Source organism: Enterococcus sp. AZ141 (genome assembly GCF_051714385.1).
Classification (GTDB): domain Bacteria; phylum Bacillota; class Bacilli; order Lactobacillales; family Enterococcaceae; genus Enterococcus_D; species Enterococcus_D entomosocium.
The window spans coordinates 2,651,795-2,709,465 of sequence record NZ_JBIORT010000001.1; the positions used below are offsets into that span (position 1 = coordinate 2,651,795).

The following is a 57,671-nucleotide window of genomic DNA, read 5'->3' on the forward strand; positions in this document are numbered from 1 at the left end:
AGGCTTGAATTTAAGTTTATTTTACTATAATTGGATACTGGGATACTTTTTAAATAAGGCGGGTAAAAAATTTTGGAGTATATAGAAAAATTGTATAGGTTTTATTTAACCAAAAAACAGGTAGATAAATTAACTGTTGTTAGAAATATCATTTTGGAGAAGCAGCTGTCTCTCGATAAAATATGTGAAACGACAAACAAATCTTTGTATCAGGTGAAAATATTGATCAATGAAATCGCCGAAGATATGAGAGAGTTTACGACTTTTGACGAGTCAATTTTTTTGCTGAAAAAGAGAACTGTTTATTTGTCACGAGAATTAAATGAAGAACAAAGCCTGCATATTTTTGTGAATCTAAAGAAAAAATATTTCTTAGAATCTCCTTATTATCGTCTATTATCCTATTTGTTAAGAAAAAGAAAGACCCGTATGGTGGACATCTCGGAAGAATTGATTTTTAGTATTTCTTATTGTTATAAATTGATCAGCTATCTTAAGAAAATGCTGGTTATCCAAAATGTTCCGATTACTATCAATAACAATACAGATTCCATTGATTTGACAGGGGCAGAGCCGTGTGTGAGGATGTACCATTATTTAGTTGAGATCATGGCTTGTAATGTATACATCAATCAGCGAACCCGTGCCAGCGTTGAATTAGCAGCTAAAGAATATGAGCCGTTAAAAACCACGAAAGTGAAGCACGACATTATGTTTTCAATCATTGAAAATGCGGTGTTGAGAGGCTATATTGTCAACGAGTTAGACGATGCTTCCATCACTATTTATGAGCAAATCAAGCAACTAGATGGGGAAAAGCAAGTGATCAAGCTGCTGCCGATCAGAAGTCAGCAAGATATTGAGAAAGAACAGATTTTTTATCATTTCTGGGTTTTTCTTTTCATACCTGAAACGATCTCGGATCAAGAAAAACTACTTTTGGGCCAAAAGCTGAGAAATCTTTTAGGAAATCCGCTGGTCGAATTTTCTGCCGATGTTGTAGCTGTCTTGTCGCAAAAGTATAATCTTTCTAAAGAGATCGAAGAATTCATTACCTATGAATTAGTGATGAATACATGGGGCTGTCTTCATCTCTTTTTGGATAGTTTTGTGTCTACTGAAGATTTGTCCTCTACGAACGAACGAGTATTAGAGGTGGAAGAGCTGATTGCAGCTGCCTTGCAGCGCCATTCGTTTGTAATAGAAAAAGAAGCCCTCTTCTTAAGGAAAATCGCTCAGATCACAGCGTCTTATTTACCTATCCAGGAAGAGGAACCGATTCGCATTGGTATTTCTCTTTTGAACCATCCAGAATATATTCCGGTCATTAAAAACAAACTGTTGAAAATTTACAATGAAAATGTGATTCACTTTAGTTCGAATTTAGGAGACTCAGATATATTGGTTTCTGATGGCGTGCTAATCCATAATGAGTCGCAGAAATTCACATTTTTTGGCAATGTTCATAGTACCAAGGATTGGCACAATCTAAATGTGATGATCCAGTCGATGATTTCTAATAAATATACTTGAAAAGAGAGCGTATGGCTCTCTTTTTTTACTTGAACATCAGGTATCGTTGATCGAAGTACTAACCAAAAGAAGGAAGAGAGAAGACAAAAAAAGATATCTATAAAAGAGGGCTGCGACAGTCACCTTTTATAGATATTTTTTAAACCCATGATCAGGCAAAGCTAACGTGATGAGGATAGCGTTTTTTTGATGGAGATTTCCACCACTTCGGGCATTTGGATCACAGAGATCGTTGCAGGATCATAAGAGCCATCAGGTAATTTTTTCAAGAAGTAATTTTTGATTTCTTCAACTTCCGTCGGGCGAATAGTTCTTTTTTTATTGATCAGCAAAATTTCATTGTGGTTCGGCGCTGAGGTAAAGATCACGGTTGTATCTCCGGCTGTGTAAACCTTTACAAGTTCCGCGTCGGTATTTTCAAGTTGATTCAATACTAGTCGAGAATGGCTGTTCGTAACATTGATTAATTTCACCAGACTCACCTCACATTCTATGTATTTATTAATAACATTATAGGGCGTTTTTTTTCAAAAGAAAAGCCAGACAACTCGGAATTACCCAATTTTTTGGCAAAACATGGTTGTCTGGCAAAGGAAACGTTTCGTTACACGTTTTGGCAGCTTGTTACTCGTTTGTTTCCGATGCTTCTTCTTCAGAAGCCGGATTGGCTTCTTCAAGAGGTGCAGGGGACTCAGCGGAGGTCACAATGATTTTATCTGCATCTTCTAATTGTGCTTTTAGTTGATGTACTTGTGGATGCTCAAGATAAAATTCTGCAATGCCGTCTTCGATTTGATCTTGGATGGTTCTACGCAATGGGCGAGCCCCCATCGTTGCACTGTAACCAAGATCCACCAATTTTTCTTGCACGTCTTGTGGAACGTCGATATGCAATTTTTGTTGGTTAAGGGTTTGATTGACTTCATGCAGCATGAGAGACACGATCGATAACAAGTTTTCCTTGCTTAAAGCTTTAAATTCGATGATGCCGTCAAAGCGGTTGAGAAACTCTGGTGTAAAGTAATTATTCAATTGATTCAAAACGGAACGAGTGATACCTTCACGCGCCGCACCGAAGCCAACGTTAGCTTCAACTTTGCCGGTTCCGGCATTACTTGTCATGATGATCAAGGTGTCCTTAAAGCTGACGGTACGTCCTTGAGCATCGGTCAAGCGACCATCATCGAGAATTTGCAAGAACATATGCAATACATCAGGATGGGCTTTTTCTACTTCATCTAATAGAATCAAGCTGTAAGGATTCCGACGAACTTTTTCAGTCAATTGACCTGCTTCTTCATAGCCAACATAGCCTGGAGGAGAACCAATCAATTTGGATACACTGTGTTTCTCCATGTATTCTGACATGTCGAAACGAATCATTGATTCTTCAGAACCAAACATTTCATAAGCTAATTGTTTTGCTAATTCGGTTTTCCCGACACCGGTTGGACCGACGAATAGGAAAGAGCCGATCGGACGGTTTTGTTTGCCTAAACCGACCCGATTTCTGCGGATCGCTTTTGCAACTTTGTCGATTGCTTCGTCTTGACCAATAACTTTAGCTTTCAAGTCATCCGCAAGATTCCTCAACTGGGTTTGTTCTTTTTCTTTTAATTCCCCAACAGGGATATTTGTCCGTTCTTCAACAATTTGTTCCATGTCTTTTTCGGTGATGACAGGCGTTTCTTCTTCGCTGATTTGACGTTCTTTCATTTTTTGAAGCTTGTTGATTTGATCGCGATAGTAAGCAGCTTTTTCAAAATCTTCTTCTCGAGAGGCAGCTTGTTTTTGTTCTTCCGCTTCTTGTAATTTCTTTTCGATCGTTTTTGGATCAACGATTTGGATCGTCAAGTTTTTCTTCGAACCTGTTTCATCTAGCAGATCGATCGCTTTATCAGGCAAGAATCGATCTTGAATGTAACGGTTAGAAAGGGTAGCGGCAGCTGCGATCGCTTCATCCGTATATTTCACATGATGGTAATCTTCATAACGCGGTTGTAGGCCTTTTAAAATACGAATGGTTTCTTCCACAGAAGGTTCATCCACACGTACTGGTTGCAAACGCCGTTCTAAAGCGGCGTCTTTTTCGATGATGCGGTATTCATTTAACGTCGTTGCTCCGACCATTTGTAGTTCTCCACGGGCAAGAGCTGGTTTTAAGATGTTTCCAGCATCCATATTTCCGTCGCCGGCTGCACCAGCGCCAACGATTTCATGGACTTCATCGATAAACAAGATCACATTTTCCGCTTGCTTGATTTCTTCGATCAATTTTTGGATGCGTTCTTCAAATTGGCCACGAATACCTGTGCCTTGAACAAGCGACGCAACGTCCAAACGAATAACTTCTTTTTCCATCAATTTTTGTGGCACATCACCATCAACGATTTTTTGGGCTAACCCTTCAACGACGGCAGTTTTCCCAACCCCAGGTTCACCAATCAATACAGGATTATTTTTGGTTCGGCGATTAAGGATCTCGATCACGCGTTTGATTTCTGAATCACGACCGACCACTGGATCGACTTCACCATCACGAGCCATTTGAGTGATATTGATGCCATATTCTCCCAGCAGACCCGCAGGTGCTTGGTTATTGCGTGGTGGTTGCCCGCCAACAAAACCGTTACCGCCAGTTTGTGTCGGTGGGGTTTGTTCATAAGGGGTATTTCCTTGCTGCATTTGACGAGACATTTGACGGAATAAATCATCAAGATTGCCAAATCCAAAAGGATCTTGCGCCATTGCAGCTGCAGCATTCCCAGATTGTGCTTTTAATTTTTGGTAACAACTTTGACAATAATCGAGTTGTTTTCTTTGACCATTGACATTGGCATATAAATGAATTGAAGCTTCATTTTTGCCGCAATTTTGACAAAGCATAGATTCACGACCTTTCATATTTGTTCCAACAACCCTATTTTACGGCGCATTTGATTGCTTGTAAAAGAAAAGGGGCTGTGGGCAAAGTAACGGTCACCTTCAAGGTAATGTGTTATTGACCTTTACTGACCATGATTCTATTATACTAACTTTTTGTCAGACTGCAAGAATTTTACCTTTAAAAATTTTCCCTTCGATTTCACTTATAGAAGCGGTCTTTTAAATAAAAAGTAATTCCTATATAATAGAAAGAAAGAGGTGAGAATAGACGTTGGAGAACAGAGATTTTGCTGCAGAAGTAGTACGTTTACGCAATGGAGAGATCCAAGAATTGATTGTCCAACAGCCGGAATTTCTGGCGTTTAGAGATGTCTGGCTCCAGTTGGAAGACCGGTCTTCTTTTGTCGGAGAAGCGGGGTTAAATGGGAAGATCATCTACCGTTATGTGCAAGAAAATAAATAGGACATTTATTTCAATCGTTTATTTAAGAGAAAACGGTTGTCTATCGAGGAAAAAAATGGTAATCTTAACAGTTGAAAGGGCGATTTTTTTCGGGTATCATTGCATGCATGGAAATTTTGCCTTCACACAAAAAAACGTATCATAAAGGAGATTGATCAATATGGAAAAGAAAGATTTTCACGTAGTTGCTGAGACAGGGATTCACGCACGTCCAGCTACATTATTGGTTCAAACAGCAAGCAAATTCAACTCTGATATCAACTTAGAGTACAAAGGTAAATCAGTAAACCTTAAATCAATCATGGGCGTAATGTCATTAGGTGTTGGCCAAGGTTCTGATGTAACTATCACTGCTGAAGGTGCTGACGAAGCAGATGCAATCGCTGCAATCGTAGAAACAATGAAAAAAGAAGGTTTGTCTGAATAATGGTTGAGATGCTAAAAGGAATTGCTGCTAGTGATGGTGTAGCCGTTGCGAAAGCCTACCTGTTAGTACAACCTGATTTATCTTTTTCAAAAGTATCAGTTGAAGATACTGCAGCAGAGGAAGCACGCTTAGATGATGCGTTAGCGAAGTCAACAGCGGAATTACAACAAATCCGCGACAAAGCAGCGCAAACTTTAGGTGAAGCAGAAGCACAAGTATTTGATGCTCATTTAATGGTTCTTTCAGATCCTGAGATGATCGGTCAAATCAAACAAAACGTGACAGATAACAAAGTCAATGCAGAAGCTGCATTGAAAGAAGTTACTGACATGTATATTGGTATGTTTGAAGCAATGGATGACAATGCTTACATGCAAGAACGGGCAGCTGACATCAAAGATGTTGCTAAACGTATCTTGGCGCATTTGTTGAATGTGACTTTGCCTAATCCTTCAATGATCAACGAAGAAGTAGTCGTTGTTGCGCATGACTTGACACCAAGTGATACCGCACAATTAGACCGCAACTTTGTTAAAGCTTTTGTAACAGATATCGGTGGACGTACTTCTCATTCCGCAATCATGGCACGTTCTCTTGAAATCCCAGCAATCGTTGGAACGATGGAGATCACTGCAAAAGTGAAAGCGGGCGACATCTTAGCTGTTAACGGCATTATCGGTGACGTTATCGTCAACCCGACAGATGACCAAGCGGCTGAATTTGTTGAAGCTGGGAAAGCCTACGCAGATCAAAAAGCAGAGTGGGAAAAATTAAAAGATGCTGAAACAGTTACGGCTGATGGTAAGCACTTTGAATTAGCTGCGAACATTGGTACACCAAAAGATTTAGAAGGTGTCCACAACAATGGTGCAGAAGCAGTCGGTTTATACCGGACTGAATTCTTGTACATGGATTCTCCTGATTTCCCAACAGAAGAAGACCAATATAAAGCGTATAAAGCAGTTCTAGAAGGAATGGCTGGAAAACCAGTGGTTGTCCGCACAATGGATATCGGTGGCGATAAAGAACTTCCTTACTTAAAATTGCCTCATGAAATGAATCCTTTCTTAGGCTATCGTGCATTGCGTATCAGCTTGTCTGAACTTGGGGACGACATGTTCCGTACCCAACTTCGTGCGTTGTTACGTGCTTCTGCTCATGGTAACTTACGTATTATGTTCCCAATGGTGGCAACATTGAAAGAGTTCCGTACAGCGAAGAAAATGTATGAAGAAGAGCGTCAAAAATTGATTGACGAAGGCGTTGAGATTTCTAACGAGATCCAAGTCGGAATCATGATCGAAATTCCAGCAGCAGCTGTCTTAGCAGACAAGTTTGCGAAGGAAGTTGACTTCTTCAGTATTGGTACCAATGACTTGATCCAATACACAATGGCTGCAGACCGCATGAATGAACGCGTGTCTTACTTGTACCAACCATACAACCCATCCATCTTACGCTTGATCAAAAACGTGATCGATTCAGCGCATGCTGAAGGCAAATGGGCTGGTATGTGTGGAGAAATGGCCGGCGATCAAACTGCTGTGCCACTTCTTGTAGGTATGGGCTTAGATGAGTTCTCAATGAGTGAAACATCTGTTCTGAAAACACGTAGCTTAATGAAACGTTTGTCAACCACTGACATGCAAGAATTAGCAAAACGTGCTTTAGAAGATTGCGATACAATGGAAGAAGTTGTAGAGTTAATCGAACAGTATGTAAAATAATCATTTCTAGGCAACAAGCAATTTTTGCTTGTTGCCTTTTTTTGTTTTAAGAAGACATTTTGTTTGATTTGACTTGCAACAACTTACTACTTTTTTCAGAAAACGAACAGTTTTGTCATATCTTGGAATTAAGCTATGATTCCCTGAGTTTTTCCCGTATCATGGTTAAATGGGGAACAAAATCTAGGACCATGGTAGGAGTATCTCTGCGATCGCCTATGGTATACTAATATCAGATATAAGCATTTCCAAGGAGGAATCATCTTTGAAAGTACTTCTTTATTTTGAAGGAGAAAAATTATTAGCTAAATCAGGTATCGGTCGCGCATTGGCCCATCAGCAACGAGCGCTGACATCTGTCGGGATTCCTTTTACTCTTGATAAAAATGATGAGGATTATGACATTCTTCACATCAACACGTATGGAATCAATAGTATGCATATGGTCAATAAAGCCAAAAGACAAGGAAAAAAAGTGATTTACCATGCCCATTCTACAGAAGAGGATTTTCGGAATTCATTTATCGGTTCAAATCAGCTTTCGCCATTATATAAAAAATATTTGATCAATCTTTATTCCAGAGCCGATCAATTGATCACCCCGACCCCTTATTCGAAAGAACTTTTGGAAGGGTATGGTATCCAAGTGCCGATCGAAGCGATCTCAAACGGGATCGATCTTGACAAATATCAGCCGGATCATGAGAAAGAAAAAGCCTTTCGTGAGTATTTTCAGCTTTTACCTGATCAAAAAGTCATTATATCGGTCGGCTTGTTTTTTGAACGAAAAGGCATTCTTGATTTTGTAGAGATAGCTAGACAATTGCCTGAATATACGTTTATCTGGTTTGGTCATACACCAATGATGACGATTCCTAAGCAGATCCGCGACCTTGTCAATGAAGACCATCCAGAAAATGTGCTGTTTCCCGGCTATATCAAAGGAGACATCATCGAAGGGGCATATTCAGCGGCTGATCTGTTCTTCTTTCCTTCCTATGAAGAAACAGAAGGGATCGTGGTCCTTGAGGCGTTAGCCAGCCACCAAAATGTGCTTGTTCGGGATATTCCAGTATATAAAGGGTGGCTAAGCAATGGGCACAATGCATACATGGAGAAAACCAATCAAGGGTTTATCGAGAAAATCAAAGGAATCGTAGATGGCACGTTGCCACAGTTAAGTGAAGCGGGTTATGAAACGGCCAAGCAAAAGAGTATTGATGAAATCGGATATGAGCTAAAAGAAGTTTATACAAAAGTGATGAATACGGAATAAAGAAACTAATGTAAAGTTTGGAGGTACCGTTTTGAAAATCGGATTTTTTACAGACACCTACTTCCCCCAGGTAAGTGGTGTGGCGACATCGATCAAGACATTGAAAGAAGAGCTTGAGAAAAAAGGCCATAAAGTGTATATCTTTACTACGACTGATCCCAATGCTGATCTAGACGAAGAAGATATCATTCGCATGCCAAGTGTCCCGTTTGTGTCCTTCAAAGATCGGCGAATCGTAGTGCGCGGCATGTTGTATGCCTATTTGATCGCCAAAGAGTTAGAGTTGGAATTGATCCATACCCATACCGAGTTTGGCTCTGGGATGTTAGGGAAAATGGTGGGGCGCAAATTGCAAATTCCTGTGATCCATACCTACCATACGATGTATGAAGACTACTTGCACTACATCGCCAATGGGAAGGTCTTACGGCCGTCTCACGTGAAATATCTTTCGCGGCTATTTGCCAACCACTCGACAGGTGTTGTTTGTCCAAGTGAACGAGTCATCGATACGCTGAAGGGGTATGGTGTGGTTTCACCGATGCGGATCATCCCCACAGGGATCGAAGTCGAGAAGTTTCGTCGACCGGACATTACATCTGAAATGAAAAAAGAATTGCGGGAGAAATTAGGCATCATTGAGGATCAACCCATGCTGCTTTCCCTCAGTCGTATTTCTTATGAAAAGAATATCCAAACGATCATCGATGGAATGCCGGAAATTCTAACCAAGATTCCTGATGCGCAATTAGTGATCGTTGGGAAAGGTCCGCATAAAGAAAAATTAGAAGAAAAAGTGGTGGATATGGCGCTAACTGACCATGTTCAATTTGTCGGCGAAGTGGCGAATGATAAAGTGGCGATCTATTACCACGCTGCCGATTACTTCGTCAGTGCCTCCACTTCAGAAACACAAGGACTGACATACACGGAAGCGATGGCTGCTGGGACACCGTTAGTCGTTGAAGGCAATGATTACTTAAACACCTTGATCGATGATCCATCGTTAGGGGTCACCTTTGAGAGTGATCGGGATTTCGCAAAAGCATTTATTGATTATTATGAACAAAAGATTCCTGCTGATCCCGAAGTTCTTTCTAGGAAGATGTACGAGATCTCGGCATTACGCTTTGGTGAGTCGATGCTGTCTTTTTACCATGATATGGTTGCCTATTATGAAACCGAACGCATCGAGAAAGAAACCGAGCAGACGTTAGAAAAATTCAAAGTCAAATTAAAGGCTTTTCGCCGAACGATCGATTAAACAGAAAATTTTCGCAAGTTCATGTTTTTAGCGTATACTAAAGACATGAACTTTTTTATTTTGGAGGGATCTGCATGAAATTAGGATTTATCGGTACTGGTGTCATGGGTCAAGCGATGGTTGGTCATCTCTTAGCTGCAGGACATACAGTGAATGTTTACAATCGGACGAAAGCAAAAACAGATGAACTCGTTGCGAATGGAGCAATTTGGTGTGACACCCCAACAGAAGTTGCATCAGAAAGTGAAATCATCTTTACAATGGTTGGTTATCCATCCGACGTTGAAGAAGTTTACTATGGACCTCAAGGGATTTTTCAAACGGCTGTGACGAGCAAAACATTGGTGGATTTTACCACCAGTACACCTGATTTGGCAGAACGAATCTACCAGACAGCGAAGGAAAAAGGAGCAGCGAGTATTGATGCGCCAGTTTCTGGTGGTGATCTTGGTGCGAGAAACGCCACGCTAACGATTATGGTTGGTGGCGATGAAGAAGCTTACCAACAAGTAAAACCACTTTTTGAAGTATTAGGAAAGACGTTTCAACTTCAAGGAGGGGCAGGAAAGGGGCAGCATACGAAAATGGCCAATCAGATCATGATTGCCGGAACCATGACGGGGATGACAGAAATGCTGGTCTATGCGAACCAAGCCGGTCTTGATTTACCACGAGTGATTGACACGCTTTCTGGCGGTGGGGCAGCCAATTGGTCCATGACGAATTACAGTCCTCGTATCCTAAAAGAGGATTATTCACCAGGCTTTTTTGTCAAACATTTCATCAAAGATTTGGGGATCGCTTTGGATGAGGCTAAGAAGATGGGATTGGATTTGCCGAGCACCACTTTAGCTAAAAAATTGTATGATCAGTTGGCTGAAAAAGGCTATGAAAATGACGGAACGCAGGCGCTGATTAAACTTTGGTGGCAAGATGGAAAAAAATCTTAAAATGACAAAAAAAATACGAAAAATCAATGCAAGATAGAGGATGTTTTGATACAATATAACGGACAGAAAAAGGAGGCTTACGAATGAAAAGTTCGCAATTAGTCGCTATCATCAAACGTTTAGAAGCGATGGTCGAAGCGCAAGACAATGAAGTTCAAGTACGTCGTTTTGAAAAAGAAGGCGTCGAAAAATGTACCGTTACTTATGACAATTCGACAGAAACGTTTGAATTAACGGAAGCAGAATCAAGTCAATCTTATCAATTTGATAATGTTGATATTGTAGCCATGGAAATCTATGATTTGATCCAATAAGAATGAGTGGGACGTTCGTCGTCGCTTTCTCATTTCTATACAGCAAGCCTACTTGGGCTTGCTGTTTTTTATTTTTCTGCTGCTTTTTCTTGGCGATACAGGTGATTAAGGATGATCCCTAATGGATCGAGATCTTCCGGGGCTAAAGGAAGCGCAGCGCTTGCTGGCGGATGTGGCTGGAATGTTTCTTCGGGAGAAAGAATGTTTGTTTGGATCAACTTACCAAAGCTGACTTGATAGTATTTGAGTTGAGTCGTCTGTGATACTGGCTCCTCTAAGTCAAAGGGAATCGAAAAAATCACTTCCGGTTCTTGAATGAACTGATTGACCCTCACGATTTCTTGGTAAAAGCTTTCTGCTAAATGGATCTCTCGCTGCAGTACACTAGCTTGTTCAAACAATAAGTGATCAATCAGGTATGCCAAGCGTTTTTTAAGGAGTGAAAAACAGTATGTCTTCTTTCCTGCAAAAAAACAGCCGATCTCTCGCCACTTCTCTTCCAAGGGATACGCCTCCATTTGAGGGAGTTGTTTACGTAAGGTTAATAGCGTCAGTTCGTTGACAGTCGGCAATTGAAACGTTTCTGACAATAATTGAAACAACACAGGCAATTTTTTTGTTTGCCGAAAGGGGCCATAACTGCCAATTTGTGGTGTTTGAGTGATCGTGAAGCTATGATTCGTCAAATCAACAAAGCAATAGTTCGCTGAATGGTTCATTTGTCGGTTGTAGATAGGATGAAAAGCTTGGATCAAACGACATTCAAGTAATAGTGCATCCAATTCTGTATCTGTTTCGATCGTTTCAAAATCAACGACATTATAAACAAGTCGAAGCACCTTATTGGCATGCTGCTGGTTTTTTCGGAAGTAGGAAACGACACGCTGCTTCAATGATTTGGCTTTTCCCACATACAAGACTTCGTTGTGTTGATCTTTCATTAGATAAACGCCAGGCTTTTCAGGCAGTGCATTTGCTTTGTTTTTTAGAAACTCTTTGTTCGGATTCATCGATCTTTCCTCTCCTTCCTTCAAAGAGTAGCAGATGAGAGCGGAGAGAGCAACGTTTGCTGGCCGTTGACAAGAAAAAAATAGGAATAGAGAGGAGACAACGCAATGATAAACTTTGACATTCAAAGGAAATTTCTCTATAGCGGAAACGGATTATTTTGTCAACTCGCAGCTTTTAGAATCTTAGAAAATCAGTTCTCAAATAAAAATGTGCTTAAAAATAAAAAAAGTTCGAAAAAATTCTTGCATTTCTCAATAACTTCCGATATAGTTTGACTATCAAATGATTTGATTATCAAAGTATTCGGATGGTGAAGGTTATGGAACCCAATTTAGAAACAGTTAATGACTACTTAGTCAGCGTCTTTAATGACATCTTAGTGATTGAAGAATCTGAATTGAAAAAATCTCAATTCAAAGACCTTTCAATTACCGAAATGCATACCATCGAAGCCATCGGGATGTACAAAAAAAAGACCACGACTGAAGTTGCCAAAGAGCTTTCGATCACTGTTGGGACTTTGACCATCGCGATCAATCGTTTGGTGAAAAAAGAATATGTAGAACGGATTCGCAGTGAAGATGATCGGCGAGTCGTCAAACTAGGTTTGACGAAAAAAGGAAAACTCCTTTATCGTGTTCATCAGCATTTTCATCGTGAGATGGTGAAGGGTGTCTTGAGTCAGATGTCTCCTGAAGAGGAACAGGCACTGTTGAAAGCACTGAAAAATCTGCATGACTTTTTACAAGATTATAAGTGAGAATAATGGATGAATATGTTTGGAAAAATTACCGCGACTGCAAGTTATGTTCCAGAAAAAATCGTAACAAATGATGATCTATCAAATTTGATGGATACTTCAGATGAATGGATCCATTCTCGCACGGGAATCAAACGAAGAAGAGTCGCTGTCGGCGAAAACACTTCAGACCTTTGTATTCGCGTCGCTCAAACGCTCTTACAAGATGCTCAGCTTTCAGCAGAAAGTCTAGATTTTATCTTGGTAGCGACGATCACACCGGATTTTAATACACCGGCGGTTGCTTGCCAAGTCCAAGGGGCGATTGGGGCAGTCAATGCCTTTGCTTTTGATATCAGTGCAGCATGTGCTGGTTTCGTGTATGCATTGTCTATGGCTGAAAAACTGATTCGAACGGGCGCTAAAAAAGGATTGGTCATCGGTGGAGAAGTACTTTCAAAAGTCTTGGATTGGAACGACCGTTCGACGGCTGTTTTATTCGGAGATGGTGCCGGCGGTCTATTGTTGGAAGCATCTTCAGAGCAGCATTTGCTCAAAGAGTCTTTAAAAGCAGATGGGACGCGAGGCATGTCCTTAACATCTGGTTTTCGCACGAATGAGAATCCTTTTTCACAAAACGCTCCGGCGTATAGTGCTTGTATGCAAATGATTGGACGAGAAATCTTTGATTTTGCGACGCGTGATGTGGTCGCCTCGATCAATGATCTGACACAAGATGAAGCAATCGATTATTTTTTGCTTCACCAAGCAAATTCACGTATTTTAGACAAAGTTGCTCGCAAGCTGAAGCAGCCCCGTGAGAAATTTTTGCAAAATATGCAAGATTATGGCAATACTTCGGCAGCCTCGATTCCGTTATTGCTAGATGAAGAAATCAAACGAGGTACACTGTCCCTTGGCAGTGGTCAAAAAGTGGTGTTCTCAGGTTTTGGCGGCGGATTAACATGGGGAACTATGTTAGCCACCTTATAACTTGTTCACGAAACAAAATTACTATTGAAAAACACATTGGAGGAATATACACATGGTATTCGAAAAAATTCAAGAAATCGTAGCAGAAGAATTAGGAAAAGAAAAAGAAGAAATCAAATTGAACACAAACATCCAAGAAGATTTAGAAGCAGACAGCTTGGATCTTTTCCAAATCATTAACGAGATCGAAGATGAATTCGATGTGAAGATCGAAACAGAAGATGGTATCACAACCGTTGAAGATCTAGTTAAATATGTAGAAAAACAACAAGCATAAAACAAAGGCTAGGCAGACAGCCTAGCCTTTCCTTTTTAAGAACGTGTTTTTGCTGATTCATAGACGAACTGCAAGAAGCCATGTTCTCCAACGACAACGATCAAAGTAATGAAGGAGTACAAGATGAAGACAGCCTTTTTATTTAGCGGTCAAGGCGCACAGTACCCCAAAATGGGAGAAGAGCTCTATCACCAAGAAGCCATCGTTCGTGAGACGTTTGAACAAGCCAGCACCATTCTAGGATATGATATGGCGGAGCTATGCTTTACTGAAAACGAACGTTTAAACCAGACGGAATATACGCAGCCTGCCATCTTAACGGTAAGTACGGCTTTTTGGCGTCTTTTGGATGCGCAAGGAATCAAAGCAGATGCTGTTGCTGGCTTGAGTTTAGGCGAATATACAGCCTTAGTCGCTAGTGGTGCGCTTGATTTCCAGACAGCAGTCGCATTGGTACAAAAGCGCGGTCGGTATATGGCAAGTGCGGCGCCAGCAGGTGTTGGGAAAATGGTTGCTGTGATGAACACACCCGCTGAAACGATTGAAGAAATCTGTAAAGAAGCAAGTCAAGTCGGGATCGTGACACCAGCGAATTACAATACGCCGCAGCAGATCGTCATTGGCGGTGAAGCGCCGGCAGTGGATAAAGCGGTGGAATTGTTACAAGCTGCTGGAACCAAACGGGTGATTCCTTTAAATGTCAGCGGTCCTTTCCATACCGCTTTGTTGGAACCCGCATCGCAGCAATTAGCACAGGAATTAGCTCAAATTACCTTTGATGAGTTGCAAGTACCTGTCATCAGCAATACGACCGCGCAGCCGATGCAGCAAGACCAAATCAAGGAACTGTTGACGTTGCAAGTGAAATCACCAGTGCGTTTTTACGAAAGCATTGCGACACTGAAGGAACTTGGCATCCAACAAGTCATCGAGATCGGACCAGGAAAAGTATTGAGCGGTTTTATGAAGAAAATAGACAAAGAAATCCAGACTGCGCGTGTAGAAGATAGCCAAACGTTGGCAGATACACTAGCCCGATTCAACTAGGAGGAATTTATGGATCTGCAAAATAAAAACGTCTTTGTAACTGGTAGCTCGCGAGGGATCGGTTTTACTATCGCGGAAGCCTTTGCCAAAGAAGGAGCGAATATCGTTTTAAATGGACGAAAAGAAATTCCCCAGTCACTGATCGATCGCATCACCAGCTACGGCGTGAAATGTGTAGCGATCAATGGGGACATTTCTGATTTTGATCAAGCGGCAGCCATGCTTTCGGAAGCAGAAGCGGCAGTCGGGCCGATCCACATTTTGGTCAATAATGCCGGGATCACGAATGACAAATTATTGTTGAGAATGAAACCGGAAGATTTTGATTCCGTGATCAAAATCAATTTGACTGGTACCTTCAATATGACGCAGCACGCGTTGAAAAAAATGATGAAGTTGCGAGAAGGCCGCATCATCAATTTGACGAGTGTGGTCGGCTTGACGGGAAATATCGGGCAAGCCAACTATGCGGCAAGTAAAGCTGGCGTGATCGGTTTTACGAAATCTGCCGCTCGTGAAGGTGCCGCTCGGGGGATCACCTGCAATGCGATCGCCCCAGGATTTATCGAAACAGAGATGACTGAAGTGCTGTCGGATAAAGTCAAAGAACAATCATTGGCAACTATTCCATTACAGCGTTTTGGTTCCACACAGGATGTTGCGCAAACAGCAGTCTTTTTAGCAAAAAGCCCCTACATCACTGGTCAGGTGATCAGTGTAGACGGCGGGATGGCAATGCAAGGGTAGGAGGAAGAAAAGATGAATCGAGTAGTAGTTACAGGATACGGCGTCACTTCTCCAATCGGAAATGACCCAGAAACTTTTTTAGCAAGTTTACAAAACGGGACCAACGGCATCGGCCCGATTACAAAATTTGACGCAGAAGCAACAGGGATCTCAGTTGCCGCTGAAGTCAAAGATTTTCCGTTAGAAAAGTACTTCGTTAAAAAAGATACGAAGCGGATGGATCTTTTTTCCATTTATGGAATTTATGCGGCCTTAGAAGCGATGGAAATGGCGAAGTTAGATACAGAAACCATTGATGTGGATCGTTTTGGCGTGATGGTTGGTTCGGGGATCGGCGGCTTGCCAACGATTCAAGACCAAGTGATTCGAATGCATGACAAAGGAGCAAATCGGGTATCACCAATGTTCGTACCGATGTCGATCGTAAATATGGTTGCCGGCAACATTGCGTTACGGGTAGGTGCGAAAGGCATTTGTACGACGACTGTTTCCGCCTGTGCTTCTGGTACCCATTCAATCGGTGAAGCTTTCCGAAACATCAAGCATGGCTATGCAGATGTCATGATCGCTGGTGGTTCAGAAGCGACGATCTGTGAAATCGGTATTGCTGGTTTTGCTTCTCTGACGGCGTTAACCACTGAATCAGACCCTGACAAAGCTTCCGTTCCGTTTGATAAAAATCGTAGTGGATTTGTCATGGGTGAAGGCGCTGGCGTCTTCATTTTAGAATCATTGGCGCATGCACAAAAACGTGGGGCAACGATTTTAGGTGAAGTCGTAGGGTACGGTGCGAACTGTGATGCCTACCATATGACTGCGCCAAACCCTGATGGATCAGGTGCTGGAAAAGCAATGAAATTAGCGATGCAAGAAGCGGCGATTACCCCAGCTGAAGTTGGTTACATCAATGCCCACGGTACAAGTACGCCCGCCAATGACAGTGCAGAAGCGACATCGATCCAATACGGATTGGGCGAAGACTATAAAAAACCATATGTCAGCAGTACAAAGTCAATGACTGGTCATTTGCTTGGGGCGGCTGGTGGAATCGAAGCCATTGCTTCACTATTAGCATTACAACATCAATTTATTCCACCAACCATCAACGTGACAGAACAAGATCCTGAGATCGACTTGAACGTTGTTATCAATCAAAGCCAACCAGCAGAATTAACCTATGCCATGAGTAATTCACTTGGGTTTGGCGGTCATAATGCAGTGATCTTGCTGAAACGTTGGGAGGAAGCGTAATTGGAAACACATGAGATAAAAGAGCTGCTCAGCCAATTCGATCAATCGACGTTAACTGAGCTTCAATTAAAAAAAGAGACGTTTGAACTTTATTTTAATAAAAATACGACAAGTGGGCTACAAAATGCACAATCTACACCTGCGCCTGCTCCTGCAGCGAATGCTGCGCCAACTCCTGTTGTACCAACGCCTGCTGTCTCAGCGACACCTGACACAGTAGAAGCGGCGAAACCTGTCTTAGAGGGCAAAGAAGTTGTCTCGCCATTAGTGGGTGTCGTTTATTTGAAACCAAGTCCTGACAAAGATAACTTTAAGCAAATCGGCGATCACGTGAAAAAAGGCGATATTCTTTGTATCGTTGAAGCGATGAAAGTCATGAATGAAATCGTCAGCGACGTCGATGGCGAATTGGTTGAAGTCTTGGTTGAAAGCGAACAAATCGTTGAATTCAATCAACCATTATTCCGTGTGAAAGAAGGGTAAAGCAATGAGCGCATTAACGATTCAAGAAATCAAAGAAATCATCCCTCATCGTTATCCGATGCTTTTAGTGGATCGGGTAGAGGAGTTAGAAGAAGGCAAACGGGTCGTTGCGAAGAAAAACGTTACCATTAATGAGCCGTTTTTCCAAGGCCATTTTCCCCATGAACCAGTGATGCCTGGAGTATTGATCGTGGAAGCAATGGCGCAAGCAGGTGCTGTGGCATTATTGTCATTGGAAGACTTTCGTGGGAAAACTGCCTACTTTGGCGGTTTAGACAAAGCAAAATTCAGAAAAAAAGTAACACCAGGCGATACCTTGATCTTAGAAGTAGAAATAATCAAAGTAAAATCTGCAGCCGGCATCGGCAAAGGAATTGCCTATGTTGATGGGAAAAAAGTGGCGGAAGCAGAATTGACTTTCATGATTGGATAGGTGAGACATGTTTTCTAAAGTATTGATCGCAAACCGTGGCGAAATCGCCGTACGTATCATTCGCGCTTGTCGCGAATTAGGTATTCAAACGGTCGCCGTTTATTCAGAAGCAGATAAAGAAGCGTTGCACACAGAGCTTGCCGATGAAGCGATTTGTATCGGACCTGCCAAAGCAGCTGACTCTTATTTGAATGTACAGCAGATCCTAAGCGCTGCGATCGTCACAAAGGCTGAGGCGATCCATCCCGGCTTTGGCTTTCTTTCAGAGAATAGCCGTTTTGCTGCGATGTGCGAGGAATGCAATATCGTCTTTATTGGGCCAAAGAGTGAGACTATCGATGCAATGGGAAACAAAATCAATGCAAGACGCTTGATGATCGAAGCAGAAGTACCGGTTATTCCCGGAAGCAAAGGCGCGATTTCTGATGTGGAAGAAGCTTTAACGATCGCTGAAGAGATTGGTTACCCGGTCATGCTCAAAGCAGCAGCCGGCGGTGGCGGTAAAGGGATACGGAAAGTCGCCGATAAAGAAGCGTTACCACATCATTTTGCTTCGGCACAGCAAGAGGCGAAAGCGGCATTTGGCAACGATGAAATGTACATTGAAAAAATCATTTACCCTGCTCGACACATAGAAGTGCAAGTGTTAGGTGATTCTTTTGGTAATATTATCCACCTTGGTGAACGCGATTGCTCGCTGCAACGCAACAACCAAAAAGTGTTGGAAGAATCTCCTTCTGTGGTGATTTCTGAAAGCAAACGAGCAGAGCTAGGAGAAGCAGCGGTACGTGCCGCACAAGCGGTAGGGTATCGCAATGCCGGCACGATCGAGTTTTTAATGGCAGACACTGGGGCGTTTTATTTCATGGAAATGAACACTCGAATCCAAGTGGAACACCCCATCACTGAAATGGTGACGAACATTGATCTAGTCAAAAAACAACTCGAAGTTGCTAGTGGCGAACCGCTAGGCTTGACACAAGCAGACATCAAGATGACAGGTGCGGCAATCGAATGTCGGATCAATGCAGAAAATCCAGCCTTCAATTTTGCACCGTCACCAGGCAAGATCAACAATTTATTTCTGCCTGGTGGAGGCTTGGGTGTACGGGTAGACAGTGCCATGTATTCCGGCTATACGATCCCGCCTTATTATGATTCCATGATCGCTAAAGTGATCGTTCACGGCGAGAACCGTTTTGAAGCATTGATGAAAATGCAGCGGGCGTTAGCTGAATTAGTGACCGATGGTGTCATTACGAATGCAGAATTCCAAATGGACTTGATCAGTCACCCGAAAGTGATTGCGGGAGACTATACAACCGCCTTTTTACAAGAGGAATTTTTGCCAAATTGGACACCTGAACAATAGGAGGGAAGTTGAGTGGCTTTATTTAAGAAAAAAAACTACATTCGCATCAATCCTAATCGAGGTCAGCTGCCAACGAACGAACCAGTCGTCCCAGATAATCTTTGGGCGAAATGTCCTAGTTGCAAACGAACGCTTTATACGAAGGAGATGGGGGCAGAAAAAGTCTGTCCCCACTGCGGGTATAATTTCCGGATCAGCGCCTGGGAACGGATCGCTATCACGATTGATGAAAAAAGTTTTGAAGAATGGGACACAGATGTTACCACAAAAGATCCCCTTGATTTCCCAGGGTACCTGGATAAAGTCGCACAAATGCAAGAAAAAACTGGTTTGCATGAGGCTGTTCTAACGGGAGAAGCCAAAGTTCGAGGATTGCCGTTAGCAATCGGTGTCATGGATGCGAATTTCATCATGGGCAGTATGGGAACGGTCGTGGGGGAGAAAATCACCCGTTTGTTTGAACGTGCGATCGAAAAACAGCTACCAGTTGTTCTTTTTACCGCTTCGGGTGGGGCTCGGATGCAAGAAGGGATTTTGTCACTGATGCAAATGGCGAAGATCTCCGCGGCAGTAAAACGCCACAGTAAAGCTGGCTTGTTTTATCTAACGGTTTTAACGGACCCGACCACCGGTGGCGTTACCGCTAGTTTTGCGATGGAAGGGGATATCATCCTGGCAGAACCGCAAGCATTGATCGGTTTTGCTGGACGACGTGTGATTGAACAAACCATTCGTCAGGAACTACCTGAAGATTTTCAAAAGGCAGAGTTCCTGTTAGATCATGGCTTTGTCGATCAAATCGTTCCACGGACGAACTTGCGGGAGAAAATCTACCATTTGATTTCTTTGCATACGCGGAAAGGATGGAATCGCAATGACTAGAGCAGCCCACGAAATCGTTGAACTCGCTCGCAGCAAAGACCGCTTGACGGCACTGGATTACTTTGAAGGCATTTTTTCTGAGTTTGAAGAGTTTCATGGAGACCGTCTGTTTGGCGAAGATGAAGCCGTTGTTGGCGGGATAGCTTGTTTAGATGGCAAGCCAGTGACCGTGATCGGTATTCAAAAAGGCCGTAATCTACCTGAAAATTTACGCAGAAACTTTGGCTCACCACATCCTGAAGGCTATCGAAAAGCGTTACGCTTAATGAAGCAAGCAGAAAAATTTCAGCGACCTGTGGTCACATTGATCAATACAGCAGGGGCGTTTTGTGGTATTGGCGCGGAAGAACGGGGAGAAGGTGAAGCGATTGCCCGTAACTTGATGGAAATGTCCGATTTAACGGTGCCGATCTTGGCAATCATCATTGGTGAAGGCGGCAGCGGCGGTGCTTTAGCACTGGCTTTAGGGGATGAAGTGTGGATGATGGAACATTCGATCTATGCCATTTTATCTCCCGAAGGCTTTGCTTCGATCCTATGGAAAGAGGGTAGCCGGGCCAAAGAAGCTGCTGGTTTAATGAAGATCACTGCCCAAGAACTATTTGAATTAGGCGTTATTGAAAAAGTGATTGCTGAAACCCATGAAGAGGCCTTTTTACCGAAAGAGCAATTGATGGAACAGATGAAAGCGGCAATTTCAACGAAACTCGCTGAACTTTCTACGTTGCAAACAGAAGAATTGCTTGAGGCAAGGTATCAGCGTTTTCGCCGATTTTAACAACTAGGATATCCACTCTGATTAGAGAGAGGGTATCCTAGTATTTTTTTATTAAAAGTGTTATTGAATAAATCGTGCAAATGACGAAGTTTTTAGTTTAAAATTTAATTATTCTGTGCTACTATGTATATATTCTGAATATAAGAAGATTATATTGCATAAATATTTGTTTTGAAGAGGAGCGTTTTTAATGAAAAAATTATTTGGAGCACTTGTTGTATTGACGGGGATTTTGGTTTTAGGAGCTTGTGGGAATGGCAGCTCATCGAGTACTGGCAGTTCTAGTGCCAGCGGTTCGGCGGATAATCAATTGGAAGCCATCAAAGCAGCCGGTGTGTTGAATGTGGCAACTTCTGCTGACTTTGCCCCCTTTGAATTTCATGCCTTGATTGATGGCAAAGATACGATCGTGGGCGCAGATATCGATATGGTCAATGAGATCGCTGATCGTCTTGGTGTCGAAGTGAATATTTTGGACCTTGATTTCAATGCTGTCTTGACTGCTTTGCAACAAGGAAAAGCCGATATCGCTGTTTCAGGCATCTCAGCAACTGACGAACGTAAACAGACTTTTGATTTCACCGATAACTATTTTACACCAGAACAAAAAGTAGTTGTTAATAAAAACAATGAGTCGGCATTTGATTCAATCGAAAGCTTGTCTGGCAAAAAGGTGGGCGCTCAAAAAGGCTCGATCCAAGAAATGATCGTTCAAGACCAATTAGCGGATTCGCAATTGGTTTCCATCGCCAAAGTTCCGAATCTAGTCAATGAATTGAAACAAGGATCGATCGATGGTTTGGTGCTTGAAAGTGCGGTGGCTGAATCGTATGTTGCACAAAATGATGACCTCGTGATCACTGATGTAGCATTAGAAGCGTCTGAAGGCGATTCTTATGCAATTGCTTTACCCAAAGGGAGTACCGAACTACAAGAAGAGCTAAACAGTATTTTGAAAGAATTGATTGAAGATGGTACAATCGATGAGTATGTACAAAAGAACACAGATCTAGCCAACGAAAATGCGGCGCAATAGATAGAACGGAGTAGACACAATTATGGATTTATCCTTTTTAGCGATATATTACCCTTATTTTCTTTCTGGTGTGGTGATCACCATCGTGATCTCTATCATCACCGTGATCTTTGGAACGATTCTAGGGGTGATTTTTGCCCTAATGAAATTATCAAAAGTGACGCCTTTGCGCTGGTTTGCTAATGCGTATATTGAAGTCATCCGCGGCACACCAATGTTGGTGCAGATATTGATCGCTTTTGGTCTTTTGCAAGGCATGTTTGCCTTGCCGACAGTCTCGATCGGTGTGTTGAGTCTTGATTTTGGGCGGTTATTTCCTGGGATCATTGCGCTCTCGCTTAATTCTGGGGCATATGTTGCTGAGATCGTCCGAGGGGGAATCAATGCCGTTGATTACGGTCAAACAGAAGCGGCTGGTTCTTTAGGGCTGCGGCCTTTTCAAACGATGCGTTATGTCGTATTGCCACAAGCACTACGCAACATCTTGCCGCCACTAGGCAATGAATTTATCGTTTTGATCAAGGATTCCTCTTTGCTTTCAACGATCGGCATCTACGAGCTGATGAACAGTGCGCAGATCGTTGTCACCAGTTCTTTCCAACCATTAACGCCTTTCTATGTGGCGGCGGTCATTTATTTCATCTTGACGTTTACGACTTCGCGACTATTGAGTTTATGGGAAAAGAAACTAGGAAAAGGCTATCGTCGTTAAAAGGAGAAGACAAGCTATGATGTTAGATATTCAAGAGTTACACAAAACCTTTGGCAGCAATCAAGTGCTAAAAGGGATCACAACGACGATCGAGCAAGGAGAAGTCGTTGTGGTGATTGGACCATCTGGTTCAGGAAAAAGCACGTTCTTACGCTGTTTAAACTTACTAGAAGTACCGACAAGCGGAAAAATCTTTTTTGAAGGAACCGATATTACCGATCCAAAGAATGATTTGTATAAGATGCGGGAAAAAATGGGCATGGTTTTTCAAAATTTCAATCTTTTTCCGAATATGACGGTTTTAGAAAACATTACTTTGTCCCCGACGAAAGTCAAGAAGGTAGCAAAATCGGCGGCTGATCAGTTGGCAAAACAACTACTAAATGATGTTGGCTTACCAGACAAAGCAAAAGCCTATCCTCAAAGTCTTTCTGGTGGACAAATGCAACGAATCGCTATCGCACGTGCCTTGGCGATGGAACCAGACGTGATGCTCTTTGATGAACCGACTTCAGCGTTAGACCCAGAAATGGTTGGCGAAGTATTGTCCGTCATGCAGCGTTTGGCTCAGCAAGGAATGACGATGGTCATCGTCACTCATGAAATGGGCTTTGCGAAAGAAGTCGCGGATCGGATTTTATTTATGGATCAGGGAATCATTATGGAGGAAGGAACGCCAGAACAGCTCTTTGATCATCCGAAAAACCCGAGAACCATTGATTTTTTAAGTAAAGTATTGTAAAATGCGAGAAGCTCGCAGTTGCAAATGACAATTTTGGACTTTTTCTAAGCATCCTTTCAGTAAAAGGATGCTTTTTTGACGGAAAAAAAGACTACTTTAAAGAAGTGATGGAACAAACTGTTGTTTCGACACCTTCGTTTTTCAGTTCTTTTACAAGAAACCTGCAGAAACTAGCGCACTTGCTAGTATTCAAAAAGATTCTATTGTATAATTACAGGTTGAAGAGGTCTGATCCTTTTAGAAACTGCCTGCTTGCTTGTCAACAGCTAGTACGGTTTCTTTTTAAAGATCGACTATGTGGATCGATGACTAGTCGCCGACTTTTAACATGCGAAGAAATCAGATAGTAAAGGAGATTCTATGTTTTCAAATTATAAACCGACTTGGATGGTCGATGCGATTTATAAAATCACCCCTAGCCAACTAAAGGCACAGGGGATCAAAGGGATTTTGACCGATCTTGATAATACCTTGATTGCTTGGAATAATCCTGATGGAACCGAAGAATTAAAAAACTGGTTATTGGAAATGAAAAACGCTGGCATACCGGTGATTGTCGTTTCAAACAACAATAGTGAACGCGTGGCACGGGCTGTTGCGCCTTTTGGTTTAAAGTACGTACACCGCGCATTAAAACCTTTTTCAAGAGGGATCAAACAAGGGTATCAGCAATTAGGCTTGAAAAAAGAAGAGGTTGTCATGATCGGCGATCAGATTATGACGGATGTACGAGGTGCCAATCGTGCTGGTGTTCGCAGCATTCTAGTGAAACCAGTGATCCCAACGGATTCTTGGAAAACCCAGTTTAATCGAGCAGCAGAAAGAAAAATCATGAACTATTTATTGAAACACAACCCAGAGTTAAAATGGCGTGGAGGAATTTAATATGACAGAAGGAATCGAAGAAATTCACTGTATCGGCTGCGGGGCATTGATTCAAACAACAAATCCTAACGAATTGGGGTACACCCCGCAATCTGCATTAGAAAAAGGACTTGAATCAGGAGAAGTCTATTGTCAACGCTGCTTCCGCTTGCGTCATTACAATGAGATCCAAGATGTCGCGCTGACAGACGATGATTTCCTACGTTTGCTGAATGAAATCGGGGAAAAAGACGCCTTGATCGTTAATGTCGTCGATATTTTTGACTTTAATGGTTCATTGATCCCAGGACTGCACCGCTTTGTTGGTGATAATCCTGTTTTATTAGTGGGCAACAAGGTGGATATTTTACCGAAATCTTTGAAAAAATCGAAAATGACCCAATGGATGAAGGAACGGGCTTACGAAGTCGGTTTAAGACCCGTCGATGTATTGTTGACGAGTGCCAAGAAACCGGGTGAAACCCAAGCGTTGCTACAAGCGATCGAAACGTATCGTGAAGGTCGTGATGTGTATGTGGTTGGTGTGACGAATGTTGGAAAATCAACATTGATCAATCAAATCATCAAACAAACAGCAGGGATCAACGAGCTGATCACCACTTCGCGATTCCCTGGAACTACATTGGATAAAATTGAGATTCCATTGGACGACGGGCACTTTTTGATCGACACACCAGGAATCATTCATCGTCATCAAATGGCACACTATTTAGGTAAAAAAGATCTGAAAATCGTGGCACCAGCCAAAGAAATTAAACCGAAAGTGTATCAATTGAACCCTGAACAAACCTTGTTCTTAGGGGGACTTGCCCGTTTTGATTTCATACAAGGAGAACGAAGTTCGTTTGTTGCCTATGTAGCGAATGATGTAGCGATCCATCGGACCAAATTAAGTAAAGCCGATGAATTTTATGAGAAACATGTTGGTGGGCTGCTGCAGCCGCCACGAGCAGATGAAGTGGCGGATTTTCCTGAACTCGTCCGTTTCGAATTTTCTATCAAAGAAAAAAACGATATCGTTTTTGCTGGACTTGGCTGGATCACGATCACCAAACCATGTGTCATCGCCGGGTGGGCGCCAAAAGGTGTCGATGTGCTTAGACGCAAAGCATTAGTATAAGGAAGAAGGAAGATTATGGACTTACGAGGAAAACAAAAAAGATTTTTACGAAGTGAAGCGCACCATCTAAACCCGATTTTTCAAATCGGCAAAGGCGGCTTGAATGACGCGATGATGGCGCAAATTGAAGAAGCACTAGAAAAACGAGAATTGATCAAAGTCTCATTGCTCCAAAATACCGATGAGGTTGCTGACGAAGCAGCTGAAACGATCCGGGAGAAAGTCGGCTGTGAAGTAGTTCAGATCATCGGACGAGTGATCGTTTTATTCAAACCGTCTAGTAAAGAAAAATACCAAACGATTTCAAGCAAAGTTCGTTCAATTTAGGAGGGAGAAGGCATGCAAGGACAAACATTTGGAAAGGTACAAACGGTTTTAGAGACACAAACACAAGAACTTGTACCGAAAAAGCAAGTGGGCATTCTTGGTGGAAATTTTAATCCAGTACACTACGCACATCTGGTCATGGGTGAGCAAGTAGGGCAAGCATTAGGGCTGGATAAAGTTTATTTCATGCCTGAGTATTTACCGCCTCATGTTGATGAGAAAAAGACAATCCCCGCTGAGCATCGTTTAGCGATGTTGAAGTTGGCGGTCGCCGATAATCCGCGATTTGCTGTAGAGACCATTGAGTTGGAACGAAAAGGTAAGAGTTATACGGTTGATACGATGCGGGAATTGACAGCTAAGAATCCAGATACTAATTATTATTTTATCATTGGCGGGGATATGGTGAACTATTTACCAAAATGGCATCAAATCGATGAGCTGATGGAATTGGTAACTTTTGTGGGGGTTCGCCGCCCGGAAGTGCCGATCGATAGCCCATACCCGATTATTTGGATCGATATTCCTCTAATGGATGTCAGCTCAACAACAATTCGTAAAAAAGTGCAACAAGGTTGTTCGGTTCGCTACTTATTGCCAGATAATGTGTTACACTATATTCAAGAAAAGGGGTTGTACTTGGATGAAGAGTGAACACTACACACAAGCAGAACGGGAACTTTTGATGCAAAAGGTCCAAATGCAGATGAGTCAAAAGCGCTTTGAGCATGTGTTGGGTGTCGAAAAAACGGCCGTTGCCCTTGCGGAAAAATATGGTGCTTCACCGGTCAAAGCCAGCATCGCTGCTTTGACGCATGATTATGCGAAGGAACGCAGCGATGAAGAATTTCAATTAGTCATTCGTAGAGACGGATTTGAATTGGATCTCTTGAACTGGAACAATGCTATCTGGCATGGACTCGTCGGTGCTGATTTCGTTCAACGAGAATTAGAAATCGATGACGAAGAAATCTTACAAGCGATCCGTTTGCACACAACCGGAGCTGCCAAGATGAGCCTACTAGATAAAATCATCTATGTAGCAGATTATATCGAACCCGGGCGTACGTTTCCTGGAGTCGTTGAGGCTAGGGAAATCGCAATGATCGACTTAGATGCCGCTGTTGCTTACGAAACGAAACATACCTTGCTTCATTTGATCGAAACAGAAGCAGTTATCTACCCAAAAACGATCGAAACCTACAATTTTTGGGTAGCCAAATATAGGAGGGAATTACCATAGATAGTCAGAAAATATTAGAAATTGCTGTAAAAGCCGCCGATTCAAAACATGCCGAAGATATTATGGCATTAGATGTGCGGGAAATCTCTTTGCTAGCAGATTACTTTGTGATCTGTTCAGGAAATAGTGAACGTCAAATCAATGCGATCATTGATGAAGTCATCGATAAAGAAGAAGAAAGTCAAGTATCTGTTCGCCGTGTCGAAGGAAAAGATGGTGGAAAATGGGTCTTGATCGACTTAGGTGACGTAATCGTTCACGTATTCAGTGCCTCAGAACGTGCTTTTTACAACCTAGAAAAATTATGGTCTGATGCGCCGCTTGTGGATCTTAATGAATGGGTCGTGGCGTAATGGCTTACGAAACCTTCGCATTTGTCTATGACGAAGTAATGGATTCCAGTCTCTATAAAAAGTGGCTGGATTTTTCTTGTCGTCATTTAGGAAAAAGAAAACAGCTGTTAGAATTGGCTTGTGGAACCGGTGCGTTAGCCGTTGAATTTGCCAAGGCTGGGTTTGATGTGACTGGGTTAGATCTTTCAGAAGAGATGCTGATGATCGCTAGTCAACGGGCTGAAAAAGAAGAGGCGGCTGTGCAATTTGTTGCGGGTGACATGCTGGATCTCGTAGATATTGGCACCTATCAAGCTATTACTTGCTATTCTGACTCCCTTTGCTACATGGAAGACGAGCAGAGTGTGCAGCAAGTTTTTGATGGTGTTTACAGTTGTTTAGAAGAAGATGGCGTCTTTTTATTTGATGTGCATTCCTTATATCAAATCAATGAAGTGTTTCCTGATTATAGCTACCATTACCAGACGGATGAATTTGCCTTTCTTTGGGAAAGCTATCAAGGAGAAAAAGACCATAGCATTGAACATTTCTTGACCTTTTTTGTTGCACAAGAGAATGGGTTGTTTGAACGCTTAGATGAGCTTCATCAAGAAAGAACCTATCCTCTCGAAAGCTATTTAAGAATGTTAGAAAATGCTGGTTTTGCTAATGTTGAATGCTACGCTGATTTTATCGATACAAAACCAAATGAAAAAAGCCGTCGCTGGTTTTTTGTCTGCCATAAGTAACCGTTATGTAAAACAGGAGGGATGTCGATGAAGGCTTGCGGACTAGTCGTAGAATATAACCCTTTTCACCATGGCCACCAATACCATGTGGACAAAGCCAGGCAAGAAACCAACGCTGATGTCATTGTAGCCGTGATGAGTGGGAATTTTTTACAGCGTGGCGAACCAGCAATCATCGATAAATGGCAACGAGCCCAAGCGGCATTGCAAAATGGCGTCGATTTGGTCGTTGAACTGCCATCCGCTTGGGCCGTCCAGTCTGCTGATTTTTTTGCAGCGGGAGCGATTAGGATCTTACAAAATCTGCAATGTGATTCTTTGTGTTTTGGTACAGATGCGAAACAACCCTTTGACTATGCAAAGTTCGCTCAGTTTGAAAAAGAAAATCAGCGGATGATCGATGACGCATTTCAACGCATAGCTAGGCAAAATGCTACCTATAGTCAAAAAATGAGTATGGTCCTCAGTGAGCTTTATCCTGAGTACCATGCAGAAAAAGACCAGCCGAATCATCTGTTGGGTATGGCGTATGCACGGGAAGTGTTGTGTTATGAAAAACCAATGAGGCTTGTTCCCATTCAACGAATTGCGGCCTCTTATCATTCAGAACAATTTAAGCATCCAACGATCGCTAGTGCCACAGCCATTCGTCAAGGACTCAAACAAGGTGAAGCTGTTGTGGATTTTGTTCCTGAAGCAACACAAAAATTTCTTTCGCAAAAAACAGTCGACTGGGAAGCCTTTTGGCCGTATCTTCAATACCAGATCATTTCTGCCCCCCTCGAAAAATTAGCTGCTATTTACCAGATGGAAGAAGGACTAGAATATCGACTAAAACAATATGTGACTGCGGCGGATTCGTTTGCAGATTTTATCAAGTTGTTAAAGACAAAACGCTATACCCAAACGAGACTGCAGCGTCTTGCTTGTTATGTATTGTTCCAAGTGACAAAAGCTGAAATGAAGGAAGCCCAAGCACATCCCTTTATTCGAGTCTTAGGCTATACAAAGCAAGGGCAGCAATATTTAAAAGAAGTCAAAAAAGAGCTGACCCTGCCGCTGATCGCTAAATTCGGTAAGAAAGAAGCACAGCGCTACGGCTTGTCATTGCGGATCGACCAGATTTATCAGCAAGGGAATGCTCAAATCTCAGAACAAAATTTTCGAAGAATTCCGCTTTTTATTGATAAATAAGTGAAAATTGCTTCACAGAACGCCATTTGACAAGTATAATGAATAAGGATTTTTAAAAACAAGAAAGCGAAGTGAAATCATGGGTCGTAAATGGGCAAATATCGTAGCGAAAAAAACTGCTAAAGATGCAAACAATAGCCGAGTTTATGCAAAATTTGGAATCGAAATCTACGCAGCAGCAAAATCGGGTGATCCTGATCCTCACGCGAACCAAAAATTACGCTTTGTTATCGAACGTGCGAAAACCTACAATGTGCCAAAACACATTATTGACCGTGCGATTGAAAAAGCCAAAGGTTCTGGCGATGAACAATACTCAGAACTTCGATATGAAGGATTTGGACCAAATGGATCAATGGTGATCGTCGATACTTTGACAAACAACGTCAACCGTACCGCAGCCGATGTTCGGGCCGCTTTTGGTAAAAACGGCGGGAATATGGGTGTTTCTGGGGCAGTTGCTTATATGTTTGATAACACAGCATTATTTGGCTTTGCTGGTGACGATGCCGATGAGATCTTAGAATACTTGATGGACAAAGAGATCGATGTTCGTGATGTTGTTGAAGAAGATGGACAAATTATCGTTCACGGTGAACCAAGTGACTTCCATGCCATTCAGGAAGCCTTGAAAGAAAAAGGAATCACCGAATTTTCAATTGCTGAAATGCAAATGATTCCTCAAAATGAAGTAACCTTAACTGGCGATGATCTAGAAAAATTCGAAAAAATGATCGATGTATTAGAAGATCTTGAAGATGTTCAAAATGTCTATCACAATGTGGCAGACGCTGAAGAATAAGACATACTGGCAGCCTAGAGGTGATCTGGCTGCCAGTTTTTGGTGTTTTTTTCATCAACCTTCCGTTGTTTAGTCAAGTGAAAAAAACAAGAGAGCGAGAAGCACTTCTCTTGAAAATTCTTCAATATTCATCGTCTTTTCAGTTGGTTTCCAGACATTTTATATGTTATGATTTACTACATAAGCAAACAACTCGTTAGGGGGGCAGACATGGAAGAAAAAATCGTTTTAGAGCCATTTAATCGAATCTTAAGTGGTTTTGAAAAGCTAGCAGAAGTGTCTGTATCGATTTCTGACTGCTCGGCTCTTTGTCGGAAATATCAAAAGTATGGGGTGGAAGGGTATCGTCTAGGCGATTATCGTGGTTCTTCTTATTTGAATCGTTATTTAAATGTCGTCGTTGATCGCGCACCCTTGTTAATTTATAAAGAGCGATTCTTGATTCCTTTGGTCTTTCGCATGTCGGAATACTCTGAACGGCTCTTTATCGATGATTATCGAATGGAAGGGTTCTTCATGCTGTTGGATTGGCTTTTGGAACACCGACCAGAAAAAGCAATTATTGATTATAAGCGAACGCGTGCTTTACCTCACAGAAAAGAATTGGTGATCGATAGTTCTTATGTGCTTTTTCGATTGACGGAAATTCTCGACGGTGCTGGTTTTCCTCTTAGTCGCTTTACAACGATCGAGGAATTTAGTCAATGGAATCGTACCCATCGTTTGATCGATAATGGCAGTATCGGACGTCATACAAAATTATTTGTTCCAGAAGATCCGGAACACGTTTCTGAGCTGCAGATGATTTTAACAATCGTTGGGATGCGTTATCCAGAAACCCGCTTATTTATTGGCGAATTAAAAGGCTAAAAAACATCACAATCGGCTGGTTTCATTTGAGAATCAGTCGAAAGTGATGTTTTTTTGTTAGGTTATTCGTCAATCCGTGATGCTTCTTGAAACTGATAAGTGGCAGGATCAGCTTTCACTAGAAGCGGCAATTCTTCTTGGGTAAGGACGGTCAACTGATGCATCGCCCGTGTCGCCATTGTATAAAAAATCAATTGGTCTTGTTCAGTCGCGAAAGTGGCACCTGGTGTCCAGACAAATACTTGGTCAAACTCTAGCCCTTTTGCTAAAAAGGCCGGGAAGATCATGACATTGCGTTTCATGAAGTCTTCTTCAGAGGTGATCAGCTGCACTTGTTCCTGCATTGTTTCTGTCAGCTGGGCATATAACTGCTGGCAATCCTTTGCGGTTTTACAAATGATCGCGGTGCGCCAACGCTGATTCTCCGCTGCCTTTCGAATACTGGTTTCTAGGAAAGCCAGATTTTCAGATTCAGTTCCTTTAACAATTGTTGGTACCGCACCTTTACGAGCCGTCAATTCCACTTGATCACTGCCAACTAAAAATTGATTGGCGAAATCTGTGATTTCCTTAGTCGAACGATAGCTGGTTTTCAATTGATAACGTTTCACGCTTTCGTGGGGGAATAATTCTGCTAATGCTCCGACGATCGTTTCATTGCCATAAACTTTTTGGTTCAAATCGCCGCACAGGGTGATACCAGCCTTTGGATAAAGCTGACGCAGCAGAGCCACTTGTGCTGGTGGAAAATCCTGCATTTCATCGATAAAGATAAACCGAGCTTTTTCTTCGACGTGAACAGGATAAAGCTGTTTGATCAGTAAGAAAAACAAAACGGCGTCTTCTTGTTTGATTTGTCTTTGGCGCATTCCTTGGCGAATGTTGGCAATACTTTGCTGCCAAGCCGCAGCCTCGATGCCAGTTTCTTTGACTGCAGCAGACTCAACCGATTGTAAAAAGTGTAAGTATTGCTTGGCTTGGTTGATAAACTGAAAGTTTTTCACTCCCCGCGTCAAGGAACGGAACTTCTTACGGACGATCTGCTGTCTGAGTTTCTTCCGCAAACGGCGTTCGTTTTCTTCGCTGTATTCTTGATGAGGATCGTTGGCAAATACTTGTTGCAATTGCTCTTCGGTCGCTTCTTTGACCCAGTCTTTTTTGGCTTCATCTTTTTCCAAGCCGCCGATTTTTTTTAATAATTTTGTTTGAAGCAGTTGGGTTCTTTGGTAAATCGGCAATTCATGATTGGTTTCTTGGTACCAGCGGCGAATCTGTTCTTTTGTCAAATAGGTTTGCCCTTGGATTTTTAGATCACGGAACAAGGGGCCGATCGGTGCAATCGAACGGACATAACGGTTGATTTTTTCCACCAAGAAAAGACTACTTTTGATTTTTTCAATGGCATCATCGTCGCCGCTTAAAAAGTTCTCTTCTTGTTGGGTTTCTTTTGTTACTTCATAGCCAGTCAGAATCAATTGGATAAAGTGGTGGAAGGTTCTTGTGGGCACTTCACTTTCCCCTAATGAAGGCAGGACCATGGATATATAGTCAGAAAACAAATGATTGGGTGAAAACAGCAAGACTTGTTTTTCGTCCAGCCATTTGCGATTACGGTAAAGTAAAAAGGCGACCCGTTGCAATAAAGCAGAGGTTTTCCCACTTCCAGCAATCCCTTCGATCAGTAAAAATTTATTGGTGGTATCACGAATAATTTGGTTCTGTGCTTTTTGGATCGTTGAAACGATGTTACGCATTTGAGAAGAAGAGGCCTCATCCAAGATTTCCAATAAAAATTCGTCATTGATGATCTCCGAAGTATCGACCATCGATAAGATCTCACCATTTTGAATTTTAAACTGGCGTTTTAAGAGCAGCTCTACCGTAAAACGGTCGGTGTCTGTTTCGTAGAATGTTTCACCAAGTTCTCCTTCATAGTAAAGATTAGCGATCGGTGCGCGCCAGTCAATGACGATCGTTTCTTCCTCTTTGTCTCGTAAAGAAGCGATCCCTAAATAGAGGGTCTCGGTTTCTTGCTCTTCTTTGAAATCGATTCGAGCAAAGTAGGGATTGCCTGCCATCGTTGTTAGGGTTTTGACGCGTTTTTCTTGTGATTCTGCGGTTTGATACTTGATCAGCAGTTCTTGTTCATGCTGCTGGTACTCGATCACTGATTCATAAAAGGCTTCACTGTCGCCTCCGCGAATTTTCTTATCGGCGATTTCTTTTAATTGATCATCCATTTTAGCGGCTAATTCTTGTTTTTGCTGCGAAAGGATCGCTTGTTCTCTGTGGATCAGAGCAATGGTTTCATTGACATGTTGTTGTTCTTTTTGACGTTCGTTCACGAAGGATCCTCCTTAAAAAAATTGCGACATAAAATTATAGCATATTTTCCCTGTGAATGTCGTGGAAAAAAAGAAACTATGCTAATATTTATAAAAAGAGCTTAGGTGTTCAAAAACGAAACGAAATAGAGGTGGAAAAGGTGAGAGAAGAAGCAGAATTGCGCCAATTGATCCTGTCTGTTGGGAAACGTGTTGGGGCACGTGCCATCGGTTTATCTGGTTCACGGACCGATCCACAGGCGCCAAAAGATATTTTGCAGGATTTTGACGTGGTCTTCGTGATGGAGGATATTCAGCCTTTGGTCGATGATTCTTCATGGTTAGAAGCCTTTGGATCAATCATGATCAGGCAAACACCGGAAGCTAGCACGATTTATCCGCCGAGTTTGGGCGGGTGTTTTACGTACTTGATGCATTTTTTAGACGGAGTAAGAATCGATCTCATGCTATGTCCACTTGCACTGGTCGATCGTCTTGCTAAAGAACCAGGCTTGCAGCCGCTGCTTGATCCAGACCAATTACTAAGTTTTGCTAATCAAGCAAATCATTCGCATTACTGGATCAAGCGCCCGACCCAAGCCGCTTTTCAAGAACACTGCAACGAATTTTGGTGGGTAAGCACGTATGTCGTGAAAGGGCTGCTTCGAAAGCAACTAATTTATGCTACGGATCATTTATACACCATTTGTTGGCAAGAATTGTTATGGATAGAAGATTTGTTTGTTGCCCATGCTCAGCAATTTCAGGTGAGTACTGGGAAAAATCATAAATACCTGCAGTCGTTTCTAACGGAAAAGGAGTGGCGGGAATTGACCTCATTGCTTGATTTTTCCACGATCACTGCTTGCGGTCAGTCCCTTTTGAAGATGCAAAAACGATTTGATAAGCAAGCAAAGAAAATCAGCGAGAAATTAGGGTTGGCCTATGATTGGCAAGAAGCTGAGAATGTCCAAACATATACGAAGTATTGGAGTGAAAAAAATTGGCAGATGAGACCAGAGAACCAAAAATAAAAGACAGTCAGATTCAAGCGTTTTGGCAGCGGTTTTTAAAAGCAAATCCAAGAAATCAATCTTCTCTGACCTATGAAGATGCTTGGTCCTTTGGTGATACTTCAGAAATGGCGGATGAACTGGCAGCACTTGTTTTAGCTGGCAAAAAGACAGCGACGACCTCCGCCGCTGCGCTCTATGAAATCGAGCAAGAAGCATTGCCACAATCAGAAACGTATAGTGTCCTTTTAGATGGTTCGGATGTACCAAGAGCTGTTCTTTATTTAGAGTCAGTGTCGATCGTGCCATTTGATGAAGTGACAGCAGCGTTTGCCTTTTTAGAAGGGGAAGGAGATCGCACTTTGGCTTATTGGCGCCGTGTTCATGAAGCTTTTTTTCGACGAGCTTATGCCTCAGCGGGGTTGTCTTTTCACGATCAAATGCTATGCGTTTGTGAAAAGTTTTTTGTCGTGTATCAGGAGGAATAAAGACACGTTTTTCTTTGGAAATCATGGGAATAGCTTTTGTCTTTTTGAAAAAGGTGTATAATCAAAAGCAAACAAAGGAGGAAATCGTATGCCATTTATTCATGTCGAACTAGTTGAAGGGCGTTCGCAAGAACAACTGACGAATATGATGAAAGAAATCACTGAGGCGGTCCATAAAAATACGGGTGCCCCTAAGGAGCATATCCATGTCATCATCAATGAAATGAAGCAAGGAACCTATGCTGTGAATGGCGATTGGAAATAATTCTCTTGCTTTTTCTTGTAGGTAGTGGTTTAATTGAGCCATAATCGATCAATAAAAAAGACACCTGAGTTTGAGAGTCTTCGATAAGAGAGGGAAATCTTGGCTGAAAATTTCCTGGAAGAAAACCAAAGGATGACCACTTTTTTAGACCTCTGTCGAAACGGAGGCGGTTGAACCGTTATCTCATGAAGAGGAAAACAGACTTTTTCTGTTTTCGAACAATAGGTGGAACCACGAGTGATCGTCCTAGTATCGTAACCGATACTAGGACTTTTTTATTGATTGAAATCATTCAAAGGAGGATATTCATATGTCATTATTTATTACATTTCCTGATGGCGCAAAAAAAGAATTTGCTGTTGGGGTAACAACTAAAGAGATTGCTGAAAGTATCTCGAAAAGTCTTGCAAAAAAAGCCTTAGCTGGAAAAGTCAATGGACAACTGATCGATCTTTCACGTCCGATCGAAGAAGATGCAACGATTGAGATCGTGACACCCGATCATGAAGACGCCTTAGGTTTACTTCGTCATTCGACAGCTCATTTAATGGCTCAAGCCATGCGCAGACTCTATCCATCGATCCATTTTGGAGTAGGACCTGCAATTGATTCTGGTTTTTACTATGACACAGACAATGGGGAAAACCCAGTAACTGCGGAAGATCTACCAGCAATCGAAGCAGAAATGATGAAAATCATTAAAGAAAATCTGCCAATTGAACGACGTGTATTAACAAAAGAGGAAGCTTTGGCTCTTTTTGCTGAAGATCCATACAAAGTTGAGTTGATCACAAAATTACCAGATGACGAAACGATTACTGCCTATCAGCAAGAAGAATTTGTTGACTTATGCCGCGGCCCTCATGTCCCATCGACAGGTCGTATCCAAGTGTACAAATTGTTATCAGTAGCCGGAGCCTATTGGCGTGGAAGTTCTGATAATCAAATGATGCAAAGGGTATATGGAACAGCCTTTTTCGATAAGAAAGACTTGAAGGAATTTATTCGTTTACGAGAAGAAGCAAAAGAACGCGATCATCGTAAATTAGGGAAAGAATTAGAATTGTTTATGTTGTCCCCTGAAGTCGGCGCGGGTTTGCCTTTCTGGTTGCCAAAAGGAGCAACGATCCGTCGTACGATCGAGCGTTATATCGTGGATAAAGAAGTTAGCCTTGGGTACCAACACGTTTACACACCAATCATGGCAAACGTGGATTTATACAAAACATCAGGGCACTGGGATCATTACCACGAGGACATGTTCCCACCAATGGATATGGGGGATGGCGAAATGCTGGTTCTACGACCAATGAATTGCCCGCATCACATGATGGTTTACAAAAATGACATCCATTCGTATCGTGAACTACCAATTCGGATCGCTGAATTAGGAATGATGCACCGCTATGAAAAATCAGGGGCACTATCAGGGTTGCAACGGGTTCGGGAAATGACCTTAAATGATGGTCATACATTTGTTCGTCCTGATCAAATCAAAGAAGAATTCAAACGGACACTGGATCTTATGGTGGGCGTTTACGAAGACTTTAATATTACTGACTATCGTTTCCGTTTAAGTTATCGCGATCCACAAAACAAAGACAAATATTTTGATGACGATGCGATGTGGGAAAATGCGCAAACAATGCTAAAAGCGGCCATGGATGAATTAGAATTGGATTATTTTGAAGCTGACGGTGAAGCAGCTTTCTACGGACCTAAACTAGATGTCCAAGTGAAAACAGCTTTAGGTATGGAAGAAACCTTGTCAACGATCCAATTGGATTTCTTATTGCCTGAACGGTTTGATCTAACATATGTTGGTGAAGATGGCGAAAACAATCACCGTCCAGTGGTGATCCACCGCGGAATCGTTTCAACGATGGAACGTTTTGTGGCTTACCTGACAGAAGTCTATAAAGGGGCATTCCCGACTTGGTTGGCACCAATCCAAGCATCGATCATTCCGGTCTCAGTCGAAGCCCACAGCGACTATGCTTACGAAATCAAAGAACGCCTGCAAGCGCAAGGACTGCGAGTGGAAGTGGATGACCGCAACGAAAAAATGGGGTATAAGATCCGTGCATCACAAACCCAAAAAATTCCTTACCAAATTGTTGTTGGGGATCAAGAAGTCAATGATGCGACAGTCAATATCCGTCGCTACGGCAGCAAGGAGACCCAAGTCGAAGAATTGAATCTGTTTGTTGATGCAATGGCTGCTGAAGTGAAAAATTATAGCCGAGCATAGCTTTTGGTTCAAAGAAAACGAATGATTTTATAGTATAGGCACCTGCTTTCAGCAGGTGCTATTTACCTTTTTTAATCTATATAAAATAAAATGATTAGTTTTTTTTTGTTTTTGTGAATAAAATCGTGTATAATTAGTATGTGATAAAAAGGAATAAACTAGAAGGAGTTTGTGATGAATTATAATTACGGAGTTAGAAAGAAATCGGTTGTATCGGTCATTTTATTAACATTTATTACTTGTGGCATTTATACATTCTTTTGGATGTACCAAACAACCAAAGAGCTGGCAGAATACAGCGGGGATAATCGTCTTTCGCCAGAGACGTCGATTTTACTCACGATCCTTACTTGTGGATTGTATCAAATTTATTGGTGGTACCGAATTGCGGATATCTTTATGAGTGCACAACAGCGAGCGAATATGCCTCGTCTGAGTGACAACAAAATTCTTTTTGTCGTCTTGAGCCTGTTTGCTTTTGATTTCATCAACATGGCGATTTTACAAGGTGATATGAACCAAATGTGGGAAGCGGCTGATCAAAATGCCATGACCTCATCTAACAATACAAACGATTCGTCTGATTCAGATGATTGGGTAGATTATTGATTTGTCCGTTTAAATGGTTAACGGGGTTTCCTTGTCCAGGTTGTGGCATGACGCGCGCCTACTTGCACTTATTTCAGGGTGATCTTGAAGGTGCGCTGCATTTTCATCCCTTGTTTTGGTTAGTGCCGATCGTATTCGGAATCGTTTTATTCAAAAAAAATCCGAAAATCAGCAAACTTTACTACAGTCACAACCTGTGGGTGACATTGACACTTTTGGTACTAGTGGTTTATGGTGGTCGGCTCTGGCTTCATTTCCCACATGACGCGCCAATGGACTTTGATCCAGAGAGCATTTTCCCACAACTACTACGTCGGATTGGTCAAGTGATTCACTAACAGCCATTCACCCAAGCATTAAAAATCTTTAAGAAAATGCTTTGTTTTTTTCTGAAAGCGAAGGGAACATGCGACAGTAGTTGAATCTTTATGAAAATTGTGTTATATTTACAATGTAATGATACTTAGAGTGAGTGAGCGGTTTTTTCGCTCACTCTTTTTAATGGAATGAAGTTCGTTTCGTTGAGAAATAAAGGAGGCGATGTTGTGAGTACGGTAGTGGAAACTGTTACAGATATAGTGACCCCTATTCTGGATGCGCAAAAATTTGAATTAGTTGAAGTAGAATTCGTGAAGGAAGGGAAAAATTGGTTTCTTCGTGTGTTCATTGATAAAGAAGGCGGAATCGATATCGAGGAATGTGCCTTTGTCAGTGAACAACTTAGTGAACAATTAGACCAATGCGAACCTGATCCTATTCCACAGGCCTATTTCTTGGAAGTTTCTTCCCCTGGCGCCGAGCGTCCATTGAAGAAAGAAGCAGATTATCAACGGGCAGTCGGCGAGTACATTCATGTTTCTTTATATCAACCGATTGATGGAGAAAAACAGTTCGAAGGCTTTTTACAGTCATTCGATGAAAATCAGCTAGTTATGAAGACCCGAATCAAAACCAGAGAAAAAGAACGAACGATCGACCGGAAAAATATTGCCAAAGCTCGTTTAGCCATTCAATTTTAAACACGGAGGAATGAAAGAATCATGAGTAAAGAAATGTTGAATGCATTGGATGCATTAGAAGCAGAGAAAGGCATTTCAAAAGAGATTGTCATCGATGCCTTGGAAGCGGCATTGGTTTCAGCGTACAAACGTCATTACGGGCAAGCACAAAATGTGGAAGTAGAATTTGATCAGAAAAAAGGCAATATCCACGTCTATGCAGTCAAAGAAGTGACAGAAGAAGTCATGGACTCGCAACTAGAGGTTTCATTAAAAGAAGCGATGACAATCAACCCCGCTTATGAAATCGGCGACAAAATCCGCTTTGAAGTAACGCCTAAAGATTTTGGTCGTATTGCGGCGCAAACGGCAAAACAAGTCATTTTGCAACGGGTCCGTGAAGCGGAAAGAAACATTATCTATAACGAATTTAGTGCGTACGAAAAAGACATTTTGCAAGGAATCGTTGAACGCCAAGACAATCGTTATATCTATGTAAACTTAGGCAAAATTGAAGCCGTGCTTTCAAAACAAGACCAAATGCCAAATGAGTTTTATCAACCCCATGATCGGATCAAAGTATTCGTTTCTCGTGTTGAAAATACTTCAAAAGGACCTCAAGTATTCGTTAGCCGCAGCCATCCAGATTTGCTGCGCCGATTATTTGAACAAGAAGTGCCAGAAGTATATGATGGTACTGTAGAGATCGTAAGTATTGCTCGTGAAGCAGGGGATCGTGCCAAAGTTGCTGTTCGTTCCTTTGATGCCAACGTCGATCCAGTCGGCACTTGTGTTGGCCCTAAAGGTCAACGGGTTCAAGCGATCGTCAATGAACTAAAAGGCGAAAACATGGACATCGTGGAATGGAATGAAGATCCAGCGATCTTCATCGCCAATGCGTTGAATCCAGCAGAAGTCAGCGACGTTATTTTTGATGTTGATAATCCGAAGGCTTGTACTGTTGTCGTGCCTGATTACCAACTATCATTAGCGATCGGTAAACGCGGACAAAATGCTCGCCTAGCAGCCAAATTGACTGGCTTCAAAATCGATATCAAATCAGAAACAGACATGGAAGAATTTTATGCGAAGCTGGATGAAGGCGACTATATCGATGAGTATGATGCCAATGCTTCAGAAGCTGCTGAAGAAATCAGTACAGAAGCAACAGAATCTGCAGAAACAGTTGATGAAGCGATCCTTCCATCAGACATGACTGCGGATGATTATGAAAATGTTGAGTTTGACGAAAAATAGTTGAGGTGAGATCGTGATGAAAAAACGAAAAATTCCTTTACGAAAATCAGTGATTTCAGGCGAAATGCTACCTAAGAAAGAAATGCTTCGTATCACTCGTTCAAAAGAAGGCGTTGTTTCCATCGATCCGACAGGAAAAATGCCAGGTCGGGGAGCTTATATAGCGATCGAACCGGCTGAAGCCCAGAAAGCATGGGATAAGCGTATCTTGGATCGAGTGCTGGAAACGAAATTGACAGATGAATTTTACCAAGAACTATTGGACTATGTAACGCACCAAAAAGCGCGAAAAGAGTTATTTGCAAATGAATAAAACCAAAGCATTAAATATGTTAGGACTAGCCATGCGTGCTGGGAAATTAGTAACTGGTGAAGAAATGACTTTAAAAGAGATTCGCAATGAGAAAGCTGCTTTAGTCATTATCGCCAGTGATGCTGGTAAAAATACACAAAAGAAAATTAAGGACAAAAGTTCTTATTACGAAATTCCGCTCCTAGATGCATTTTCTGCTGATGAAATCAGTGCGGCCATTGGGAAACCAAGAATGGTCATTGGCATCTTAGATCAAGGATTTGCAAGGAAGGTGCAGGAATTAATATTAGGTTAGGAAGGTGATTGCATGGGAAAAAAAAGAATTTATGAACTTGCAAAAGAATGGAATAAGTCGAGCAAAGAGGTTGTTGAAAAAGCACAATCTTTAGGCTTTGATGTCAAAAATCATATGGGCGCGATCTCAGATGGAGAGGCGCAAAAATTGCAGCAGTCATTAGGCGGCAATCCAAATGGTAAAACATCTGCAAACTCAAATCCCGCAAATCAGAAACCAGCCAACCAGCCGGAAAAACAAGAACAAAAGAAATTTAAAACGCAAAGAAATAATCCTAACTTCCAAAACCGTCATAACAATCAAAGTCAACAGCGAACTACGCAAAGCAATAACCGTCCTGCTGGTCAAGGACAAGTAGATCGCACGAACAGTCAAGGAAGTAACAGACCAAATAACCAAGGAAGTCATAATCGAGTGAATAACCAAGAGAATCGTAACAATCAAGGGCAACAAAACCGCCCAACAAACCAAGGACAACAAAACCGTCCGAATAATCAAGGGCAACAAAATCGCCCAACAAACCAAGGACAACAAAATCGTCCGAACAATCAAGGGCAACAAAATCGTCCGAACAATCAAGGACAGCAAAACCGTCCAAACAACCAAGGACAACAAAATCGTCCGAACAATCAAGGACAGCAAAACCGTCCGAATAATCAAGGGCAACAGAATCGCCCAACAAACCAAGGACAACAAAACCGTCCGAATAATCAAGGGCAACAAAATCGCCCAACAAACCAAGGACAGCAAAACCGTCCAAATAACCAAGGGCAACAAAACCGTCCGGCCGCTCAATCTGCAGGAAATACGCAAGGGGCAGACCGTAACAATAACCGTCCGCAAGGATCGAATGATTCTCGTGGAGGAAATCAAAACCGCGGCAAGTCAAACTACGGTGGACGCAACAATAATTTCAACAATAACAATCGCAACAAATTCAATAAAAAAGGCAAAAAAGGCCGTCAGCAGACGGAAAAGAAACCGCCAGTTCCAGCACGTAAATTCCGTGAGCTACCAGAAGTATTGGAATATTCAGAAGGCATGAACGTAGCGGATATCGCGAAAAAAATCTACCGTGAACCAGCAGAGATCATCAAGAAACTCTTTATGATGGGGGTTATGGTCAATCAAAACCAACCTTTAGATAAAGATACGATTGAACTGCTTGCTACCGATTACGGAATCGAACCACAAGAAAAAGTTCAAGTGGATATCGCAGACATCGATAAATTCTTCGAAGCAGAAGAACAAATTGAAGATAATTTAGTATCACGACCACCTGTTGTGACGATCATGGGTCACGTTGACCACGGGAAAACAACATTGCTTGATACTTTACGTCATTCACGCGTAACAAGTGGTGAAGCTGGGGGAATTACGCAGCATATTGGCGCTTACCAAATCGACATCAATGGCAAACCAATTACTTTCTTAGATACTCCTGGACACGCGGCCTTCACTAGTATGCGTGCACGGGGAGCAAGTATCACCGATATCACGATTCTTGTTGTCGCAGCTGATGATGGAGTGATGCCACAAACAGTGGAAGCGATCAACCATGCGAAAGCAGCAAAAGTGCCGATCATCGTTGCAGTAAACAAAATCGATAAACCAGGTGCTAACCCACAACATGTGATGCAAGAATTAAGTGAACATGAGTTGATCCCAGAAGCTTGGGGTGGCGATACGATCTTCGTTGAAATCTCAGCGAAATTTGGGCAAAACATTGAAGAATTGCTTGAAATGATCCTCTTAGTAGCAGAAGTCGAAGATTTGAAAGCTGATCCTACCCAACGGGCGATCGGTACAGTCATTGAAGCGCGCCTTGATAAAGGAAAAGGTCCTGTAGCAACACTATTGGTTCAACAAGGGACTCTTCATGTAGGTGATCCAATTGTTGTAGGGAATACTTTCGGTCGTGTTCGCGTAATGACGAATGATTTAGGTCGTCGTGATAAAGCAGCTGGACCTGCTACACCAGTCGAAATCACAGGATTGAATGATGTGCCTCAAGCAGGTGATCGTTTCGTTACTTTTGAAGACGAGAAAACAGCTCGAGCAGCGGGTGAAGAACGTGCAAAACGTGCTTTGATGGAGCAACGCGCATCAAGCAGTCGTGTGACATTGGATAACTTGTTTGAAAGTCTAAAAGAAGGCGAACTGAAAGAAGTAAATGTCATCATCAAAGCAGACGTACAAGGTTCAGCTGAAGCATTAGCTGCTTCATTGAAGAAAATCGATGTTGAAGGTGTGCGAGTGAACATCGTCCATTCAGCCGTTGGTGCAATCAATGAAAGTGATGTAACGCTAGCAGCAGCAAGTAATGCCATCATCATCGGATTCAACGTCCGTCCAACACCGCAAGCCAAACAGCAAGCGGAAGCGGAAAAAGTCGATATTCGTTTGCATCGCATCATCTACAAAGCGATCGAAGAAATCGAAACTGCGATGAAAGGGATGCTTGATCCTGAATTCGAAGAAAAAATCACTGGTCAAATGATCGTTCGTGAAACATACAAAGTATCTAAAGTGGGCACGATCGCAGGTTGCTACGTAACGGAAGGCAGTATTCGCCGTGACAGTGGCGTCCGCGTGATCCGTGACGGCATCGTTATCTATGAAGGCAAACTTGCCAGCTTGAAACGCTTCAAAGATGATGTCAAAGAAGTGAAGCTAGGGTTTGAATGTGGCGCGATGATCGAGAAATTCAACGATCTTAAAGTTGATGACGTGATCGAAGGCTATGTCATGGAAGAAGTACCGACAAAATAACGGAATGACAACTATACAAGGAGGCTTTTTGAATGGCTAACTATCGAGATCGCCGAGTGGCACAAGAAATCTTAAAAGAAGTCAATCAAATTCTTCGTAAAAAAGTTCGTGATCCTCGCGTGCAAGATGTGACGATCACAGATGTACGAGTAACTGGAGATTTACAGCAAGCAACGATCTTTTACAGCACCCTAACGGACTTAGCTTCAGATAAGCAAAAAGCCCAAGCAGGACTGGAAAAAGCAACTGGCTTGGTTCGTCGTGAATTAGGTCAAGCGTTAACGCTCTATAAAGTTCCAGAAATCCAATTCGAATTGGATGAATCAGTACAATACGGGAATAAAATTGATGAAATGATTCGCGCATTGCACTCAGAAGAATAAAAAAAAGAGCAGCTTCCAATCGAAGCTGTTCTTTTTTATTTGAAAAGAGCATCAGGTATTCATCAGTAAAGTTACCAGTCCAGCAACACCTGTCCCCAAGAGCCAGCCTCCGATCACATCTGTTAAAAAATGGATCCCTAAGTAGACTCTGCTAAAGCCGATCATAAAGCTTAACAAAACTGCCAGCAGAGTCATCGGAAGGACTGCTGAGGGAACCAATTGTCCAAGATTCAAGGCGATCGTTCCGTACATGGCAGCGGATGTGGCAGCATGGGCACTAGGAAAGCTGTGATCTTTTTCTTCAACTAAACGATGATCGATCGGACGATCTCGTCGGACGATCCGTTTGATCAGGTAAGCAGCTGCTGATACTATGAAGATACTGACTGCTGTTTTTGGTGCAAGATCCGCCCGCGATGATGGAAAGACAAACAATAGTAAAGCGATCGCAACTGTCGGAAAGGCTTTTCCTAAATTGGTAAAAAAGTGCATCATGCGCGTCAAAGAAGGCGTACGGCTTTGGATGATCTGCAAAGCAAACGCTTCTTCCCAACGCTGCATCGTGCCGAGCTGAATCATGATCAAAAAGATGGCAAATCCAATAAATGACCCTATCGTTAAAACAACCATTTTAGGACCTCCTTATATGCTTAGTTTATCATGTAATGAGAAGGAGCGAAAAGGATTTTGTCGTGCAATGAATTTTTTTTATATGTTATAATAAGCAAGTTGAAGTGAAATGGAGGAATACGATGGACGGGATTTTACCATTATGGAAAGAGCGTGGACAAACAAGTCACGACTGCGTGTTTAAATTACGAAAAATATTAAAGACAAAAAAAATCGGACACAGCGGCACACTAGATCCTGACGTGGATGGTGTCTTGCCCATTTGTATCGGAAAAGGAACGAAGATCGTCGAATACTTGGTTGATTCTGGAAAAGTCTACACCGGGGAAATCACCTTGGGCTTCAGTACCACTACAGAAGATCGGTCGGGGGATATCGTTGAACAACAAGCACTAACTCGTCCGTTTACGAAGACAGAAATCGATCAGGCAATGAAACAGTTGACGGGGACGATTACCCAGATCCCGCCGATGTATTCGGCGGTCAAAGTCAATGGCAAACGACTTTACGAATATGCTCGCAACAATGAAACTGTCGAGCGACCACGGCGCAAAGCAGAAATTTATTCCTTCAAACGAATTTCAGAGCCGGTTTTTCATGAGGACAATACGCAAAGCTGGCGTTTTGAAGTTTCTTGTGGAAAAGGGACTTATGTTCGCACGTTAGCGGTCGACACAGGAAAATTGCTGGGTGTACCCGCGCATATGTCTGATTTGACTCGCTTAAAAAGCGGTGGTTTTTCTAAAGAACAATCTTACACGATTGCAGAGGTGCAAAAGGCAGTCGATGAACAACGTGTTTCGGAACTACTGCTACCGGTGGAATATGGGGTATCGGAGTTTGTTCAAGTGACGATCGATGCGGACCTCTGGCAGAAAGTAAAAAATGGCATGCGCTTGCCTTTCAGCGTGTTTGGATTACAAGAGCGCCCAGAGGAATTAGTGGCGATTTTTTATCGAGAACAATTGATCAGTATCTATAAAGCTCATGACAAATACCAAGATATGATGAAACCGGTAAAAGTCATCCGTACAGAAATAGGAGAATGAACATGGAAATCATTGAAATGAGACACCCTTATGATCACGAAACGATTCCTGATGAGGAGATCGTCTTAGTGTTAGGCTTTTTCGATGGCGTACATCTAGGTCATCAGAAAGTCATTGAAACAGGACGAAAGATCGCAGAAGAAAAAGGGTTAAAATTGGCATTAATGACCTTTAATCAACATCCCTCGATCGTTTTTCAAAAAGTCGATCCTGAAAAAATGCAATACCTGACCAGCTTGGCTCAAAAGGAAGCGCATATGGAAAAGCTTGGAGTAGATATTCTTTATATCATTGAGTTTACTTCTGCTTTTGCAAATCTGGCACCACAGGTGTTTGTGGATGAATACATGATCGGTCTGCATGCAAAAGTTGTTGTTGCTGGATTCGACTATACCTACGGCAAGAAAGAGATAGCCAACATGGCGCTGTTACCAACATATGCAGAAAATCGTTTTGAAGTTGTGACTGTCGCGCAAGAATCGTTTGATGAAGAAAAGGTTAGCTCCACACGCATTCGCTCTGCCCTACAAAATGGCGATATGGCACAAGTCAATCGCTTGTTAGGGTATATTTATGAATTTGAAGGAACCGTCGTTCACGGTGATGCTAGAGGACGAGAACTTGGGTTTCCAACCGCGAATATCAAAGTAAAGAGCACCGTTCGGTTGCCAAAAGAAGGCGTCTATGTGACGGAAATCAAAGTCGGTGACAAGTGGTATCCATCGATGGGATCGATTGGTCACAATGATACGTTTGGTCAGGGGCGCCAGTTAACAGTTGAAATCTATATTCTCGATTTTCACCAAGATATCTATGGTGAAACCGTGGCGATCCGCTGGCATCATTTCTTACGTGATCAAGTCGCTTTCAATGGCGCACAAGCGTTGATCGAACAATTAAAGCAAGATGAACGAGACACTGAAACTTATTTTGATGGGCTTTCAGAAGAAAACTAAGCATTCGTAGTGAAAAGAAGCGTTTCTGGCTTCTTTTCACTTTTTCTTTTTCTTTCTTTTTATAACGTAGTTTATTTGAATTCTAATGCTTTCCCCATGAGGAAAAAACGTTTTTTCGATATACTAAAAAATAGGCAAAAATGATAATTTATGCAGAATGCTGCAAAGGGAAAGGGAGAGAAAAAGTGACAATTGGAAAAAAAGCGAAAAAGGGGAAAGAAAAGAAAGATTTAACTAAAATGAAAACGCCTCATACGTATGTCATCATCTTTGGGGTCGTATTGTTGGCGTGGTTGCTGACTTTCTTAGTTCCCGCTGGAAAATTCAGTACACAAGAAATCGAGTATACCGATGCAAATGGGGAAATAAGTACCAGAACGGTCTTGATGCAAGATTCGTTTCGTTATGCCTACCCGTTAGATAACGAATACGTCTATCAACAGTTGAATCAATTGGAAGACGATCCACAAGAGTTGGAAGAATTAGATGTCGATCCTGAGGCTTTAGCAGCTGTTCTAGCTGAAGGGCCTAAAGAGTTGTCCCAGAGTCAATTAGATGAGGTGGGACTGACCGATGACACGCTTTACAGTCTTTACGGCGAAAAAATTTATGATACTTCTGAAAAACTGCACAAAACAGCCAAGGTTTGGGGAACTGATGACTTTAACGGTTTCGGCTTCTTAAATTTTGTTTTTGAAGGATTGGTTTCTGGTGATAAATACGGCTCAGCAGTTGGGATCGCAGCACTGATCCTAGTGGTCGGTGGTGCGTTTGGTATTATCATGCAAACCGGAGCGATTGATGCGGGGATCTTTGCATTTATCAGCAAAACTCGTGGATTAGAACGCTTGGCATTGCCGCTGTTGTTCTTTGCTTTTTCATTTGGGGGCGCTACCTTTGGGATGGCAGAAGAAGTCATTCCGTTTTCGATGGTCATGGTGCCTTTCGTGATCGCATTGGGGTATGATTCGATCGTGGCGGTCACCGTCACCTATGTCGCCTCCCAGATTGGAAATGCCACCTCGTGGATGAGTCCGTTTAGTGTGGCAGTAGCTCAAGGGATCGCAGGTATTCCCGTTCTTTCAGGCGCAACGTTCCGAATCATCATGTGGGTCGTGGTTACCGCACTATCCGCAGGGTACCTCATGATCTATGCCGAAAGAATTCGCAAGAATCCTGAGAAATCGCTAACGTATCAATCGGATGCGTATTTTAGAAATCATCTTGAAAAAACCTCCAGTGAGCAAAAACCATTTTTATTAGGTCATAAATTGATCTTGGTTGAAATGCTGGCGGTTTTGATCTGGATCGTATGGGGTGTGACGCAGAAAGGCTACTATATTCCCGAGATTGCTTCTCAATTCTTTGTTATGGGCTTAGGGGCAGGAATCATAGCGGTTCTTTTCAAATTAGAAAATATGGGCTTGAATGATGTGGCGAGTGCCTTTCAATCTGGTGCCTCAGAATTGGCAGGAACTGCAATCGTTGTAGGGATGGCCAAAGGGATTCTTCTGGTTCTCGGCGGTTCTGATGCCAATGTGCCGTCAGCGTTGAATACGATTTTGCACAGCATCGGCGGATTGTTAAGCAATGTTCCAGCTTTTATTGGTGCCTGGTTCATGTACATTTTCCAAAGCTTCTTCAATTTGATCGTGACTTCAAATTCAGGTCAAGCTGCATTAACCATGCCGATCATGGCGCCATTAGCCGATCTTTTAGGTGTCTCTAGACAGATCGCTGTCTTGGCTTATCAATTAGGCTCGGGCTTTATGGATGCCTTCACTCCAGTATCGGCAAGTCTGATCGGTGTCTTAGGTGTCGCAAGAATCGAATGGGTGAAATGGGCGAAATTCCAGATCAAAATGCAAGGTTTCTTATTTGTATTAGGAACGATTTTTATCTTTATTGCGGTCGCAATCGGCTTGCAATAAGAAGTAATCAGCCACAAGGAGGAAGCACTTATGAAGGTGATACGACAAGCAGAGGTTTACGCTCCTGACTATTTAGGAAAAAAAGATATTTTATTAAATGAAGACAAGATCATTGCTATTCAAGATTCGATTGAAGGAGGATTCTCAGGTGTTCCTCTTGAAGAAATCGATGGCACAGGGTTACTCGCTGTGCCCGGCTTTATTGACTGCCACTTTCATATCTTAGGAGGTGGCGGGGAAGGCGGCTTTCAAAACCGGACACCAGAAGTGAAATTGAGTCAATTGACCTCTGCAGGAGTAACGACAGTGGTTGGCTGTTTAGGTACTGACGGAGTAGGCAGAGATATGACTGCCTTGATCAGTAAGGCGCGTGGACTAGAGGCGGAAGGCATCACGACTTATCTTTATGACGGTTCGTATCGATTGCCTTTGGCGCCCGTCACGGATTCCATCATCCAAGATTTTTTGACTATCGATAAAATTATTGGTATCGGTGAAATTGCCGTTTCTGACCATCGTTCTTCACAACCAAGTTTCGAAGAATTTACCCGCGCGGTTGCGGATGCTCGTGTTGGTGGGATGCTTTCTGGAAAAGCAGGTATCGTAAACGTCCACTTAGGTGGAGGAAAGAAAAAATATGAGCTGCTTTTACGAACCATCGAAGAGACAGAGATTCCAATCAGCCAATTTTTACCGACACATGCCAATCGGACCAGCGAGCTTTTCGAAGCAAGTATTGCTTTTGCAAAAATGGGTGGAACGATTGATTTTACGGCGAGTGAAGATCCTGATTTCTGGGAAAAAGAAGACGATGAGGTTCGCTTCAGTAAAGGATTGAAACGTTTGTTAGCAGAAGGGATCGGCCTGGATCAATTTACCATGACCTCTGATGGGCAAGGCAGCCTCCCGTACTTTGATGAAAACAATCAATTCATAGGTCTGGGTGTCGGCAGTTCGCGAGCGCTGATGGTAGGCATTAAAGAAGCAGTCCAAAAAGAGCAGATTCCATTGGAGATCGCCATTCGAGCAATCACTTCCAATCCAGCGAAAGTATTGAAGCTTGATCAAAAGGGACGTCTTGCAGCAGGGATGGATGCTGATATTTGCTTGCTGAACAAAGACTCATTAGCAGTAGAAACGGTTCTAGCAAAAGGCAGAACAATGGTAGAAGAACAAGAAGTAAAAGTGTGGGGTACCTTTGAACAACTAACATAAGAAGAATTCAGTTTTAACAGACTAAGAAACGGTTGTTTTTCTAAACAGAGTTGTAGAAGAAAATAAGCAGCCCGATCCATGACCAGCATTTACTGGACTTGATCGGACTGCTTTTTTCAATTAAACGCAAGTATTCTTAAGCTTGCAACTCATCCAATTTCTTCATGTCTTCTTCAGAAATTTCAAAGTCAACTTTGGCATTGTCAGCAATGTATTCTTCATGAACGGATTTTGGCAATGGCAGAATGTCTTTTTGTAGCAAGTAACGAATTGAAAGTTGTGGAATAGATTTTCCATAGGCTTCAGCAATCGTCTTCACTGCATCGTTATCGAGTAAACGACCAGTAGCGATTGGTGAATAGCCTTCCACTAAAATTTCGTGCGCTTTGCAAAATGTCAATAGTTCTTCATTTGTGCGGCCAATATGGTAAATAAACTGGTTGACCATCGGTTTCACATCGCAATGATCAAAAATATTTTGCAAATCTTTTTGATCGAAGTTGGAAACACCAATCGATTTTACTTTTCCACTTAAGTAGGCTTCTTCTAATGCTTTCCAAACATCGATGTTTTCAAGATAAAAATCTTTGTTTTCTGGATTGTTTCCCATGATTTTCCAAGGACGAGGGGCATGGATCAAAATCAAATCGATATACCCTAAGTCAAGTTTTTTTAGAGAAGCATCAATGCTATCAACCGCTTCTTGGTAGGTCTTTAACTCAGCAGGTACTTTCGTGGTAACAAAAATTTCATCGCGGGCAACGCCTGAATCGCGCACAGCTTTCCCAACCGCTTCTTCGTTTTTGTAAGCTGCCGCTGTATCGACATGTCGATAACCATTTTGAATGGCAAATTTTGTTGCGTTGTAAGCATCTTCTGGAGAAGATTGCCAGGTTCCAAGGCCAATCTTAGGAATTGCCAGTTTGTTCTGCAAGGTAAATGTTTCTTGTAATATCACGTATCTCAACCTACTTTCATCGCTTTTTTTGTTACATCTTCCATTATAAAACGTTTTCTTGTTTGAAACAAATCAGACGCTGAAACTTTTGAGGGAAATTGACTTTCAAAAGGATCTTTGATACATTATCAGCAACCTAAACACAGAAAGATGTGGAAAAAATGGATTTTGTTAAAGAAGATTTTGCCTATTATCGGCGCTCTTTTGAATTGATGTATCGCAGTTATTTCCGTAGAAGAATGATTGCCCTTGGTGTGGCGATTTTGATTATCTTAGGTTATTTACTTTTGTTACAAGAAAGTTTGCTTTTAAATATCATTTTGCTAGTTATATTGCTAGGCATAATGGCGTGGTTGGTTTCACTTTATCAGCGAGCGAGTGAGGTCGTACTTGCTTTCGAAGAAGAAAATCAGGTGCCGCAAATTCATCAACTGACAGAATTTGAGGATCATTATGCGTTCCAAATGAATGATGTAACAACGATGCGCGTGAAGAAAAACGGCAATCGCAACTTTCCTTCCAATAATAAGCAGTACACGTTGATGGCAGGCTATAAAAAAGTTTTCTTTGTGCAACAACCCTTGATGATTTTTTATTATGACCTCTTGGAGATGAAGTATGATGAAGCGTATCGTTTGAAACGAAACCGCCAAAACGGGTTCAATCGTTGGTCGCGTTATTTCAGTTTTCGCTCCTTTAAGGGATCGATTGGCAATGTCTTTCAATTCTTGCTGGGAAATATTTTCTTCTTATTTATTGCGTATCGGTTGATCCGCTATCTGATCGATATTTTGCTGCACATTTTATAACTGTTACCAAGGTGAAGATTCTCATCGTTTTCATAGACTGGTGAAAAAGATGATAGGACTTAATTTTTTTAAAAAGGTATACTTAAGTCAGATAAGACAAGCAATTGTCTTTCATGAATAAGAGTCCTGCTCTTGTTAAGTAAGCCGTCAACAACAGCTTATCTATTGTGGCGCTAACAGTTTGGGGGAAGTGTTAGTTCTTGTAACAAACAGATTTTTTTCTGGGCGGGATAAGAACAAAAGCGGTATTTTACCGTACTTAATAAGAGTAGTGCTCTTTATTTTTTCTATGAATATTTAAAGACATCACTTCTTGGAAGTGGTGTTTTTTCTTGCTTAAAAATAGTCCAAGTGATAGGAGAATTCTAAGAACTATGCTACAATGAGTGCCGGTGCTCTCAGCGGTGGGAGCAAAAAAGAAGGTAGAGGAGAATTACTTAGGAATGCCTGAAGGTCAAACAATAAACGATCCATCTACAAAAAGCGCGCAAAATATTTCTGCGTATATACATATACCTTTCTGTGAACATATCTGCTACTACTGTGACTTCAACAAAGTGTTTTTAGAAGGGCAGCCAGTGGATGAGTACATCGAAGCGTTACTAAAAGAAATTGAGCTGACCCTCTTGCGTCAGCCTCTCAATGAGACGAAAACGATTTATATCGGCGGCGGGACGCCAACGTCGCTTTCGGCGAACCAACTGGATCGATTGCTGTCAGGTGTGCATGAATTGCTGCCAACACACACAACCAAAGAGTTTACAGTGGAAGCAAATCCTGGTGATTTGAGTGAAGAAAAAATGCTGGTTTTGAAAAATCATCAAGTCAATCGCTTGTCGATGGGGGTCCAGACCTTTGATAATCGCTTGCTTAAAAAAATTGGCCGCAAGCATACCGCTGAAGATGTTTATTCAACTATTCAGCTGCTGGAAAAACATGATTTTCAGAATGTGACGATCGATTTGATTTATGCACTTCCGGGACAAAGCATAGAAAGCTTCCGTGATACACTGACGCGAGCGATTGATCTCGGGTTGCCTCACTATGCGATGTATTCTTTGATTTTAGAAAACAAAACCATGTTTATGAACTGGGTTCGCCAAGGGAGAATGGCACTGCCTTCTCAAGAAGCTGAAACGCAGATGTTTGATGAGGCGATCGCCGCGATGACAAAAGCTGGATTGAACCAATATGAAATCAGTAATTTTGCACGACCAGGGTATGAGTCCTTACATAATCTAGTGTATTGGAACAATGAACATTATTTTGGCTTTGGGGCAGGCGCCAGCGGGTATCTTGGACAGACTCGCTACAAGAACAAAGGTCCAATCCAGCATTATTTGAAACCATTACAGGAAAATCAGTTGCCAATCCACGAAATCGAAGAATTGACAACCAGCAATCAAATGGAGGAGGAACTGTTTTTAGGCCTTCGTAAAAAGGTCGGCATTTCAAAAATACAGTTTGCAGAAAAATTCGGGAAGTCTTTTCAGGAAATCTATGGTTCAACGAGCGAACAGTTGATTCAAAAAGGCTGGTTGGCTAGTCAAGGTGACCGTGTCTTTTTAACGAAAGCTGGGATGTTTATTGGCAACGAAGTGTTTGAAGCATTTCTCTTGGATGGAGAAAAATAAGAAAGAACGAGTAAGAGAAGTAGCCATTTCGTGCTGCTTCTTTTTTTGATTTCTTTTTTAGCACTCTCTTAGAAAGAGTGCTAAAAAAGTGATGCAAATACTTGACATTCCTAGCAAATATGGTATATTTATAATCGTGTTAGCACTTAATAGGAATGAGTGCTAACGGAGGAGTGGATAAAATGTTGACACCTAGACAACAAATGATTTTACACCTCATCATCCAAAATTATACGAATACTGGTCAGCCCACGGGCTCGAAGCGATTGATGGAAGATGGGGTTGAAGCTAGCTCTGCCACCATTCGTAATGAGATGAAGGCGCTGGAAGAAGCTGGACTTCTGTTAAAGACACATTCATCTTCAGGGCGTGTGCCGTCAATAAAAGGGTATCGCTATTACGTTGATCACTTATTGAAGCCATCGGAAGTTGACCAAAACGAAATTCAAACCATTCGTCATTCTTTTGGAAAAGATTTTCATGAAATCAATGAAATCATCCAGCAGTCTGCCACGATCTTGTCCAACTTGACTAGCTATACAGCGTTGTCTCTCGGGCCAGATATGAAGGAAAGGAAATTGACCGGTTTTCGAATCGTCCCATTGAATGCACGACAGATCATCGCGATCATCGTGACGGATAAAGGGAATGTCGAAAATCAAGTCTTTACTCTTCCTGAATCGATGAGCAGCGAAGATTTGGAAAAAATGGTAAGGATCATCAACGACAAATTGATCGGTGAGCCTCTAATGACGGTCTACCATCGTTTAAGAACAGAGATTCCTATGATTCTGCATAAGTATTTTCAAACGACTGACGGAATCGTTGATCTCTTTGATACGATGCTGAGCCACATTTTTGAAGAAAAAATCTTCGTCGGCGGGCGAATGAATCTTCTGGATTTTGAACCGACGCAAGATGTTAGTCAGTTCAAATCGATGTATTCATTTATGAAAAATGCAGATCAGCTGACACAGCTGCTGGCGCCAAGAGATTCTGCGATTCAAATCAGAATCGGCTCTGAGCTTGGCAATGACTTGTTACAAAATATGAGTCTGATCCAAGCTAGCTATGAAATCGAAGGTCATGGACAAGGAACGATCGCTTTATTAGGTCCATCAAGTATGCCGTATTCACGGATGTTTGGTTTGATGGAAGTTTTTCGAGGCGAGTTAGCAAAAAAATTGGCCGATTATTATCGCGCATTAGACGCTGCCAATGAATAAGCGGCAATGAAACAAATCGTAGAAGGGATGGTTGAAACGTGACGGAAAAAGAAGAGCGTTTAGATGAAGAATTAGATAAAACTGCTGAAGAAACCGCAGAAACAACTGAATCTTCAAATGAATCAACTGAAACTGAAGCACAGACTCCTCAACCAGAGGAAGAAACAGTGGAAAAAAGCGAATTGGAACTTTTGCAAGAAAAGAATAATGAATTGGAAGATCAATTCCTGCGTGCTCGTGCAGAGATCGCAAATATCACTTCACGTAACCGCAACGAGCGGGAACTTTTACAAAAATACCGCTCGCAAGATCTTGGCAAAAAACTGTTGCCAGCAATCGACAATTTGGAACGAGCGATGGCAGCAGATGTCGATCAAGACCAAGCGGCGAATTTGAAAAAAGGCGTTGAAATGGTTCTTGAAAGTCTGCGTCAAGCCTTAAAAGAAGAGGGAATCGAAGAGATTCCTGCTGAAGGTGCAATGTTCGATCCGAACTTGCATCAAGCGGTGCAGACTGTACCTGCCTCTGATGAAACACCGGCAGACACAATCGTTACTGTCTTGCAAAAAGGGTATAAATTGCATGATCGTGTCTTGCGTGCAAGCATGGTCATCGTTGCACAATAGTTCTTTCTATCTATAAGTAGATGTTTAAATTAAAAAAGGGAGTGTATTACTTATGAGTAAAATTATCGGTATCGACTTAGGAACAACAAACTCAGCTGTTGCTGTCCTTGAAGGCGGCGAAGCAAAAATCATTACGAATCCAGAAGGAAACCGTACCACACCTTCTGTTGTCTCATTCAAAAATGGTGAGATCCAAGTAGGGGAAGTTGCAAAACGCCAAGCAGTGACAAATCCTAATACGATTTCTTCTATTAAACGCCATATGGGTGAAGCTGGATACAAAGTAGAAGTTGAAGGCAAATCGTATACACCACAAGAAGTTTCCGCAATGGTTCTTCAATACATCAAAGGATTTGCTGAAGACTATTTAGGGGAAAAAGTTGAAAAAGCAGTCATCACTGTTCCTGCATACTTCAACGATGCACAACGTCAAGCAACCAAAGATGCTGGTAAAATTGCCGGTCTTGAAGTAGAACGGATCGTCAATGAACCAACTGCCGCAGCTTTAGCTTATGGGTTAGATAAAACAGATAAAGATGAAAAAATCTTGGTCTTTGACTTAGGTGGCGGTACTTTCGACGTATCGATCCTTGAATTAGGTGATGGCGTCTTTGACGTATTATCAACTGCTGGGGACAACAACCTAGGTGGGGATGACTTTGATAACAAAATCATCGATCACATGGTAGCAGAATTCAAAAAAGAAAACGGCATTGATCTTGGAAAAGATAAAATGGCTTTGCAACGTTTGAAAGATGCTGCTGAAAAAGCGAAAAAAGACTTGTCAGGTGTAACAAGTACACAAATCAGCTTACCGTTTATCACAGCTGGCGATGCTGGTCCATTGCACTTGGAAATGACCTTGACTCGTGCGAAATTTGATGAATTAACAGCAGACTTAGTAGAACGTACAAAAATTCCAGTACGTCAAGCTTTGAAAGATGCTGGGCTATCACAATCAGAAATCGACGAAGTGATCTTAGTTGGTGGTTCAACTCGTATTCCGGCAGTAGTTGATGCTGTACGTAAAGAAACCAATAAAGAACCAAACAAATCAGTAAACCCAGATGAAGTGGTAGCGATGGGGGCTGCGATCCAAGGTGGCGTGATCACTGGGGATGTGAAAGATGTTGTCTTACTAGATGTTACACCATTATCATTAGGTATCGAAACGATGGGTGCTGTCTTCACAAAACTGATCGATCGTAACACAACGATCCCTACAAGTAAATCACAAGTCTTCTCAACTGCAGCAGACAATCAACCAGCCGTTGATATCCATGTCTTGCAAGGGGAACGTCCAATGGCTGCTGATAACAAAACATTAGGAAGATTCCAATTGACGGATATTCCACCAGCACCTCGTGGCATCCCTCAAATCGAAGTAACATTTGATATCGATAAAAATGGGATCGTTAATGTTTCTGCAAAAGATTTAGGTACACAAAAAGAACAAAAAATCACGATCAAATCATCTTCAGGTTTATCAGATGAAGAAATCGAACGCATGGTAAAAGATGCTGAAGCAAACGCTGAAGCTGACAAACAACGCAAAGAAGAAGTTGATCTACGCAATGACGTCGATGCATTGTTGTTCACTGTTGATAAAACATTGAAAGAGCTTGAAGGCAAAGTGGATGCAGACGAAGTCAAAAAAGCGGAAGAAGCTCGTGATGAGTTGAAAGCTGCGGTTGAAGCAAACAACTTAGAAGAAATGAAAACGAAACGTGATGCTTTGAATGAAATCGTACAAAACTTAACCGTTAAATTATACGAACAAGCAGCACAACAACAAGCACAAGAAAATCCAGAAGCTGCACAAGGCGGCGCAGACGATGTGGTTGACGCCGACTTTGAAGAAGTAGACGGTGACGATAAATAATCGCTGTTTGTGAAAAAGCCAAAGTCACCGCTTTGGCTTTTTCTTATGAATTTGCGAAACGTATTTTTCTAGAGCGAATTATATGCTAAAATACGAGAGACGCAAGAATAGAGTGGAGGGAAGCCAATGGCAGACAAAAGAGATTATTATGAGGTCTTAGGTCTACAAAAAGGGGCTTCGGATGACGAAATCAAAAAAGCTTATCGTAAGCTTTCAAAACAATATCATCCAGACATCAATAAAGAACCTGATGCAGAAGCAAAGTTTAAAGAGATTTCTGAGGCCTATGAAATATTAAGTGATTCCCAAAAAAGAGCTGCTTATGACCAGTATGGTCATGCTGGTACCGATCCGAACTACGGAGGCGGTTATGGCGGTGGATTCGGCGGCTTTAACAGTGGCGGATTCTCCGGTGGCGGTTTTGGTGGATTTGAAGACATTTTCGAATCGTTTTTTGGTGGTGGAGGCGGCAGAGCAGCCAATCCTAATGCACCTCGACAAGGAGCAGACTTGCAATATGCGGTTGATCTTTCCTTTGAAGAAGCGATTTTCGGAGTGGAAAAAACTGTTCAATACAATCGTGAAGAAACCTGTCATACCTGCGGCGGGAACGGGGCAAAACCAGGTACTTCACCAGAAACCTGTCATAAATGTCATGGTGCAGGTACTATCAATGTTGAACGTCAAACACCGCTTGGTCGTGTAATGAGCCGTCAAACCTGTGATGTTTGTCATGGAACTGGGAAAGAAATCAAAGAACCATGTACAACCTGTCATGGTACTGGCCATGAAAAGAAAAAACATAATGTAAAAGTCAACGTGCCTGCAGGTGTCGAAGATGGACAACAAATGCGTTTATCTGGCCAAGGGGAAGCTGGAACCAATGGTGGTCCTTATGGGGACCTATACGTTGTTTTCCGTG

General features: G+C 42.1%; 60 protein-coding genes (1 of these 60 cut by a window edge). 54 read left to right on the forward strand and 6 right to left on the reverse strand.

The features are described 5' to 3' along the window. Positions 1–213 precede the first annotated feature (213 nt). Positions 214–1,533 carry a helix-turn-helix domain-containing protein gene (locus IGI89_RS12210; protein WP_223347168.1) on the forward strand — a complete coding sequence of 440 codons (1,320 nt, stop codon included), beginning with the start codon at positions 214–216 and terminating at the stop codon, positions 1,531–1,533. 161 nt (positions 1,534–1,694) lie between these two features. Here the strand turns inward: IGI89_RS12210 and IGI89_RS12215 are convergent, their stop codons facing one another. Next, positions 1,695–2,006, reverse strand: a complete 312-nt coding sequence (locus IGI89_RS12215) for a DUF1827 family protein (protein ID WP_008378223.1) — start codon at positions 2,004–2,006, stop codon at positions 1,695–1,697. A gap of 151 nt (positions 2,007–2,157) precedes the next feature. Beyond that, entirely contained in the window at positions 2,158–4,419 is a 2,262-nt protein-coding gene (locus tag IGI89_RS12220; RefSeq protein ID WP_430601626.1) for an AAA family ATPase, read from the reverse strand. A 271-nt stretch (positions 4,420–4,690) separates the two neighbouring features. Between IGI89_RS12220 and IGI89_RS12225 the strand changes: the two genes are divergently transcribed. From IGI89_RS12225 to IGI89_RS12255, 7 genes are all read left to right on the forward strand, one after another. Continuing rightward, on the forward strand, positions 4,691–4,882 hold the full coding sequence (locus IGI89_RS12225) for a hypothetical protein (RefSeq protein ID WP_005235564.1): 192 nt from the start codon (positions 4,691–4,693) through the stop codon (positions 4,880–4,882). 160 nt (positions 4,883–5,042) lie between these two features. Next, on the forward strand, positions 5,043–5,309 hold the full coding sequence (locus IGI89_RS12230) for a phosphocarrier protein HPr (RefSeq protein ID WP_003126335.1): 267 nt from the start codon (positions 5,043–5,045) through the stop codon (positions 5,307–5,309). After that, positions 5,309–7,036 (forward strand): phosphoenolpyruvate--protein phosphotransferase, encoded by a 1,728-nt coding sequence (gene ptsP / locus IGI89_RS12235; RefSeq protein WP_438735710.1) that lies wholly within the window; start codon positions 5,309–5,311, stop codon positions 7,034–7,036. Before IGI89_RS12230 ends, ptsP begins: the two co-directional genes overlap by 1 nt. Positions 7,037–7,301: 265 nt before the next feature. Beyond that, entirely contained in the window at positions 7,302–8,312 is a 1,011-nt protein-coding gene (locus IGI89_RS12240) for a glycosyltransferase (protein ID WP_005235568.1), read from the forward strand. A 31-nt stretch (positions 8,313–8,343) separates the two neighbouring features. Further along, complete coding sequence (locus IGI89_RS12245; RefSeq protein ID WP_430601006.1) at positions 8,344–9,576, forward strand: glycosyltransferase family 4 protein; 1,233 nt, start codon at positions 8,344–8,346, stop codon at positions 9,574–9,576. A gap of 74 nt (positions 9,577–9,650) precedes the next feature. Beyond that, entirely contained in the window at positions 9,651–10,526 is an 876-nt protein-coding gene (locus IGI89_RS12250) for an NAD(P)-dependent oxidoreductase (protein WP_430601005.1), read from the forward strand. A gap of 83 nt (positions 10,527–10,609) precedes the next feature. Then, on the forward strand, positions 10,610–10,840 hold the full coding sequence (locus tag IGI89_RS12255) for a YkuJ family protein (protein ID WP_005225886.1): 231 nt from the start codon (positions 10,610–10,612) through the stop codon (positions 10,838–10,840). A gap of 68 nt (positions 10,841–10,908) precedes the next feature. On the opposite strand, the gene IGI89_RS12260 is transcribed toward IGI89_RS12255, so the two are convergent. After that, the gene (locus tag IGI89_RS12260) at positions 10,909–11,850 is read right to left on the reverse strand and encodes a GIY-YIG nuclease family protein (RefSeq protein ID WP_430601004.1); all 942 of its coding nucleotides are present in this window, start codon (positions 11,848–11,850) and stop codon (positions 10,909–10,911) included. 320 nt (positions 11,851–12,170) lie between these two features. On the opposite strand from IGI89_RS12260, the gene fabT reads away from it, so the two are divergent. From fabT to IGI89_RS12380, 24 genes are all read left to right on the forward strand, one after another. After that, complete coding sequence (gene fabT / locus IGI89_RS12265) at positions 12,171–12,611, forward strand: fatty acid biosynthesis transcriptional regulator FabT (protein WP_008378199.1); 441 nt, start codon at positions 12,171–12,173, stop codon at positions 12,609–12,611. A gap of 9 nt (positions 12,612–12,620) precedes the next feature. Next, positions 12,621–13,583, forward strand: a complete 963-nt coding sequence (locus tag IGI89_RS12270; protein WP_005225889.1) for a beta-ketoacyl-ACP synthase III — start codon at positions 12,621–12,623, stop codon at positions 13,581–13,583. A 52-nt stretch (positions 13,584–13,635) separates the two neighbouring features. Then, a complete protein-coding gene (locus IGI89_RS12275) occupies positions 13,636–13,860 on the forward strand; it encodes an acyl carrier protein (RefSeq protein ID WP_005225890.1) in 225 nt (74 codons plus the stop codon). A gap of 123 nt (positions 13,861–13,983) precedes the next feature. Beyond that, positions 13,984–14,907, forward strand: a complete 924-nt coding sequence (fabD, locus tag IGI89_RS12280; RefSeq protein ID WP_144330612.1) for an ACP S-malonyltransferase — start codon at positions 13,984–13,986, stop codon at positions 14,905–14,907. A gap of 9 nt (positions 14,908–14,916) precedes the next feature. Then, complete coding sequence (fabG, locus tag IGI89_RS12285; RefSeq protein ID WP_016620362.1) at positions 14,917–15,654, forward strand: 3-oxoacyl-[acyl-carrier-protein] reductase; 738 nt, start codon at positions 14,917–14,919, stop codon at positions 15,652–15,654. A gap of 12 nt (positions 15,655–15,666) precedes the next feature. Further along, complete coding sequence (fabF, locus tag IGI89_RS12290; protein ID WP_016610185.1) at positions 15,667–16,905, forward strand: beta-ketoacyl-ACP synthase II; 1,239 nt, start codon at positions 15,667–15,669, stop codon at positions 16,903–16,905. After that, the gene (accB, locus tag IGI89_RS12295) at positions 16,906–17,388 is read left to right on the forward strand and encodes an acetyl-CoA carboxylase biotin carboxyl carrier protein (RefSeq protein ID WP_016612188.1); all 483 of its coding nucleotides are present in this window, start codon (positions 16,906–16,908) and stop codon (positions 17,386–17,388) included. 4 nt (positions 17,389–17,392) lie between these two features. Further along, positions 17,393–17,821: a 3-hydroxyacyl-ACP dehydratase FabZ gene (gene fabZ / locus IGI89_RS12300; protein WP_005225895.1), complete on the forward strand. Its 429-nt coding sequence runs from the start codon at positions 17,393–17,395 to the stop codon at positions 17,819–17,821. Positions 17,822–17,828: 7 nt separating this feature from the next. Next, the gene (locus IGI89_RS12305; RefSeq protein ID WP_005235585.1) at positions 17,829–19,193 is read left to right on the forward strand and encodes an acetyl-CoA carboxylase biotin carboxylase subunit; all 1,365 of its coding nucleotides are present in this window, start codon (positions 17,829–17,831) and stop codon (positions 19,191–19,193) included. Positions 19,194–19,205: 12 nt separating this feature from the next. After that, positions 19,206–20,075, forward strand: coding sequence for an acetyl-CoA carboxylase, carboxyltransferase subunit beta (accD, locus tag IGI89_RS12310; protein ID WP_005235586.1), 870 nt, complete (start codon positions 19,206–19,208; stop codon positions 20,073–20,075). After that, complete coding sequence (locus tag IGI89_RS12315; RefSeq protein WP_430601002.1) at positions 20,068–20,853, forward strand: acetyl-CoA carboxylase carboxyl transferase subunit alpha; 786 nt, start codon at positions 20,068–20,070, stop codon at positions 20,851–20,853. Before accD ends, IGI89_RS12315 begins: the two co-directional genes overlap by 8 nt. A gap of 190 nt (positions 20,854–21,043) precedes the next feature. Beyond that, the gene (locus tag IGI89_RS12320; RefSeq protein ID WP_430601001.1) at positions 21,044–21,889 is read left to right on the forward strand and encodes a transporter substrate-binding domain-containing protein; all 846 of its coding nucleotides are present in this window, start codon (positions 21,044–21,046) and stop codon (positions 21,887–21,889) included. Positions 21,890–21,911: 22 nt separating this feature from the next. Further along, a complete protein-coding gene (locus IGI89_RS12325; protein ID WP_005225900.1) occupies positions 21,912–22,601 on the forward strand; it encodes an amino acid ABC transporter permease in 690 nt (229 codons plus the stop codon). Between the two features lie 16 nt (positions 22,602–22,617). Then, on the forward strand, positions 22,618–23,343 hold the full coding sequence (locus IGI89_RS12330; RefSeq protein WP_430601000.1) for an amino acid ABC transporter ATP-binding protein: 726 nt from the start codon (positions 22,618–22,620) through the stop codon (positions 23,341–23,343). Between the two features lie 360 nt (positions 23,344–23,703). Further along, entirely contained in the window at positions 23,704–24,228 is a 525-nt protein-coding gene (locus IGI89_RS12335) for a YqeG family HAD IIIA-type phosphatase (RefSeq protein WP_008378174.1), read from the forward strand. Position 24,229: 1 nt separating this feature from the next. Then, positions 24,230–25,348, forward strand: coding sequence for a ribosome biogenesis GTPase YqeH (gene yqeH / locus IGI89_RS12340; protein ID WP_430600999.1), 1,119 nt, complete (start codon positions 24,230–24,232; stop codon positions 25,346–25,348). A gap of 15 nt (positions 25,349–25,363) precedes the next feature. Next, a complete protein-coding gene (gene yhbY / locus IGI89_RS12345; RefSeq protein ID WP_005225905.1) occupies positions 25,364–25,675 on the forward strand; it encodes a ribosome assembly RNA-binding protein YhbY in 312 nt (103 codons plus the stop codon). A 12-nt stretch (positions 25,676–25,687) separates the two neighbouring features. Then, positions 25,688–26,329 (forward strand): nicotinate-nucleotide adenylyltransferase, encoded by a 642-nt coding sequence (locus IGI89_RS12350; protein WP_005235597.1) that lies wholly within the window; start codon positions 25,688–25,690, stop codon positions 26,327–26,329. After that, complete coding sequence (gene yqeK / locus IGI89_RS12355) at positions 26,319–26,918, forward strand: bis(5'-nucleosyl)-tetraphosphatase (symmetrical) YqeK (RefSeq protein WP_008378167.1); 600 nt, start codon at positions 26,319–26,321, stop codon at positions 26,916–26,918. The genes IGI89_RS12350 and yqeK overlap by 11 nt, the downstream gene beginning before the upstream one ends. A gap of 11 nt (positions 26,919–26,929) precedes the next feature. Next, positions 26,930–27,271: a ribosome silencing factor gene (gene rsfS, locus IGI89_RS12360; protein WP_034878521.1), complete on the forward strand. Its 342-nt coding sequence runs from the start codon at positions 26,930–26,932 to the stop codon at positions 27,269–27,271. Next, positions 27,271–27,999, forward strand: a complete 729-nt coding sequence (locus IGI89_RS12365; RefSeq protein ID WP_016612181.1) for a class I SAM-dependent DNA methyltransferase — start codon at positions 27,271–27,273, stop codon at positions 27,997–27,999. Before rsfS ends, IGI89_RS12365 begins: the two co-directional genes overlap by 1 nt. Before the next feature lie 27 nt (positions 28,000–28,026). Beyond that, positions 28,027–29,193: a nucleotidyltransferase gene (locus IGI89_RS12370; RefSeq protein ID WP_430600998.1), complete on the forward strand. Its 1,167-nt coding sequence runs from the start codon at positions 28,027–28,029 to the stop codon at positions 29,191–29,193. 79 nt (positions 29,194–29,272) lie between these two features. Continuing rightward, a complete protein-coding gene (locus IGI89_RS12375) occupies positions 29,273–29,995 on the forward strand; it encodes a YebC/PmpR family DNA-binding transcriptional regulator (RefSeq protein ID WP_005225911.1) in 723 nt (240 codons plus the stop codon). A 210-nt stretch (positions 29,996–30,205) separates the two neighbouring features. Beyond that, complete coding sequence (locus IGI89_RS12380) at positions 30,206–30,865, forward strand: hypothetical protein (protein ID WP_008378159.1); 660 nt, start codon at positions 30,206–30,208, stop codon at positions 30,863–30,865. A gap of 62 nt (positions 30,866–30,927) precedes the next feature. Here the strand turns inward: IGI89_RS12380 and helD are convergent, their stop codons facing one another. After that, positions 30,928–33,210, reverse strand: coding sequence for an RNA polymerase recycling motor HelD (helD, locus tag IGI89_RS12385; RefSeq protein WP_430600997.1), 2,283 nt, complete (start codon positions 33,208–33,210; stop codon positions 30,928–30,930). 140 nt (positions 33,211–33,350) lie between these two features. On the opposite strand from helD, the gene IGI89_RS12390 reads away from it, so the two are divergent. The 12 genes from IGI89_RS12390 to rbfA all read left to right on the forward strand — a co-directional run bounded on the left by IGI89_RS12390 (position 33,351) and on the right by rbfA (position 43,833). After that, the gene (locus tag IGI89_RS12390) at positions 33,351–34,223 is read left to right on the forward strand and encodes an aminoglycoside 6-adenylyltransferase (RefSeq protein ID WP_034872541.1); all 873 of its coding nucleotides are present in this window, start codon (positions 33,351–33,353) and stop codon (positions 34,221–34,223) included. Continuing rightward, complete coding sequence (locus tag IGI89_RS12395) at positions 34,193–34,690, forward strand: ASCH domain-containing protein (protein ID WP_438735711.1); 498 nt, start codon at positions 34,193–34,195, stop codon at positions 34,688–34,690. The genes IGI89_RS12390 and IGI89_RS12395 overlap by 31 nt, the downstream gene beginning before the upstream one ends. An 88-nt stretch (positions 34,691–34,778) precedes the next feature. Further along, complete coding sequence (locus tag IGI89_RS12400) at positions 34,779–34,955, forward strand: 2-hydroxymuconate tautomerase (protein WP_005225916.1); 177 nt, start codon at positions 34,779–34,781, stop codon at positions 34,953–34,955. A gap of 310 nt (positions 34,956–35,265) precedes the next feature. Continuing rightward, on the forward strand, positions 35,266–37,206 hold the full coding sequence (gene thrS / locus IGI89_RS12405; protein WP_438735712.1) for a threonine--tRNA ligase: 1,941 nt from the start codon (positions 35,266–35,268) through the stop codon (positions 37,204–37,206). Positions 37,207–37,380: 174 nt separating this feature from the next. Further along, positions 37,381–37,815: a DUF4234 domain-containing protein gene (locus IGI89_RS12410; protein ID WP_008378150.1), complete on the forward strand. Its 435-nt coding sequence runs from the start codon at positions 37,381–37,383 to the stop codon at positions 37,813–37,815. Beyond that, positions 37,812–38,153, forward strand: coding sequence for a DUF2752 domain-containing protein (locus IGI89_RS12415; RefSeq protein WP_225869294.1), 342 nt, complete (start codon positions 37,812–37,814; stop codon positions 38,151–38,153). The genes IGI89_RS12410 and IGI89_RS12415 overlap by 4 nt, the downstream gene beginning before the upstream one ends. Before the next feature lie 207 nt (positions 38,154–38,360). Then, on the forward strand, positions 38,361–38,834 hold the full coding sequence (rimP, locus tag IGI89_RS12420) for a ribosome maturation factor RimP (protein ID WP_008378146.1): 474 nt from the start codon (positions 38,361–38,363) through the stop codon (positions 38,832–38,834). A 21-nt stretch (positions 38,835–38,855) separates the two neighbouring features. Then, the gene (gene nusA, locus IGI89_RS12425) at positions 38,856–40,070 is read left to right on the forward strand and encodes a transcription termination factor NusA (protein ID WP_008378144.1); all 1,215 of its coding nucleotides are present in this window, start codon (positions 38,856–38,858) and stop codon (positions 40,068–40,070) included. Positions 40,071–40,086: 16 nt separating this feature from the next. Further along, positions 40,087–40,383: an RNase P modulator RnpM gene (gene rnpM, locus IGI89_RS12430; protein WP_005225922.1), complete on the forward strand. Its 297-nt coding sequence runs from the start codon at positions 40,087–40,089 to the stop codon at positions 40,381–40,383. Then, positions 40,376–40,678, forward strand: a complete 303-nt coding sequence (locus IGI89_RS12435; protein WP_005235626.1) for a YlxQ-related RNA-binding protein — start codon at positions 40,376–40,378, stop codon at positions 40,676–40,678. Before rnpM ends, IGI89_RS12435 begins: the two co-directional genes overlap by 8 nt. Positions 40,679–40,690: 12 nt before the next feature. Continuing rightward, entirely contained in the window at positions 40,691–43,450 is a 2,760-nt protein-coding gene (infB, locus tag IGI89_RS12440) for a translation initiation factor IF-2 (RefSeq protein WP_061054241.1), read from the forward strand. A 32-nt stretch (positions 43,451–43,482) separates the two neighbouring features. Next, positions 43,483–43,833, forward strand: a complete 351-nt coding sequence (gene rbfA / locus IGI89_RS12445; RefSeq protein ID WP_005225925.1) for a 30S ribosome-binding factor RbfA — start codon at positions 43,483–43,485, stop codon at positions 43,831–43,833. 51 nt (positions 43,834–43,884) lie between these two features. Here the strand turns inward: rbfA and IGI89_RS12450 are convergent, their stop codons facing one another. Further along, entirely contained in the window at positions 43,885–44,463 is a 579-nt protein-coding gene (locus IGI89_RS12450; RefSeq protein WP_005235629.1) for a phosphatase PAP2 family protein, read from the reverse strand. Positions 44,464–44,585: 122 nt separating this feature from the next. On the opposite strand from IGI89_RS12450, the gene truB reads away from it, so the two are divergent. The 4 genes from truB (at position 44,586) to iadA (ending at position 49,614) form a co-directional block, all read left to right on the forward strand. Further along, entirely contained in the window at positions 44,586–45,512 is a 927-nt protein-coding gene (gene truB, locus IGI89_RS12455) for a tRNA pseudouridine(55) synthase TruB (protein ID WP_087664078.1), read from the forward strand. Positions 45,513–45,514: 2 nt separating this feature from the next. Beyond that, positions 45,515–46,468 carry a riboflavin biosynthesis protein RibF gene (ribF, locus tag IGI89_RS12460; protein ID WP_008378129.1) on the forward strand — a complete coding sequence of 318 codons (954 nt, stop codon included), beginning with the start codon at positions 45,515–45,517 and terminating at the stop codon, positions 46,466–46,468. 239 nt (positions 46,469–46,707) lie between these two features. Further along, positions 46,708–48,399, forward strand: coding sequence for a putative basic amino acid antiporter YfcC (gene yfcC, locus IGI89_RS12465; RefSeq protein WP_176273503.1), 1,692 nt, complete (start codon positions 46,708–46,710; stop codon positions 48,397–48,399). Between the two features lie 30 nt (positions 48,400–48,429). After that, positions 48,430–49,614 (forward strand): beta-aspartyl-peptidase, encoded by a 1,185-nt coding sequence (gene iadA, locus IGI89_RS12470; protein WP_016620344.1) that lies wholly within the window; start codon positions 48,430–48,432, stop codon positions 49,612–49,614. 136 nt (positions 49,615–49,750) lie between these two features. Here iadA and IGI89_RS12475 read toward each other — a convergent pair whose 3' ends face one another. Further along, entirely contained in the window at positions 49,751–50,572 is an 822-nt protein-coding gene (locus IGI89_RS12475) for an aldo/keto reductase (protein ID WP_034872694.1), read from the reverse strand. 161 nt (positions 50,573–50,733) lie between these two features. On the opposite strand from IGI89_RS12475, the gene IGI89_RS12480 reads away from it, so the two are divergent. The 6 genes from IGI89_RS12480 to dnaJ form a co-directional block, all read left to right on the forward strand. Then, positions 50,734–51,381: a hypothetical protein gene (locus IGI89_RS12480; RefSeq protein WP_438735713.1), complete on the forward strand. Its 648-nt coding sequence runs from the start codon at positions 50,734–50,736 to the stop codon at positions 51,379–51,381. 443 nt (positions 51,382–51,824) lie between these two features. Further along, positions 51,825–53,015 carry a radical SAM family heme chaperone HemW gene (gene hemW, locus IGI89_RS12485; RefSeq protein ID WP_087664080.1) on the forward strand — a complete coding sequence of 397 codons (1,191 nt, stop codon included), beginning with the start codon at positions 51,825–51,827 and terminating at the stop codon, positions 53,013–53,015. A gap of 182 nt (positions 53,016–53,197) precedes the next feature. Further along, positions 53,198–54,241: a heat-inducible transcriptional repressor HrcA gene (hrcA, locus tag IGI89_RS12490; RefSeq protein ID WP_005225934.1), complete on the forward strand. Its 1,044-nt coding sequence runs from the start codon at positions 53,198–53,200 to the stop codon at positions 54,239–54,241. Between the two features lie 38 nt (positions 54,242–54,279). After that, entirely contained in the window at positions 54,280–54,867 is a 588-nt protein-coding gene (grpE, locus tag IGI89_RS12495; protein WP_005235647.1) for a nucleotide exchange factor GrpE, read from the forward strand. A 52-nt stretch (positions 54,868–54,919) separates the two neighbouring features. After that, positions 54,920–56,749 carry a molecular chaperone DnaK gene (gene dnaK / locus IGI89_RS12500; protein ID WP_005235649.1) on the forward strand — a complete coding sequence of 610 codons (1,830 nt, stop codon included), beginning with the start codon at positions 54,920–54,922 and terminating at the stop codon, positions 56,747–56,749. 126 nt (positions 56,750–56,875) lie between these two features. Then, on the forward strand, positions 56,876–57,671 hold the 5' portion of the coding sequence (gene dnaJ, locus IGI89_RS12505; RefSeq protein WP_005235650.1) for a molecular chaperone DnaJ. Its footprint extends 374 nt past the window's final position; 796 of the gene's 1,170 nt are visible here — the first part of the coding sequence; its start codon is at positions 56,876–56,878; its stop codon lies beyond the right edge, outside the window.

What these genes read in the sequence shown, in the direction of transcription:
- IGI89_RS12410 (WP_008378150.1), top strand. Translation starts at nt 37,381, where the DNA reads ATGAATTATAATTACGGAGTTAGAAAGAAATCGGTTGTATCGGTCATT.
- fabF (WP_016610185.1), top strand. Translation starts at nt 15,667, where the DNA reads ATGAATCGAGTAGTAGTTACAGGATACGGCGTCACTTCTCCAATCGGA.
- IGI89_RS12315 (WP_430601002.1), top strand. Translation starts at nt 20,068, where the DNA reads ATGACTAGAGCAGCCCACGAAATCGTTGAACTCGCTCGCAGCAAAGAC.
- IGI89_RS12435 (WP_005235626.1), top strand. Translation starts at nt 40,376, where the DNA reads ATGAATAAAACCAAAGCATTAAATATGTTAGGACTAGCCATGCGTGCT.
- IGI89_RS12230 (WP_003126335.1), top strand. Translation starts at nt 5,043, where the DNA reads ATGGAAAAGAAAGATTTTCACGTAGTTGCTGAGACAGGGATTCACGCA.
- IGI89_RS12365 (WP_016612181.1), top strand. Translation starts at nt 27,271, where the DNA reads ATGGCTTACGAAACCTTCGCATTTGTCTATGACGAAGTAATGGATTCC.
- IGI89_RS12260 (WP_430601004.1), bottom strand. Translation starts at nt 11,850, where the DNA reads ATGAATCCGAACAAAGAGTTTCTAAAAAACAAAGCAAATGCACTGCCT.
- hemW (WP_087664080.1), top strand. Translation starts at nt 51,825, where the DNA reads ATGCCTGAAGGTCAAACAATAAACGATCCATCTACAAAAAGCGCGCAA.
- IGI89_RS12255 (WP_005225886.1), top strand. Translation starts at nt 10,610, where the DNA reads ATGAAAAGTTCGCAATTAGTCGCTATCATCAAACGTTTAGAAGCGATG.
- IGI89_RS12350 (WP_005235597.1), top strand. Translation starts at nt 25,688, where the DNA reads ATGCAAGGACAAACATTTGGAAAGGTACAAACGGTTTTAGAGACACAA.
- yfcC (WP_176273503.1), top strand. Translation starts at nt 46,708, where the DNA reads ATGAAAACGCCTCATACGTATGTCATCATCTTTGGGGTCGTATTGTTG.
- dnaK (WP_005235649.1), top strand. Translation starts at nt 54,920, where the DNA reads ATGAGTAAAATTATCGGTATCGACTTAGGAACAACAAACTCAGCTGTT.
- IGI89_RS12450 (WP_005235629.1), bottom strand. Translation starts at nt 44,463, where the DNA reads ATGGTTGTTTTAACGATAGGGTCATTTATTGGATTTGCCATCTTTTTG.
- fabZ (WP_005225895.1), top strand. Translation starts at nt 17,393, where the DNA reads ATGAGCGCATTAACGATTCAAGAAATCAAAGAAATCATCCCTCATCGT.
- IGI89_RS12480 (WP_438735713.1), top strand. Translation starts at nt 50,734, where the DNA reads ATGGATTTTGTTAAAGAAGATTTTGCCTATTATCGGCGCTCTTTTGAA.
- IGI89_RS12400 (WP_005225916.1), top strand. Translation starts at nt 34,779, where the DNA reads ATGCCATTTATTCATGTCGAACTAGTTGAAGGGCGTTCGCAAGAACAA.
- truB (WP_087664078.1), top strand. Translation starts at nt 44,586, where the DNA reads ATGGACGGGATTTTACCATTATGGAAAGAGCGTGGACAAACAAGTCAC.
- IGI89_RS12375 (WP_005225911.1), top strand. Translation starts at nt 29,273, where the DNA reads ATGGGTCGTAAATGGGCAAATATCGTAGCGAAAAAAACTGCTAAAGAT.
- fabD (WP_144330612.1), top strand. Translation starts at nt 13,984, where the DNA reads ATGAAGACAGCCTTTTTATTTAGCGGTCAAGGCGCACAGTACCCCAAA.
- IGI89_RS12320 (WP_430601001.1), top strand. Translation starts at nt 21,044, where the DNA reads ATGAAAAAATTATTTGGAGCACTTGTTGTATTGACGGGGATTTTGGTT.
- IGI89_RS12270 (WP_005225889.1), top strand. Translation starts at nt 12,621, where the DNA reads ATGAATATGTTTGGAAAAATTACCGCGACTGCAAGTTATGTTCCAGAA.
- yqeH (WP_430600999.1), top strand. Translation starts at nt 24,230, where the DNA reads ATGACAGAAGGAATCGAAGAAATTCACTGTATCGGCTGCGGGGCATTG.
- IGI89_RS12335 (WP_008378174.1), top strand. Translation starts at nt 23,704, where the DNA reads ATGTTTTCAAATTATAAACCGACTTGGATGGTCGATGCGATTTATAAA.
- IGI89_RS12370 (WP_430600998.1), top strand. Translation starts at nt 28,027, where the DNA reads ATGAAGGCTTGCGGACTAGTCGTAGAATATAACCCTTTTCACCATGGC.
- IGI89_RS12250 (WP_430601005.1), top strand. Translation starts at nt 9,651, where the DNA reads ATGAAATTAGGATTTATCGGTACTGGTGTCATGGGTCAAGCGATGGTT.
- rbfA (WP_005225925.1), top strand. Translation starts at nt 43,483, where the DNA reads ATGGCTAACTATCGAGATCGCCGAGTGGCACAAGAAATCTTAAAAGAA.
- ribF (WP_008378129.1), top strand. Translation starts at nt 45,515, where the DNA reads ATGGAAATCATTGAAATGAGACACCCTTATGATCACGAAACGATTCCT.
- ptsP (WP_438735710.1), top strand. Translation starts at nt 5,309, where the DNA reads ATGGTTGAGATGCTAAAAGGAATTGCTGCTAGTGATGGTGTAGCCGTT.
- yhbY (WP_005225905.1), top strand. Translation starts at nt 25,364, where the DNA reads ATGGACTTACGAGGAAAACAAAAAAGATTTTTACGAAGTGAAGCGCAC.
- IGI89_RS12220 (WP_430601626.1), bottom strand. Translation starts at nt 4,419, where the DNA reads ATGCTTTGTCAAAATTGCGGCAAAAATGAAGCTTCAATTCATTTATAT.
- IGI89_RS12325 (WP_005225900.1), top strand. Translation starts at nt 21,912, where the DNA reads ATGGATTTATCCTTTTTAGCGATATATTACCCTTATTTTCTTTCTGGT.
- IGI89_RS12275 (WP_005225890.1), top strand. Translation starts at nt 13,636, where the DNA reads ATGGTATTCGAAAAAATTCAAGAAATCGTAGCAGAAGAATTAGGAAAA.
- hrcA (WP_005225934.1), top strand. Translation starts at nt 53,198, where the DNA reads ATGTTGACACCTAGACAACAAATGATTTTACACCTCATCATCCAAAAT.
- fabG (WP_016620362.1), top strand. Translation starts at nt 14,917, where the DNA reads ATGGATCTGCAAAATAAAAACGTCTTTGTAACTGGTAGCTCGCGAGGG.
- rnpM (WP_005225922.1), top strand. Translation starts at nt 40,087, where the DNA reads ATGAAAAAACGAAAAATTCCTTTACGAAAATCAGTGATTTCAGGCGAA.
- IGI89_RS12330 (WP_430601000.1), top strand. Translation starts at nt 22,618, where the DNA reads ATGATGTTAGATATTCAAGAGTTACACAAAACCTTTGGCAGCAATCAA.
- IGI89_RS12380 (WP_008378159.1), top strand. Translation starts at nt 30,206, where the DNA reads ATGGAAGAAAAAATCGTTTTAGAGCCATTTAATCGAATCTTAAGTGGT.
- IGI89_RS12305 (WP_005235585.1), top strand. Translation starts at nt 17,829, where the DNA reads ATGTTTTCTAAAGTATTGATCGCAAACCGTGGCGAAATCGCCGTACGT.
- iadA (WP_016620344.1), top strand. Translation starts at nt 48,430, where the DNA reads ATGAAGGTGATACGACAAGCAGAGGTTTACGCTCCTGACTATTTAGGA.
- nusA (WP_008378144.1), top strand. Translation starts at nt 38,856, where the DNA reads ATGAGTAAAGAAATGTTGAATGCATTGGATGCATTAGAAGCAGAGAAA.
- infB (WP_061054241.1), top strand. Translation starts at nt 40,691, where the DNA reads ATGGGAAAAAAAAGAATTTATGAACTTGCAAAAGAATGGAATAAGTCG.
- thrS (WP_438735712.1), top strand. Translation starts at nt 35,266, where the DNA reads ATGTCATTATTTATTACATTTCCTGATGGCGCAAAAAAAGAATTTGCT.
- yqeK (WP_008378167.1), top strand. Translation starts at nt 26,319, where the DNA reads ATGAAGAGTGAACACTACACACAAGCAGAACGGGAACTTTTGATGCAA.
- fabT (WP_008378199.1), top strand. Translation starts at nt 12,171, where the DNA reads ATGGAACCCAATTTAGAAACAGTTAATGACTACTTAGTCAGCGTCTTT.